Consider the following 57671-nt stretch of genomic DNA (forward strand, 5'->3'; position numbering starts at 1 on the left):
TCCGGCGTGATGTTGATGCTGCGTCGCGCTGTTTTGCTGGCCATTGGCTCGTCGACTCCGGATAGAAACCCGTATTGATTGTCGCAGAGCGCGAGGCTAGAACTTGGCGAGGATTACAGCTCCAGGCTGGCAGAATTGCAGGGCTGCAGCGCACACCGCCGACCGGAACCCGCCCAGTAGTTCGCCAGCCGTCAACCGCCCTACGTCGAACCGCATTATCACCCCGTCCATCCCGTCGTCACGCAGATCCGTGATGAGCTGCAGCGGGACGTCGCGCGGGTCGAGATCGAGCACTTCCTCGTGATCCAACGCCGCGAGTTACGGAGGGTATCGGCACGGATCAGCCGGCGGATGCAGATGTCAAGCGACTGGAATAATCACAGAGACGTCCATTCAAACTAGACGGCGCAGCCGACCTGTGGCTATCCTGTGTGCCGGACGGACTCCGGAGACCGCGTAGGCAGACGCAACAGCCCGTATCCATCGCGTAGAGCAGGCATCATGAGCACGTTGCGCAATCGACGCACAATGCGGCCGCGCACGGGCTATGATCCCGGTAGCTTCGATTGAAAGAGGTGCGCCATGTGGAAGATCCTGCGGTCCGCACTTTGTTTGGCGTTCACACTCATTGGGCTTTCGGTACCCGCTGCAATGCAGTCCGATGTGTCGAGCCTACAGGTGGTATCGGTGACACCGGACCCGGACGCGACCGGTATTGCGACCGACTCCACCATCGTCGTGGCGTTCGATCGGCCGGTTGTCCCGCTCACGCCCACGGCGAATCAAGGTGAGCTGCCACAACCGTTGAGTTTATACCCGCATGTCGACGGCAGTGGTGTCTGGGTCAACACGTCGATCTATGTCTTTACGCCCAGCGACCACCTGGCGGGCGCGACCCGCTACACCGTCACCACGGCCGCCGGTCTTCGCGCGGCCGATGATTCACAGCTTGGCTACGACTACTTCTGGTCGTTTTCCACCCAGGCGGCGCAGATCCTCGATATCGACTTCAGTGAGTTCGAGTACCTGAGCAGTACGGTGGGGTATGCCGGTCTCGACACCACGGTCTCGTTTGTATTCAACCAACCGATGTCGCACGCGTTCGTCGAGGACGCCTTCAGCCTGACGCGCGCGGACTCGAACGACCGTGTGCCCGGGCACTTCACGTGGGCGGAGGACTCCACTCAAGTGACGTTCACGCCGGACGAGCGGCTTCAGATCGCCTCGAGTTATGTCGTTGGCGTTGCCGGACTCGTGTCACCCAATCGGTGGTCCTTCAACACCTATCCGCTGCCGAGGGTGAGAGAAACGACCCCGTACAACGGAGCTAGCGACGAGTACCCGCGTGGCTGGGTCAGTTTCGAGTTTGTATCGCCGATGAATTTCAACACCTTCCGTGATCGCGTTCGGATCGAACCTGAGCCGGAGGAGTGGACGCCCTACGCATACGACTCTCGGATTTCGTTTCAGTTTGACATGCAGTTCGCTACCCGTTACACCGTCACCATCCTGGCCGGCGTGGAAGATATCTACGGCAACCGTCTGGCCGAAGACGTTACGGTTTCGTTCACGACGAGTCAGCCAACCAATCAGGCGAATATCACCTGCCAATCCGCATTGGCCATCACCAGCGCAGCGGGACAGATCACGCAGATTCCGGGCGGAGTCAGCGGCACAAGCACCGTCGACATTGAGCTATCCCACCTGCCACTGGGCGACCTGCCGCGCGTAATGGAACGGGTTGCATGGGTGGATACAGGTGTCGGCGACGGTCAGGCATCGCATATCGTCCCCGAAGTCAATGAGGAGAACGTGGTCCGGCGCTGGCGCGCGACGTTGACCAGCGGCGACACCGCGAGTGCGGCTGTGGGCGTCCCGATCGATCCTCCCGAGGGGCGTCTCGCACCGGGCCTTTACCGAATTCGGACCGACGCCGAAGGCGATACCTACAACGATCAATGCGACTTCGCGCTGGCCGTCGCGACGGCCAACCTCACGATCAAGCGCGACGAGGACGGTCTGCTGGTGTGGGTGACCGACCTGCAGACCGCCACACCGCTCGAAGGAATCCCCGTGACGGTATACGACTACGATGGGCAGGCGCAGGGCACCAGTGTCACGGACGCGGACGGACTTGCGCGCCTTCCATCCGTTTTCGTTACTGCGACCACACCGGATGGCTATGAATACGCGGCACCGCATGCGACGGTCGTGGCGGCAAGTGACTCCGTGTACGGGATCTGGACAACCAAGGCGGCGTATTATGTGGCCCCCGGCGGTGGGACCTACCTGTACACCGACCGCGCGATCTACCGGCCGGGCGAGACGGTGTACTTCCGCGGTGTGATGCGTGAGGGTGTCGACATCGACTATGCCGTACCGGAGATCCAGTCGATCGAGGCGCATACTTACGGCTATAACTCGCCGGATGACCTGCTCGATGTCGAGCTGCCGGTGTCGCCGTTCGGGACGTTCAGCGGTTCGGTCACGCTGCGTGAAGACCAGCCACTGGGGCAGCTTCTTATTGCCGTCGGTGAGCCGGTTTACTACACCTGCGGGGAGTGCTATCCCTATTATGGGCCGTCGGTCTCGGTCGAGGTGGCCGAGTATCGCGTGCCCGAGGTCGACGTCGAGGTCACGCCGCAGACGCGTGAGCTTACGGACGGAGATGTCCTCAATGTCCTGATCGACGCGCAGTATTACAGCGGCGGTGGCGTTCCAGACGCGCCTGTCGAGGTTACCATCTACGCCCGAGAGGCGGCATTTCGTTACAGCGGGCCCGGGCGCTATTCGTTCCGCAATGACACACCGCGGCAGCCCGATGAACACTTCCTGCATCGCTACTACGGTCGAGAAACGGCTCTGGAGACAAATGAGCACGGGCAAATTCTGATTACGGAAGACATGTCCGGTTACGTGCCGCGATCTGCACTGCTGACGGTCGAAGCGGGCATTCTGGACCCGACCGGGGCCTCTGTGGGAGCTCGTGCGCAGGTCGTGCTCCATCCGGCTGATCTGTATGTCGGCTTGCATATGGAAGATTACTTTGTCGAGGCGGAGACGTCGGCCGATATCGACCTCATCGTCGTCGGTCAGGACAGTATTCCGGTCGCTGGCGTGCCCGTACGTCTCGAACTGTCCGAAATCCGCTGGACGCGGACCGAAGTGCGGGACGAGTGGGGCCGCTGGGAATGGATCCGCGAAGAGATTCCGGCCGGCACCCAGATTGTGACCAGCGATCTGGACGGTACAGCGCACGCCGAATTTGAGGTGTCGACAGCCGGCATCTATCGGGCGGTTGCAACGGTCACCGACCGCGAGGGGCGCGACAATCACAGCACGATCGAGTTCTACGCTACCGGGAGCGCCCCGGTGCTTTGGGGCCACCATCGCTCGCACGAGTTGACCATGATTGCCGATCGGTCTAGCTACAAGCCGGGAGAAACGGCCCGAATCCTGATCCCGGTGCCGTTCGTTGAGCGTGGCGACACATGGCTGCTGATCGGTGTCGAGCGCAAGCTGCGCTACGAGACCGACGTCATTCAGGCAACCGGGACGACCGTCGTGTACGAAATCCCGATCACTGAGGACCATGTCCCGAACATCGAGATGAACGTCGTCATGGTTCAGGGTGCTGGGCCGGACGGCCTACCAGACTACCGGACCGGCGCGATCGGGCTCGCTGTCGAGCCGGTCCGACAGCGACTCCACATCGACGTAGAACCATCGTCGACCGCCGCGCATCCGGATGAGACGATTGCGTTCGACCTTCACGTCACTGACTCGGACGGGCAGCCGGTAGTCGCTGAGTTGGGCATCAGTCTGGTCGATCAAGCGGTGCTGGACCTGCGGCCGCTGCCGGATCGCGCACTCGAGTCTGTGTACTACAGCCCACGTCCCAATGCCGTCAAAACGACCACCGGTATGACCGCCCTGCTTGAGCTGCAGTACACCTATGAGCACGATCCAGGCGGCGGGCAAGGCGGGGGCGGAGGCGGGATCCCGCAGCCCACCCTGCGTGACACGTTCGTGACCACCCCGTTGTGGAGCCCGCATGTCGTGACCGACGCGCAGGGAATGGCGACGATATCGGTTGAGATGCCGGATAACTTGACACGCTGGCGGCTGAACGTCAAGGGGATCACCCCGGCGACCCAGGTCGGGGAAACCGAGCTGGAACTCGTCTCCCGACTGCCATTCTGGATTCAACCCGGCGCGCCGCGCTTCTTTGTCGCCGGCGATCGCGTGCGGCTGATCGCCGTGATCCACAATGGGACCGACGAGGTCCAACAGGCGACGGTGACCCTGGACGCGGCGGGCCTCGACCTGCTGACCGAGCCTGTACAGCGGGTAACGATCACCGCCGGCGGACAAGTGCGCGTGACTTGGGATGTGGTTGCCGGCCAGTCCGAGTCGGTCGATCTGATCTTTGCTGCCGTGGCGGACAGCGGCTTGCAGGACGCGGTCAAGCCGCGTCTCGGCGAATCGACGACGATCCCTGTCTATCGCTACACCGCGCGTGACATCGTCGGAACCAGCGGCGTGCTGTTTGAGCCGGGCGTGCGCGTCGAGCAGATCGCCTTGCCGACCGACCTGCCGATCGACGACGGCGCGCTCGTGATCGAGACGTCCCCGTCGTTGGCTATGGCCGCCGTCGACCAGCTGGACCGGTTTGTGCCACGGGAAGGCGCTAGCACCGAAGCCGCGATCAGCACCGTCTTTCCGGCGGCGCTTGCGGCGAATGCCCTCAGCCGGATGGGTGCCGACACCACTGATGTCGGCGACCGGTTGGCCGATGCGCTGGAGGTCACGCTGCCGCAGCTCGCGGAAACACAGAACGCGGACGGCGGGTGGGGATGGTTCGGTGGACTGTCCAGCGATCAGTTGGTCTCGGCGTATGTCGTGATCGGCCTCGGCGAGGCGCACGCGGCGGGGCACAAGGTGCCGGACGAGATCCTGCGGCCGGCGATTCGGTTCCTCCGGCGTCAGCTCGCGACCGTAGACCTTGATACGCCGGCGTATGCGCTGGATCGGCAGGCGTTCGTGCTGTTCGCGCTGACGGAGTGTTCACGCCACGGGCTGTGTACGGGTTCCACCGCGCGCTGGGAGTCACCGCTTTCTGCGCTGCTCCACTACCGTGAAAAGTTGTCGACTGCGGCGCGGGCGTTCGTCTTGATGAGTTTGCTGGGCATCCAACCGGACTCGCCGCTGACCGACACGCTGGTATCGGATCTGACTGGGGCAGCCGTGCGCTACGCCACCAGCGTGTACTGGGAGGAGCCTGACGCGGCCAACTGGGGCAGCACCCATCGAACGACGGCTGTTGTGCTGATGGCACTCCTCCGGGCCGCGGCGGACCCGGCTCAGCTCCCCGATGCTGTGCGCTGGTTGGCGCAGTCTTATACTGGAATCGGCTGGCGCAGTACGCAGGCGATGGCGTGGTCGGTCGCTGCGCTGGCGGAGTGGATGGTTACGACTGGCGAAGGGCAGGCAGACTATCCGCTGCAGATCATACTGAACGGCGATACAGTGCACACGCAGGACGTATCATCGGACGACATCGCTCGCCGCGCGATCGTCCAGGTGCCGGCCGACGAACTGTCAATCTCTGTCCCGAATCAGGTGGCGATCGAGCATGGTGAGGGTCCGGGCGCACTCTATTACACAGCGGCCCTCGATGTCCGCCTGCCTGCGGAACGGGTGGATGCAGTGAGCCGGGGCATATCGGTCACGCGCGAATACTTCGTCAACGACGATGAACTGCCGTCGCTGACCGCTCAGGTTGGCGATCGGGTGACAGTGCGGCTGACGTTGATCGTCGCGAGCGATCTGGAATATGTGATTGTGGACGACCGGCTTCCTGCCGGGCTTGAAGCTGCCGACGGGCGGTTGGCCACCGCGCCGCCCGGAGCACCCCTCCCTGCACTCACACGCGACGATCCGCGCTGGTTCTGGGGCATGTGGGCGTTCAGCCGCACCGCACTACGGGACGAAGGCGCGCTGCTGCATGCGCTGGCGCTTCCGCGTGGCACGTACGTCTACAGCTATCCGGCGCGGGCAGTCAGCGCCGGTGAGTTTCAGGCGGTCCCGGCTGTGGCCCAACAAATGTACTTCCCCGACGTGTTCGGTCGGTCAGCCGGCGCGATCTTCCGCGTCACCGGGCCATAAGCGTAGTGGTGTTGCCCGATGAAATCGAACGGCGCAGTCGATAATCGACTGCGCCGCTGTCGTGCCTAGCACTCAATATCGGCCGGCGCGGGCATTTGGACCTCGTTGCCACTCCGTCGCATGGTCTCAAGGTCGGTGACGGCCCCGTCTCGACCAGCGTCAGATGTTGTGAAGACTGGACGATAGCAACGCATCCTCTCGCTCAGCATGCGGACCGGCTTCACGTTTCTCTCGATCTGGCCGCGCAGTGATCCAGAGTAAAGGGATTTCACCGCTGCTTGTTCCGCCTCCGGGCGCAGTGTCGACCCGCAGACCCGCTAGACCACCCGGAACTGCGGCTCCCCACCGCGCAGGACTGCCAGACATTCCTCGAGCGCAATTCGTCCCATCGCCCGGGTCGCATCGTCGGAATGTGCGCCCGTGTGCGGCGTAACGATCACCTGCTTGAGGGCAAGCAGCGGATCGCTCGGATCAGGCGGCTCGCGGTGGAACGTATCGAGCGCTGCACCAGCGAGATGTCCGCTTTGCAGAGCCTCGATCAGCGCATCGTCGTCGATGAGTTCGCTGCGCGCGGTATTGATCAGATACGCTCCGGGCTTCATCGTGCCGATCAGCGCCCGGTCGAGCATCCGTGCTGTCTCCGGCAGCACCGGCAGGTGCAGCGACAGGAAGTCGGCTTCGCGAATGACTTGGTCCCGATCCATCCACAGTACGCCGAAGGTGTTCGCCTGCTCAGGCGTGACATTGGGATCGTAGCCAACAATGCGACTGCCGAATCCGCGGAGGATCTGCGCGGTATGCCGACCGATCGCCCCGAGGCCAAGCAGGCCGACGGTCTTGCCGTGCAGGGTCACGCCTTTGAAGCGCGGCCATGCCCCGTTACGCGTCTGGGCATTGGCTTCGATCAAGTGCCGTGCGAGCGCGATCATCAACCCTACAGAAAGCTCGGCGACAGACACGGCATTGGCACCGGGCGTGTTGGTCACGACAATGCCTTTTCGACGCGCCGCCTCCAGATCCACCCGGTCAAGCCCGACGCCATAGCGCGCGATGATTCGCAGGCGATCAGCAGCAGCGATGACTTCGCCGTTGATCTCGTCAAGACCGGCGATCATGCCATCGATCCCGGGCACCATCGCCGCCAGTTCGGACCCCGTTAACGGGTGACCGGCGGGGTTATAGATGACTTCACCTACGGTCTGTTCGAGCTCGCGCCGCAGCGATGGATCGTCAAGCCCGTACGAGGTCGCCGTGACTAACACGCGAAATTGTTTCAGGTCGGTCATACAGCCTCTCCGACTGGATCGAAGGTAGCAACGATTACAGCGCGCCCATCAGATCAGCAATCGCTGACAGGGGGCGCCAAGTCTGTTCATACACCTCCAGGATCGCGCGATAGCGTGCGACCTGTTCGGGTTCGGGTGAAGCGAGGTCCTCCCGGACGATAAGGGAGTCGACAGCGTCGAATCCGGCCCATAGGCCGCTGCCAACCGCTGCGACTGCGGCCGCGCCGAGGGAAGCGGCGTCCTGCCCGACATTGGCCTTGGTGAACGGTCTGGCGAAGACGTTCGCAAACATCTGCCGCCATCGGGCACTGTTGCTTCCACCTCCGACCATCAAGATGTCGTCTTCCAGCGCGACGAGCTGGCACAATCGCTGGTACATGATGCACAGGTCAAACGTGATTCCCTCCAGCACCGCGCGTACTAGATCGGCGCGGGTATGGCACAGGTCAAGCCCGAGAAACGCGCCGCGCATATTCGGATTGCCGTAGGCCGCCGATCCGCCCGCCAGACTGGGATTGAAGAACAGACGATTTGCGCCGATCGGCGATTGCAGCGCCAGTTCGACCATGCTGTCGTAAACGTCGTGTCCTTCGGCCTCTGCCTGCTGTTTAATATCCGAACACACGACATCCCGAAGCCAACGGAAGCTGCTTCCTGCCGCGAAGATCGATGTCGCTGACGTGAACTGATGCGGGATGACATGGGCGAACACGAACGGCTTGATCGACAGGTCGACAACCGGATGCTCCGAGGAAACCGCCAACCATGCCGACGAACCCAGCGACAGGTAGACTGAACCCTCGCGGGTGTTGCCCGCCCCTAGCGCCATGCAAGCGTTGTCCACGCCGCCGCAGAATACGACGACATCCTGTGACAAACCGAGTGCCTCCGCCGCGCTGGCGGTCAGCGTTCCTAGCGCTTCGGTCGACTCGACAATCGACGGGAACAATTCGGGGCGGAGTCCGCTGGCGGCAAGCAGTCCACGGTCAAACATGCGTTGGCGCAGGTCGTAGACGCCGCTGCCTGACGCGTACGAGTGATCCGTGCGGATCATTCCCGTCAGGCGGAAGTTGATGTAGTCCTTCGATCCCAAGACCACCTCTGTCCGGGCAAAGAGGTCAGGTTCGTGGTCGCGGTACCACATGATCTTGAACACGGAGTAGGTTTCGCGCGCGAATCCGTTGCCGGTCTTCATGTACCAGTCGTTGGCGTCTACACGTTCGAAATAGTGGGCGGCTTGTTCCACCGGTCGCGTGTCCGACCAGATCGGGACCGTCTCACGCAGGAGCTGGCCGTTGGCGTCCAGCGGCACGACGGTCAGGCTCTGCCCGGAAAGCGCAATGCACCGGACTGTCGCGGGTTCGACGCCGCTGGTGGCGAGCAGCTCACGTGTACTCGAAACCACCGCGTCCCACCAATCCCGCGGGCGCTGTTCATGCCAACCGGAATGCGGGTAAAAGGTTTCATAGGCCCGGAACACGGCAGCAAGCTGCACCCCTGCCGCGTCGTAGAGCGACGCCTTACAGCCACCGGTCCCAAGGTCGTAGGCGAGAATAGTGTTCATGAGATCTGGACTACTCCGTCAGGCAGCTGTTTGCACGTTGTTACGATCGCGATTGCGGCCTGCAAGTTGATCCCGAATCGACGTGCGCCAAGGCGATACATCTGAAGCATGGAGTCGAGGTCGCGAATGCCGCCCGCGGCCTTGATTCCGATGCGGCCAGAGACCCGGGCAGCAATCCATCCTACGTTCTCCAAAGTTGCACCTGAAGGTGCCCAACCGGTGGCAGTCTTGACGTAGGCCGCGCCTGCTTCCACACACATATCGCAAGCACGCTCGATCTCATCGCGGGTCAGGTAATTTGTCTCGAGGATGACCTTGGTGGGCACGTCGACCGCGGCAATAATGGCGTGAAGCTCGTCGCGCACATACGCGTCGTGACCGGATCGCAGCTTGCCAACGTTGATCATGACGTCCATCTCATCGACGCCATCTTCAACGAGTTGGCGGGCTTCAGCAACCTTGATGGACGAGTGAGCCCCGCCGGATGGAAAACCGACGGGCGCGCCGAGCGCGATGTCAGCGATGTCAGCAAGCAGATCACGCGTGAACGCGACCCATGCCGGAAGCACGTGAACGGCACCGAAACCGTGCTTCTCTGCGGCGTCGACCAATGCGCGAATGTCGCTCTCGCCATGAGGCGCCTGCACTGCGCTGATGTCGATCATTCGGGCGACCTGTGCGGCCGTTAGTGTTGCCATGCCGTGTCTACCGCCTCCTAGCCCGCGCGCTTCTGGGCTTGGTCTTGTGGGAATCAGGCCAGACGCGTCCCCGTGCTTCGGTCGAACAACAAGATGTGGTCCGGATTGAGCGACAACCACAGCGGCTCTCCGCGCCGAGCCGTCAAGCGATCAGGCGTGGTGACCAACTGCAGGCGCGAGCTATTGGCATTCACGCTGACGATCACCGTATCCCCGACGGGCTCCAACACGAAGACTTCGGATGGAACGGTGTGACTTGCGTCCGCCGTTTCCGAACCCGAGATGTAGAACGGTCGAATGCCTACAGTGACTTCGCGCGGAAGCGATTGGCTCTGCGCCAGCGCGCTGGCCGCTGTGGGCAGCGGCACCGGGCTCCCGTGGAACATGAGCCGGCTGGTGCCGTTCACCTGCTCGACCTCGCAGTCAAGGAAGTTCATGGGCGGCTCGCCGATGAACCCGGCGACGTACGTGCTGACCGGGTGGTGGAACACCTCCTGCGGCGTGCCGATCTGGACAATGCTCCCGACATCCATGATTGCGATTCGGTCCGCAAGCGCCATCGCCTCTTCCTGATCGTGGGTGACGTACAACATCGTGTAGCCGAGATCGATGTGCAGACGCTTGATGTACGAGCGCATTCTGCTGCGCAGGCGGGTGTCGAGGTGCGAGATCGGCTCGTCCATGATGAACACGTTCGGCTGGCGCATCAGCGCACGGCCCAAGCCTACGAGCTGCGACTGACCGCTGCTCAGGTTGCCCGGCTTCAGCTGCAGGAGGTCGTGACACTGGAGGATCTCGACGATATCACGCACCCGCCGGTCGACCTCTTCGTTCCGAACGCCGGCCGACCGCATCGGAAAGGCCAGGTTCTCGTAGACGGTCAACGTCGGGTACAGAGCGTAGGTTTCGAAGACCATCGCAACATTTCGATGCTGTGGCGGCACCTGATTCATGGGCTTGTCATCGAAGTAGAGCTCTCCCTCGGACAGCTCTTCGAGCCCGGCGATCATGCGCATGGTGGAGGACTTGCCGCAGCCAGACGGTCCGAGCAGCGCCATAAACTCGCCGTCAGCGATCTCGAGGTTCACCCCGTTAACGGCCCACGTGCGACCCCGATCGTAGCTTTTCCTGATGTTCTGCAGTCGAACGCTCGCCATCGTCTACGCTCCTTCCGGCGCGTGCTGGGTGGACACCGGATGTGCGATCGCCAGCTCATCGCGGAAGAGATGATAGGTAGCCGGAGCGATATCCAGCCAGACCGCATCCCGCACACTTAGCTTGCCATCCGTAGTGGTGGTTACCTTCACCAAGTGCGGGCCGACCTTGACTGTGACGATGTCGCGATGGCCCAGCGTCTCGACAACGTACACCTCGGCAGGGACGCGGTGGCCACCGTCTTCGATCGGACTGATCGACAGATCGGTAGCACGAACGCCGATGCGCAAACTCTTCGACGGAGCCTGTGCGCCGAGGTCACGCGCTGCATCGGCGTACACGTCGACGTGGATAGGCGCTGCCTCCGTCCCGCGCACGACCAACTGTGGCTTCGCGCCTGACGCGTCGAAGTCGACGTCAAGAAAGCTCATCGGCGGTTCACCGACGAAGCTGGCGACGAACTCGTTGGCTGGCCGATGATAGATCTCGTCGGGCGTGCCGAATTGCATGACGTTGCCCTGGTTGAGCACCACCATGCGGTGAGAGAGCGACATCGCCTCGCGATAGTCGTGGGTCACATGGACGACGGTCGCCTGCTTGCGTTCGCACAGCGCTTTGAGTTCGCCGCGCATGCGGTGACGGAGTTTGGCGTCGAGGTGCGAAATCGGCTCGTCGAGCAAATAGACGTCGGCATCGCGGATGAGGGCTCGGCCGAGGGCAACGCGCTGGCGCTGACCACCGCTGAGGAAGCCCGGCCGGCGCGAGAGAAACGGCTCGATCTGCAGGATGCCCGCGATCTCATTCACGCGCTTGTCAATCTCGGTCTGGCTCAGGCGCCGCGCACGCAGCGGAAAGGCCAGATTGTTGTAGACAGTCATATGCGAATACAACGCGTAGTTCTCGAACACCATCGACATGTTGCGGTGTTCGGGGGGAACGCGGTTCATGTCGTGCCCGTTGAGGTAGATCTCGCCCTTGGTCGGATCGGTGATTCCAGCGATCAGGTTGAGTGTCGTACTTTTGCCCGCCCCGGCAGGCCCGAAGATCACGATAAACTCGTTCTCGTGACACTGCAGACTGAGATTGCGGACAGCCGTTTTGGCTCCGTATTTCTTGGTGACGGCGCGCAGCTCTAACATGTCCTACAGCTCGCCTTTCACTTCTTCTTCGGCCTCACGGCGCTTGCGAGCCGTTGCACTGCGCTGCCCTTCGGCAAAGAACAATATGCCGGCCAGCAATGCAACGATCAGGCCGGGGCCTTCACATGCCCCCACGGCGTCTTCAAGAAACCGGAGCCACACCAGACCGATGAACACGGTGATGATGGCTGACCAGAACAGACGATCCCACGCTTCAGAAAGTGTCATTGTGTATCGTCTCCCGGATCAGCCGCGCACCGCGCCGAACGTCAGGCCGCGGACCATATACCGCTGCAGCGCGAGCGCGAACAACAGCATCGGGACGACACAGACGACGGCCGCTGCTGCCAACGGTCCCCACAGAATGCCCTGCTGCGAAATGAAGCCGGATACGCCGACCGTGATCGTGCGGGCGACATCACGGGTCAATATGAACGCGAACAGGAACTCGTTCCACGCGAACATGAGGCTGAAGATCGCGGTCACCGCGATGCCCGGGGCGGCCAGCGGCAGCACAACGCGGACGAACGTCTGCAGCCGCCCGTAGCCATCGAGCCGCGCCGAATGCTCCAACTCCTTGGGGATATCCTGAAAAAACGAGTGCATCAACCAGATCGCAAACGGCAAGTTCAATACGGTATACGCGATGACCAGCGCGCCCGGCCGATCCAGCCCGATCGACAGGAACTTCCCGACTTCGGTATTGCCTATCTCTCGAAATATCAAGAAGAACGGAATGATGACCGCAATGCCCGGCATCATACGCGTGGTCAAAATGAAGAACATCAGGTGTCCGTCGCCCGGGTTGAAGCGGGCGAAGCTGTATGACGCCAACGAGCCGAAGATGACAACGAGCACGGTCGACAGCCCGGCGACCAGCAGCGTGTTTCCGATGAACAGCCCGAAGTCGGCCTCCTCGAACGCATACCGATAGTTTTCGAATGTCGGCGTGAAGGTCCACGTGGGCGGACGGGTCAGAATGTCTTCAGGTGCCTTCAGCGAGGTGGCGATCATCCAGTAGATCGGGAACAGGAAGATCACCAGCACCAGAAGCATCAGGGCATGCCGTACGATGTCAGCAAGACTTACTTTCGAAGATTGCATCGCGTCGATCTCCTCGCAATTCTGGGGCTAATCACGCCGCGCCCGTTCGCTGATACCGCGCATGAAGCGCCGCATCAACAACGCGGTGAAGACGACGATCGCGAACAGGAACAGCAGCGACATCGCGCTCGATTGATCGAGACGGAAGAACCGCAGCCCTAATCGGTATAAGTAGAATGTGACGACTTCTGTGGCCTGACCGGGACCGCCCTGTGTGAGCGAGAACACTGCATCGTACAGGCGCACCGCATCAATCGCACGCAGCACAAAGACGAGCGTGAGCACCGGCGCCAGCATGGGGAATGTCAGCGTCCGCAGGATCCGCCATGTCGAGGCGTTATCTAATCGTGCAGCCTCGAACGGTTCCTTGGGCAGCGATTGCAGGCCGGCGAGCACGATCAACGCGACGAATGGCGTCCACTGCCACACGTCGAAGATGATCACGCTGGGCATCGCGAGCTGCGTGCTTCCGAGCCAGTTCTGTTCGGGTAAGCCCAGCGCGGCCAAGATGCCGTTGTATACCCCGAACTCGGGATGATACATGTAGCGCCAGATCAATCCGACGGCGACCGGCGATGCGGCCAGCGGCAGGATGAACAGGCTGCGCGCCAACCCTTTGAACCACTTGATCTCGTTGAGTAGGAAAGCGATCGCGATCCCCAACGTCATCTCGATCGCAACGGCGATCACGCCGAAGGTCAGCGTACGCTGCACCGACGACCAGAAAATATTGTCGAACAGCGCAAAGCGGTAGTTCGCCAGCCCGACAAAGTCGCTGATGCCGCGCGGACTGGTGAGGTCCGCGAAGCGGAAGGAGACATTAATCGCGTATGCAAGCGGAAAAAGGGCAAAGACAAAGATGAACACCATCGCCGGAGCGATCAATAGTATCGAGTACCACGTGTCCGACAGAACGCGCTTGCGTGGCCCGGAAGTCGCCGCCGGCGGCGTCGAGTCCGCACCTGAAACCTGCAATACTTCGCTCATAACTTCCAGTTCCGTTTCGTTCGGCCGGGACTTCGTCACTGCGTTGGTGTCTCCTCGCCTCCACAAGTGGAGGCGAGGAGACTGGGATGTCGGCTGCCCGCTATCCGCCGTAGAACTCAACGTACGGGAACGGATGCGGAATTGGCGTATAGTCCTCGCCCAACGCGTCGTTGGCGACCTCGCAGGGACCGCCGCAGATGCGCTCGACGGCCTGTGCGAAGTTGGTCATCGCTTCGAGGATGGTCTGTTCGCCGCTGGCTGCCGCCGAGTAGTAGGTGGTCATCTCATCGTAGATCTTGCCACCCTGCGGGACGAACAGGTAGTTCGGGTAGTAGTTCGACTCCGCTGTGTGATCGAGGACCTGCAGTAGGGTCGGGTAGTGACCCATTGTGAGCGGATTGGCCGCGATCAGCTCTTCGTCCGACAAGATGCTCTGCAAGCCGCTCGAGCCGCCGCCAATCGCGAAGGCACGCTGCGCATCGTAGCTGGCCAGCCACGCCACGAAGTCAAAGGCTTCAGCCGGTGTATCGGTATCAGCAGAGACGCCGATTCCGAACGCGCCGACCCACGTGCTGGCACCCGGGGTCGGGGCCGTGCAGATGCGCGCACCGGGAACCTCGACCTCGGTCTTGATGACGTTGGGATACTGGTCAAGGTACAGCGGCCCCGTCTGGGCGATCAGGCCCTGACGCATCTGAGCAACGACCTCGTCGAACGCCGAGCTGGTCGCGCCCGGAGGGGCGTATGGCAGCAGGTCGTTGACATAGAGTGCCAGCGCGCTGAGGAAGGTGTAGGATAGCGTGCCGGGGGTGCCATCATCGTTGATGGCCTTGGCGCCCCAGCTCCACGCGATCGAGTTGACCTCGTCCTGCACATGCGGCGCGCGGGCGGCCATCAGACCAATGCCGTAGAAGTCCTGAGTGAGCGTCTGCCCTGCAAGCGTCTCGCCCGATGCGCGACGGAAGAACTCGGCAACATCGGCCATCTGCGGGTACGTGCGCGGGAAGCTCAACGGGTATCCGTACTGCTCAAGGAACGCGGCCTGTTCGCCGGCGTCTTCGAACAGATCGCAGCGATAGAAGTAGCCCATCGTGAACGTGTAGTACGGCAGACCGAACGTCTGACCGCGCCAGCGGCTCGTGGTCTCGAGCAGGGCGGGATGGATGTCCGCCAGCGTGGCCTCTGCGCGCTCATTGCCGGCGACTAGGTCGTCGATCGCGAGCAGATAGCCGTTCTCACTGAACTCGGCCTTCCAGCCGACGTCGTAGGTCAGGATGTCGTACGCGCCCGTGTCTGCGACGGACTCGAGTACTTGGTTCGCATACAACTGCGGGAAATCGATGTCGACGATGTTGACATCGATGCCGGTCTCAGCCTCATATTGAGCCGCAACCTCTTCGGCCCAGTCGGTATAGAAGCCAGCGATAGTTGCCCAGTTCAGCGTCACCTGCTGCGCGGCGATATTCACCATCGACAACGAAAGCAGAAGGGTCAGGACAACCGCCAAAACGACGAAACGAAAACCAATCTTCATGACCTTGTCTCCTCATAGCTCGATCTAGGACAGCGGCGTGGTGCCTGTGGAGCGGATGGCTTGTTTGCGATAAGTCGACCTCCATTTCTGTGGTTCCCGCTGAGCTGAGTCCAGAAGAGTCGCCTCGTTCCCGCCGATCGGAGTGTCCCGTCGGAGTCACAAGGGTCGGAACAGACACCACTAGCGGTAGTTGTGGACGACCTTGCCCAGCGGCAGATACAGGTCGCCCTGCCCGTAGAATCCCCCAAGAATGCGCTTGGGCTCGAGGAAATACGTGGGGTCGATTTCGGACCGTTCGTAGTTGACGGACCCGCGACCTCCGAAGAACTTGCCCTGCTGGGCCGTAAACTTACCCTCGGTGAGGACGAGTTCCCGAAGCGGTGTGCCGCCTTCTTCGGCCGAGGGAATGTACTTGAGCGAGAAGACGCCATGCGGACTCCACGGAATCTCGCTCATGTCAGCCTCGTACTCAGGCACGACCAAACCTTTGCAGATGGCATGGTCGAGTCGATCGACGCGGCCGATCACAGCTTCGTGTTCGTGGCGCAGGCTGATCTCGGCCATCTTCTTCTGAAAGCCCCAGATCTCACGACCGCCCGTCAGCGGAAGATGGGTGTTGACGTACAGGAAGGGTTCGTAATCGCCTTCGTAGTCCTTGTATTTGACCTGAACGTAGACGGCGAATTCAGAGAACGCACCTTGCGTCGTCCCCAACTGGAATTGGGAGACCCAAGTGATGACAAGATTTGAGCGGGGTTCAAGGGGCGCCGGGATGACCCGCGCGACGTTATCGATATCGGTTTCGTAGACGACGAGCTGGACGCGCATATCGCGCCAGACAAGCGGAGGCTTGCCGTAAAGGTGGGAAACGACGGGGTTTGTGTAAGGCCAGTGGGCCACGTCTATAGGCATTGTAACCTCAAGGCAATCTTGGTGCCGCTCAGGCCGGCGGCAAGAATCACACTAATTACGATCAGCGGTGACCTGATAACGGAGAGCGTAACGTGCATTTGTCATGCTGTCAAGATGTCACCCTGTCATTACAAGTTTTAGCACCTGACTCATGACATACAGTGACGCCGGTCGGCCTGTCTTCTTGTAATTACAACCAGACTCGTCTAATCTTGTCCCTGTGGGTTTCTCAGAGCGACCGTAAATCAAATAGAGCGAGGGTATGGCCACGTCCCCCAATACGCCCAATCAACTGCGACGAATCGACAAATCCAGTCCGCTGCCGTACCACTTCCAGCTGCGCGAGATCATTCGCGGCGAGATCGCCGCCAACCGCTGGCAGCATGGCGATCAACTCCCAAGTGAAAACCAGTTGTGTGAGCTGTTCGCGGTCAGCCGCACAACGGTCCGCGAAGCACTCGATGCGCTCGTCAACGAGGGCCTGCTGCGGCGTGAGAAGGGTCTGGGCACATTCGTCGCCGATCCGAAATTTCTAGAGATCTGGTCCGGCTCAGCGATCGGATTCAGCGACTCGATCACTCAACAGGGCTACCTGATCGACACGCGGGTACTCGAGCTTACGACCGTGCCCGCATCGCTGCACGTTGCCCGCGAACTGAATCTCCCAATGTCGACCGAGGTATACTTGCTGAGACGTCTGCGCTACATCATGAAGCTGCCGATCTTGGTCGTGCATTCGTACATCCCGACCAAGTTGTTCCCGGGCCTGCACGAGATTGACTTCACCACGGCATCGCTGTATCAGACGTTTCGCAATGTATACGGCTCACCGGTGCGACGGGTGAAGCGCGGCATCGAAGCGCTCGGGGCAGACGAGAACGTTGCCGGCCTACTCGAACTTGAGCCCGGTTCACCCGTGATGTTCATCGAGAACACTGCATTTACGGACGGGGGTACACGGATCGAGTACTACACGGCATGGCGGCGGGGCGACAAGTCCCGATTCCAATTCGAGTACAGTATGCCGCAGCCGACAACCGAGCCCAAAGACTGACCCGAGCAAGACATCTGCGCAGGGTCAGTAGGTGTTTCGTTTTACTTGTTATGACAGGATGACATATTGACATTATGGCAGGTGAGAGTTAGACTGCCTCGAGAACTAGGCTTCTTAAGCAAGAAATCGCACGCATATTGTTGACATGACTCTTGATTCCACGATGAAAGCTTTCGTTCTCGACCGCCCCGGCCCTGTACGCAACTGGCGCATCGCCGACCGCGAAATCCCCTCGCCTGTCGACGTCGAAGTACGCGTAAAGGTGCACGCCGTCGGTCTCAATCCGGCCGATTACAAGATCGCCCATTGGGGCAATCCCGCGTGGCAATATCCTTTCGTCATGGGGCTTGATGTCGCCGGCACGATTGACGCACTTGGCCCCGGTGTCGAAGCTTGGCAGGTCGGCGATGCCGTGTACTACCACGGCGACTTCACCCGTCCGGGCGGATTCGCCGAGTACGCAACCATCCCGGCCCACGTCCTTGCACCCAAACCTCGTACGCTCAGCTTCGCCGAAGCAGCCTCGGTCCCCTGCTCAGGATTTGCCGCCTATCAGGGCTTGTTCCACAAACTGACCTTGAAGCCAACCCACACCGTGCTGATCCAAGGCGGATCTGGCGGGGTCGGCAGCCACGCCGTCCAACTTGCGGCGTACGCTGGCGCGCGCGTCATAGCGGTGTCGGCGGCGGCAAATCACGACTACGTCAAGTCGTTGGGTGCGTCAGAGGCGATCGACTACCAAAGCGAAGACGTCTACGCGCGTGTCCTAGAGCTCACCGACGGCCGTGGTGCGGATGTCATTCTCAACGCCGTGAGTCAGAAGACGACCACCGAAGCGCTGGAGATGCTGGCGTTTGGCGGGCATCTCGTCTGCATCGATAGCCTGCCCGACTTGACGAAAGTCCGCCCATTTGCGAAGGCGCTCTCGATTCACGAAATCGCGCTTGGCGTCGCGCACTTGTCAGGTGACCGAGTCGCGCAAGAACAGCTTGCCCAGATCGGCCGCGAGGTTGGCGCCCTGATCGACAGCGGACACATCCGCCCTGCGCTGACCCGCGTCATCGCGCTTGAACAAGTGCCCGACGCGCTTGAGGAGATCGCGGGGCTGCACGTGCGCGGCAAGATCGTCGCGCGCTTGATCGAAGAGGAATCCTGACGACGAGGAGATGCGACGATGAGCCTGACCCACCCCGGCGACTACGAGATCCTTTTCCACTGGAGCCATCTCGACTGGCTGTTTCCGGACGATTCATCACGCGACGCCTTTCACACAGGCGAATACTGGAAAGGCGCCATGCCGGCAGGCTTCAAGAACGACCGCGACGGCAATTACTATCTGTCCGTGCCGCGTTGGGCACCCGGTATTCCCGCCACGGTCAACAAGATTGAGATCGTCGACGGCAAGCCGATGCTGCGCGCCTATCCGAGCTGGGAGATGAACGAGATTGGCCGGCCCGACGCCCTGCAATCCGTACTGGGTTGGGAGATTGACGAGCTGAATCGCGCGTGGTTCCTCGATCAGGGCCACATCGAAGGCCAACGCTGCATCGACGGCGCGCAGAAGATCGTGTGTTGGGATCTGACGGCCAATCAGTTGGTCGAATCCATCCCGATTCCCGACCACATCGCCTCGTACGAAGCCTCGTTCCTCAACGACCTGATGGTCGACAACGCCAATGGCTTCGTCTACATCGCCGACTCGGGCATCTTCACCGATCCACTGCAGGGCGGCCTGATCGTCTATAACATGCGCACCAAGGAACTGCGGCGGGTGCTGCATCAGCATGTGAGCACGCAGGATGTACCTGATTACTGGTTCGAAATCGCCGGCAAGAAGATCTGGAAAGACCGTCCGATGCGTACCGGTGCGGACGGCATTGCGCTGTCTGCGGATCGCGAGACGTTGTACTGGTGCGCGCTTACCGCGCGGCGGCTATACGCCGTTCCCACTGCCGTACTGCGCGATTACTCGACCTCGGAAGCCAACGTCGAGGCGGCAGTGGTCGACCTAGGCGACAAGGGTACCAATACAGACGGCATGGGCGCGGACGATCAGGGGATGATCTACTACACCATGCTCGAGCATCAGGGCATCGGACGCTACGACCCGGTCAGCAAAACGTTCGGGACGTTCATCACGGACCCGCGCATGGTGTGGGTTGACGGCATGACGTTCGACAACAAGGGGCATTTGATCTTCAATAGCAATCGCCTGCACGAGCTGTTCGGCGGCGACTTGGACTGGGACAATCCGGAGAACTTCGTCGTCTGGAAGGCGTATCTGGGCGAAGGCGTCAAGTCGTACCTGTACGCACGCTGAGCGCGACGGCAACGGAGCGCAAGGCGCATGGCACCCCCGGTTATCATCGCAGTCGATATTGGCACCAGCGGCGCCCGTGCGCTGGTGTTCGATACCGATGGGCGCGACTTGGCTCAGCAGCGCGTGCCATATCCAACGCATCATCCGTATCCCGGGTGGGCCGAACAGGACCCGGACGGTATCGTGGACGCGGTGATCGGCGTGCTGCGCTCGGCCGTCGACGGACTCGCTGATCGCTCGGCGCTGGTTGGGGTCGTGTTCTGCGCGCAGATGTACAGCGTGCTTGCCGTTGACCGCGCCGGCACTCCGCTCACGCCCTCGCTGACCTGGGCAGACATGCGGGCCGTAGACGTGATCACTACCGCCCGTCCGCAGCTTCGTGACCTGCCTGCGCGCACGGGTTGCCCGCTGCAGGCGCTCTATCCATTCGCCAAGATCCTGTGGATGAGGCAGCACATCGACCTGCCGTCTGACGCTCGGTTCATCGCCATCAAAGACTACGTGGTGATGCGGCTGACGGGACAACTGCTCACCGACTGGTCGACTGCGTCGGCCTCCGGCCTGCTCGACATCGGCCAACTCAAGTGGGATCGCGAGGCCCTGACCGCGGCCGGACTCGACATTGACCATGTGCCTCCGCTCGTCTCGCCGCGCCACACGATCCGCGGGTGGGCACCAGACGTGCGTGCGCAGATCGGCCTCGAAGGCGACGTACCGCTCATCGTCGGCGGTGGCGATGCGCCGCTGGCCAACATTGGGGTCGGAGCAACCGCGCCAGGAACCATCGCGATTAACCTCGGGACCAGTGCCGCCGCACGCGCCTTCATTCACAACCCATTGACCGATCCTGCTGGCCGTCTCTGGACGTATGCTGCGGACGATCAGCGGTGGGTCTTGGGCGGGATCATCGGCAGCGGCGGGGTGGTGTTCGAGTGGCTCCTCAAACAGGCACTGCACGGCGTGGCAAGTTTTGCCGAGGCCGAAGCATTGGCCGGCTCAATCGCGCCCGGTGCCGAGAATCTCCTGTTTGTTCCCTACCTATCCGGAGAGCAGAGCCCGGGCTGGAATGCGCGTTCAACCGGAGTGTTGTTCGGCCTGACCCTGCGTCATCAGGCCGCGCATATCATGCGCGCCACGATGGAAGGGATCGTTTTTGCCCTGCTGCGTGCCGCACAACCGATTGCTCAAGTAAGCACCTATCAACTCGCCAAGATCTACCTCACGGGCGGCTTGTCGATGTCTCCGATCTGGCGGCAGGTGATCGCCGACGTATTCGGAACAACTGTGGTCGTGCCGGCAAGTCCCGAAAGCTCAGCGCGCGGGGCTGCCATCATCGGGCTGATGGCGCTCGGTCTGGCCGATTCGTACGCACCGTTTGCACAGCCTGAAACCCTGCTGCATCCGAATCCGGATAACCATGCGGCATACGCGCGATATTTCGAACGTTTTTGTGAGGTCAACGCGCAGATGCAGGCGATCGATCACCTGCACTGACACAGTCTACCGATCTGGTTCCGCACGACTGCGGCACATACACGAAGGAGTACCCCATGATCACCGGCTCGCTGGTCCCTAACATCACACTGTTCGACGCCGATGGCAAACCGGATCTCGCCAAAACGTCCTGGCACATGCGCTGGATGTTCGAGCGCGGTGTTGACGGCCTGTTTCTGACCGGGTCTTACGGCGCCGGCCCGCTTATGACAATTGAGGAGCGCACGTCGATCTTCGAGGTCGCCAAGTCGGCCGCAGCGGACTTCGACGGCAAGGTGCTGATCGGGCACGTCGGCTGCATCGACACGGCATCCACGATTGCGTTGGCCAAGCAAGCCCAACGAATCGGACTGACAGCAGTTGGCGCCGTGCCGCCGTTCTACTACAAGCACAGTGAAGACCTGATTCTCCAGTTCTATCGCGACTTGATCGAGTCGACATCGCTGCCGGTTTTTGCCTATAACAATCCCGAGACGTCACGCTTTGCCTTCACGTTGGGAACGGTGCGCAAACTGCAGGACATGGGGCTTGCTGGCATGAAGGACAGCCCGCTGGACGTAGGCTTTGTCAGCCGCGCGTTCTACGAAAGCAAACTCAAGGGGCTGAAGTTCCAGATCATCCTCGGTACGTCGAAGGGGTGGCTCCCGTTCTATCAAATGGGCGTGCGCGCCATGATCGCCGGTATGAGTAACTGGGCGCCTGAGATCATGACGGCGCTCACCCACGCCACGTTCGCCGGCGATATGGACCGGGCCGAGCGGCTGTACGTACTGATGATGGACTTGAGCTCCAAGATGCACTTCACCGACAGCACGATTGCGTCGCAGATGGCGCTCTATGCGCGCGGTTATGATCCGGGATTTGCGCGCAAACCGATGTCCGTCCCTGCACTGGATAGCCCGAAATACGCGGAGATCAAGGGCTGGCTGGAAGCTGCGTTTGCTGAGGCTGGGCTTGCACTTGACGCCGGACAGTAGCGAAGCGATCACGTGACCATTGGGAACGTGATCGGACACCGGACTGGGCCAGTAACTACCCCATCTGTGCTACCAGTCAGAAGTTGAGCAAAGACTGGCCGATGTGGCGCAATGTTGCGCACGGTAACCACCCCGTCTTTGGGCTCTTGCTCACTTTGTGTGCAGGGAGAAGGAACTGGGCTATCGTGATGCGAAAACACGATGGTCGAATTTCCCTACCTCCAGTCAGCGCAGTGTCGAGTTGAGCGCGTCACGTATAGGGACGGAATTTGCCAGGTCGAAGTGCAGACAATGACACATGCGTGTTGTTGCCCGGTCTGCGGCGTGACGTCAACGAACATTCACAGCTATCGTCAGCGGTTCGTGAAGGATTTGCCCATAGGCGAACACGGCGTGATATTGAGCGTACGAACCAAACGCTTTCGCTGTCGCAATCCGGAGTGTCCACAAGTCACGTTTGTGGAAGAGATCCCGGGCGTGGTGGCCCGACATGCGCGCCGCACGGCCAGGCTTAGTACGGTGTTGTGGCACATCGGACAGGTTGCAGGCGGACAGGCTGGTGCGCGCCTGACGCGCCAACTGCACCTGGCGGTCAGTCGCGCGACGCTTCTGCGCATCGTGCGCCAACATCCCAACGCGCCGTCGCCGTCGCCGACCATTATCGGCATCGACGACTGGGCCAAGCGGAAGGGGCAGCGTTACGGCACCATTGTGGTAGATCTCGAGCGCCACCGCGTAGTGGACCTACTGGAAGACCGCGACGCGGAAACGGTGGTCGAGTGGCTGCGAACGTATCCTCAGATCCGGGTCGTTGCGCGCGACCGCTCCCCACAATACGCGCAGGCGGTCGCCGAGGGTGCACCGTGGGCGATCCAGGTTGCAGATCGCTGGCACCTGCTGAAGAACCTGTCGGAGATGGTGCAGCGCGTACTGCTCGAGCGCCTGCCGCGCATGACCCTGAAAGTCCAGTCCTCCGCCTATGCGAACGCACCTCGTGAGAAGTTCCCACGGGCGGCGTCCGATCTGCGTACGAGCGCGGCGGTTCGGGCACGGCGGATGCGTGAGTACATTCAGGTCCAGCAGCTCCGCCAGCACGGGCACAGCGAACGGCGGATTGCCCGCGTACTGGGGATGAGTCGCGGTAAGGTGCATCGCCTGTATCACGCCAAGACGGTTCCGGAACGCCGCAGCGCCTACGTCCCAAGCATGTTGGACCCGTTTATCGGCTATCTGAAACAGCGCGTGGCCACGGGCTGTACCAACGCGCAGCAGCTGTGGCGTGAACTTCGCGACCGCGGCTATCCCGGCGCGTCCGGTCAAGTCGCCAAATGGGTGCACAACCAGCGTCACCGCCCCCACAATCCACAGGTGTCGTCCGATGCAATGACGGAGGTTCGCCTCCCGACCTTGCCGACGTGTGTGCGTGTCTTGACCGCTGATCCTAACTGTCCCCCGAGGACTCATCCGTTCTGACCCGTCTTCAGCAGGATGCTGGATTGGCGGGTTTGTACCTGTTGGCTCAGCACTTCATGACCATGGACCGCCAGATGCAACCGGATGGATTGAATGCGTGGGTTGACACCTGTTCTCACAGCCCGGTAGCGGCACTACGGCACTTTGCCGCTTCCATCTCACAGGACTTCGCTGCGGTCCGAGCCGCCCTCGAACTGCCGTGGAGCAACGGTCAGACGGAAGGCCAAATCCACCGGCTCAAGATGCTCAAACGGCAGAGGTATGGTCGCACCAAACTGGACCTCTTGCGCTTGAGGATCCTCTATTCCCCGTGAGCACACAAAGTGAGCAAGAGCCTTCCCGTGTTATCCTGTGGGAAGGAGTAACGTAGCCTCCGCGACGGTACTCCGAGGTGGGTTGAGAGAGTCATGTCCTCTCTTGGCCCACCGCAAAGTCAACGTTGCAGCCAGGAGGTCGTCAGTAACGCAAACCGTGCGTACTGAGGAAATGCAATACGGCGGAAGAATTCAGCGATCGGGGTATTGAGGGGCGCTGTCGGTTCGGCGGGATTCTCCTCGAAGGCACAAACGACAGGCCGCGATTTCGCGGCCTGTGTGATTCTGCTAAGCGTTGACGGGCGTAGGCTTGGGGGAAGCTGTCGACTTGGCGCCCTTCAACCCCTTGAGGCCGCCACGCTGCTGGGTAAGCTGCACCAGATTCGACTGGTAGTCGAACGACGTGCGGCGCTTCTCGGCCCCGGCGTTCTGTGCCAGCGTCACCAACCGGTCGACGACGTCGGCGTTGCTCATTCCGGTTTCGCTCCACAGATAGAACGCCAGCGAGCCGGGCATGGTGTTGATCTCGTTGAGGAAGACATCCTCACCGCGCACGAGGAAGTCGATGCGGGCGATTCCGCGCCCTTCGATCGCCGCGAGCGCCTGCTTAGCGATCGACTGGACGCGCTCGGTCTGCTCCGGCGACAGCGGCGCGGGGATCAGCCGCTCGGCCGATTTCATGCCCTCACCGCCGCGCATGTACTTGTCCTCGTACGTCAGGAACTCCGCCCAACCCTTCGGCTGTTCGAGTACGGACGCAGTGAAACCGGTGTCGTCTCCCATCACCGCGCAGTTGATCTCGACGCAATCGACAACGGCGGGTTCGACGATCACGCGCCGATCGAAACTGGTGGCGACCTCGATCGTCGCGCGCAGCAGGGCCCGATCGTTGACGCGACCGACACCGATACTGCTGCCGAGCGTCACCGGCTTCACGAACAGCGGATAACTCATCCGCTCCTCGATGCGCGCCAACACCGCTTCGGAGTCGTCCTGCCATTCAGCACGCGTAAACACCACGTCGTCCACGACCGGCACGCCGGACTGACGCAGCACGACCTTCGTCAGCGCCTTGTCGTTGCCTAGCGCCGAGGCCAGCACGCCACATCCGACATACGGGATGTCGGCCAACTCGAACAGCCCTTGCAGCGTGCCATCTTCGCCGTGCGACCCGTGTATGGCCGGAAACAGCACGTCGATGCGTTGAATGGTGCTGCGCTGGAACCATCCGGTCAGCGGCTTAATGATCAGGCCGTGATGCTGCGTGCTCGGCGAGAGCACGACCGGCTCGACGCCTTTGATGCTCGTGACATCGCCGGTGTAACTGTCCAGCACCTTGAGCGGTTCGCCGGTGAACCACCGCCCATCGCGGGTGATGTAGACGGCGACCACGTCATACCGCGCCGCGTCGAACGCGCGCATGATCTGGCTGCCGGTGATGATCGAAACGTCGTGTTCTACGCTGCGGCCGCCGAAGATCACGGCGACTGTCGTCTTGCGTCTTGCGCCCATTGCTGCCCCCACTCTGCGTGCTGCAACGAGGCAACTATCCGCGCAAAGCCGGCGCTCGTCAAGGGCGCTTGGTAGTCGCGCGCCCTATCAGAACAGGCCGCCAGATCCGCTCGTCTGACTCATGAACACGGCAAAGAGAACACACAACAGCACAAACACGGCCACTCCCGCCGCGATCATCAGCCGTGTGCGCCGGATCGACCCGCTGAGCAGTCCCGCTGCAATGGTCACGAACTGCTGGACACCTTCTTCAAACGGATTTCCGCCGCCAAGCATCACCCAAGCAGTGCGTGGCATCGCGCGAAGCGGGGGCGGAAGGGCGTTCGCAGGCGGCATCTCCAGCCCGCCAACCAGCGCGAAGTAGGTGCCGTTCGGACGCATCTTGAGTGCCGCGGCGATCTCTATGCGCAGCGGATCCTCGCGGTCGTCCAGCAGCCCGCGGCCGAGCGCGTCGCCCGAACTTATGAAGTCAGGTCCGAGTACGACGATCACGCCGGCCGACCGTGCGATTGTCGCCGCGACCTCCTGCCGGTAACCAGTCGCACCGCGCAGACCGGAAATCTCCGTCACGATGCGCTGTGGCCCGTGCGCGGCGACGAGCGCATCAACGACGTGCTTGACCTGCGGGTGCGGATTCGTGCGGCGGTAAACGACAAACACATGAGCCACAGACAGGTGCCCTCATTTGAATTTGGACGGGCCATTATACGCCGCCTATGTAAAGATCAGCGCGCCGCCCAGCCCAATCGTGCCGACCGCGAGGCACAGCGCCCCGCCGTACAAGATGGAGATCAGGCGTCCGGGCCGCTTGGATTTGCCAGTAGGCGCGCCGAGGAAGAACCCGGCGGACATCAGGATCGGGGCGGCAAACAGCAGGATGCGGATGCCCCACTCAATGACGCTCGACACCGCAATCGAATCGGCGGCGATCTGGCCGACGATCGCTAGGATAACCAGCACGCCAGCGTGGGCGTGGCCGGCACGGAAGTATGCGGCTTGTTCTGCCGACGTGATGACTGAATTCGGGTTGCCGAGCTGCGAGAGCAAGAAACGCCCGCCAAACTCGATTGTCGGAATACTGATAAACGCGAGACCGATCATCAACTGCGCTGCATCCGATAACACCATGCCGCCCTCCGGTTCAGGCTAACTGCGTTCGAGCTGCTCAATCGTCTCGCTCAGCCACTGCACGTACATCTGCTCGTAAAGCAGGCCGAAACGCAAGGTGGCGCCCCAGAGCGCTGCTTCACGGCGCAAGACATCGCGCGGCATGTTTGCCGGGTGCAGGTCGTCAGCCGATAGCCGTTCGTACAACCGCAGCTTGGCGGTGTGCAGCGTGCGCTGAAGGCGCAGTTCGTCCAGCACGTCGTCCGTGGTGCGCTGGCCGCTGAAGAACAACCGCACCAGCAGGTCTTCCTTCGCGGCGACCGGCTCGGTTAGCGGCTGGGCCAACCACTCGCGTAAGGCCTCCTGCCCTACCGCCGTGATGTGATACACACGCCGGTTGAGCTTGTCGCCTGCGTCGGCGACCTCGTCCGAACGGACCAGCCCGTCGCGTTCCAACTGACGAAGCGTGGTGTAGATCTGGCTGTGATACGCATGCCAGAAATGCCCGGTGGATTCGTCCATGAACACTTTGAGCTGGTAGCCCGTCTGGGGGCAGTAGTTCAGGAAACCAAGCAAGATGAATTTGAGCATGGCGTCAGTCTATCATTGTGTGTTTTATATGTCAATAGTGACATATATAGAGCGTCACAAGCCGTCAATCCACGTGGTTAAATGCTCCGCGACCGCCGAAGGACGCTCAAGCTGGAGCATGTGGCCCGCGCCTTCGATCAAATGCAGTTCTGCGCCGGGGATCGCAGACGCAATCGCTTCGCTCAGTTTCGGCGGGGTCATGCGGTCCGCCGTGCCACACAACACCAGAGTCGGCATACGGATGGCGTCGAGCCACGGACGCGCGTCAAACGCGTTCGCGGCCTGATAATCGCGCGCGACGACAATCGGCCGCTGGCGTGGACCTCGCTTGGACGGGTCGCCGGCCCACAGGTATTCAAGCAGAAACGCGTCGAGCGTGTCCGGATCGTCTTCGGCACGGCGTAGAATCTCCGGATTCACCCTGAGCCGCGCGCCGGTAGAGATCAGTGCCATGCCGAGCATCCGGTCAGGGTGCTGATGCGCAAACGTGAGCGCCACCGCCCCACCCATACTGTGACCGCACACGACAGCCCGGTCGATCTCCAGCGCGTCGAGCAGCGCGGCGAGGTCAGCGGCGTGCTCGGCCATGTCGGCGTGACCGTCCCCGGCCGACTTGTAGTGTCCGCTCAGGTCGACCGCGAGGCTCCCGACCTGTCGCACCGCCCGCGGCCAGTCCAAGTGCGTCCCACCTGCGCCGTGCACCAGAACGACCACCGGCCGGTCGTCACGGCGGTGATCCGTAAGATACAGCGCACCGCGCGCGGTCTCGATCAGCGGCATGGTATACTCCTCTCCCGGGGAGACAACAATGGCCGGGCCAACCAAGACATTCTACATCTTCTACGGCGCCGACGATATCGCCCTGCGCGACACGCTGAACAAGATGCGCAGCGCGATGGGCGACTACGGCGACATGAACACCAGCGAATTCGAAGGCCCGTCGACCAGCGTGCCGGAGATCCTCAACGCGGTGTCGTCGTACCCGTTCCTGAGCGACCGGCGCCTGGTTATCGTGCGCGGGCTGCTGGCAGCGCTCACCGGAGACTCGGGGCGCAAGGCACAGGCTCAGCTTGCCGAGGCGATCGCCGACCTGCCCGAGCACGCGCGCCTCGTGTTGGTCGAAAGCGGCAAGATCGACGCTCGCAACGCCGTGCTGAAGGCCGCCACCGACCTGCCCAACGCCGTCGTGCGCGCGTTTGACGTCCCCGATGACGTGGCCGGATGGATCGTCAAGCGAGCCGAACTGTACGGCGTGACGATCGAGCCACGCGCCGCCGCCGCTCTCGCCGATGTCGCCGGCGCCGACCTGCACGCGCTCGACAGCGAACTGAGCAAGCTGGCCGACTACATCCATCCCAGCACCGACATCACCGAAGACGATGTCGCCGCAATTACGGCGTACGTGCCCGAGGCCAATATCTTCAAGCTGGTCGACGCGATCGCCAAAGGCGACGGCAGCACCGCAATGCAGCTCTTCCATCGACTACTGCGACAGGAGAAGCAGAGCGAGTTTTCAATCTTCGGCATGATCATGCGTCAATTCCGCCTGCTGATCCTCGCCCGCGAATTCATCGACACGGGCATCGGGGGAAGCCTTGCCGCAGCGACCGGTTCGCGCGGATTCGCTGCCGAGCAGTTCGGCAGGCTGGCACGCACGTTCACCGCGCCCGACCTCGAACGCATCCACCACCGTCTGCTCGACGCCGATATCGCGATGAAGACCGGCGAGATGTCGCCTCAGATGGCCATTGACCTGTTGATTGCCGATTTAAGCGACTAGCGCGAAACCTTTTCCGCCAATTCGCGTATACACTATTGTCAACGCAAACTGTGAACACACTTCGGAGGGAATCCGACCATGGGAATCCTAATCGCAATCGTCGTCATCCTGTTGATCATCACGGTGATCGGTTGGACAGCCGCGTTCTTGGTTCAAATCGCCATTGCCGCCCTGTTCTGGGGCCTCGCAGGTTACCTGGCCAGCCGCATTATGGGTGGTGACGGCATGGGTATCGGCATGAACATCCTGCTCGGCCTCGTCGGTGGTGCGATCGGCAGCTTGCTCCTACGCGCGCTGAACCTGCAGGGCATCGGTGACATCTGGCTCGTCGGCAACATCATCACTGGCGTGATCGGCGCGGTCGTCGCCATTGCGGTGGTGCGCCTGTTCGGCAACAAGGCCTTCGGCCGTTAGCCCCACCCCACCTCGGCTCAACGAGGTCCGGTACCGGACCTCGTTTTGATTCTCCGGGGCGCTGCCCCGAACCCCGCCAGAAGGCTTACGCCCTCTGGACTCCCATCTGGCGAATTCGGCAGGCACGCGTGCCTGCCGAATTCGCAGTAATGGGGTCAAGGGGTGAAAACCCCTTGTGGAGGTGTGGAGGCGAAGCCTCCGCGTCTCTTGCTACAACACGTCAACCGGGTCCATTTCGACGTGCCAGCCTTGCGCTTGCGCGACGCCGTTGAGCAGCAGGCGCGGGTCGGGCGCCCGCACGATGACCTGCCAGCGGTGGTTCTCGGCGATGCGCTGGAAGAAGCACGGCGCGGGACCGATCAGGTCGGTGGCGGTCAGTCCCATCTCGGCAATCCGTTCGTTGAGGACACGGGCGGCTTGCTGTGCCGCATCGCGGGCGCGGCCGCTGTTGGGGTGCTTGAAGACGATGCGCGCCATGCGCCGGAACGGGGGATACCCCAACTGCTGGCGATACGAAAGCTCGGCTTCGGCAAAGCCGGTGTAGTCGTGGCGCGCAGCGTGCTGAATCGCGTAATGGCCGGGCATGTGCGTCTGCACGACAGCGCGCCCCGGCTTGAGGCCACGACCCGAACGCCCCACCGCCTGCGTGATAAGCTGGAACGTGTGCTCAGCCGCGCGGAAGTCCGGCATGTTGAGCGCGACATCGGCGCTGACCACGCCGGCCAGTGTGACCAGCGGCAGATCCAACCCTTTGGTGACCATCGCCGTGCCGACCAGAATGTCGGCCTGATGGTCGAGAAAGCGCAGCAGCAGCGCGTCGTGCATTTCGGGCTTGCTGGCGACATCGCTGTCCCAGCGGATGACGCGCGCGGTCGGCCAGCGTTTGAGCACCTCGGCCTCGACGTTCTGCGTGCCTGCGCCGAAGTAGCGGATGCGGTCGCTGGCGCAGTTCGGGCATTGGCGCGGGTTTGGCGCGCTGTGTCCGCAGGTATGGCAGCGCAGTTGACTGCCGTGCTCGTGATAGGTCAGCGGCTGATCGCAGTTCGGGCAGCGCGCGACGTAGCCGCAGTCGCGGCAGAACACATACGTCGACGTGCCGCGCCGGTTGAGGTACAGGATAGCCTGCTCCTGATTGGCGAGCGTCTCATCCAACGCAGCCGTGAGCGCCGCGCTAAAGATCGTGGTGTTGCCGTATTTTAGCTCCTCACGCATGTCGATGAGTGTGACCGGCGGCAGCCCGCGCGCAATCGCGTCCGCTTCGACGCCTTCGGAACTGGGCCGCACGCGCAGACGGGCGGCTTGAGTCTCGGCGCGCAAGCGGTGCGCAAACACCCGCCGCGGCAGTTCGAGCAGCGTGAGTTCTTTCGTCTGGGCGCGCAGCAGCGTCTCGACGTCAGGGGTTGCGCTGCCCATCAGCAGCAGGCCATCGTTTTCGCGCATCCACCACTCGGCCAGCTTGCGGCTGTCGAACAACGGCGCGCTCAAGGCGCGATAGCTGCTGTCGTGCTCTTCGTCGACGATCACCAGCCCGACATCCGGCAGCGGCTGGAACAACCCTGAGCGCGGCCCGACGACGATGTCGATCTCGCCGCCGCGCGCCCGTTCCCAGACGCGCACGCGTTCCGCGTCGGTCAAGCGACTGTGGACGACCGCCGCGCGTCCCGGAAAGCGCGCCTGTACCCGCCGGATCGTCTGGGCGGTGAGCGCGATCTCCGGCACGAGGTAGATCGCTTGACGGCCATGCGCCAGCACGGCATCGATGGCACGCAGGTAAACCTCGGTCTTGCCACTGCCGGTCACACCGTACAGCACGAACCCTGCGTAGGTCCCCCGCGCGGCGGCCTTCTCGATCACCGCCCATGCGCGAAGCTGCTCGTCGGTCAGGCGCGGTGGCACAGCGGGGATATAGTCGCGCTCTACAAGCTGATCGCGCCACGACTGCTTCTCTCCCAGATCCACCAGATCGAGTTCCGCGAGCCGCTGCAAGTCGGCAGTCTTGGCACCGGTCTGCGCGTAAACCCAACTCACGTCCATTGGAGCGCTTTCCCGGGAGAGCACGCGCAGGACGTGGCGTAAAGTGTCGCCACGGCGCAGCGAGTCCGGGATGGCGTTCATGGCCTCGTCTAGCGCCGCCGGATGGAACGCCAGCGCGGCGGTCTGGATGCGGGCGGCACGTGGGCGCGGTGGAAGCAGCGTCGATTCGACGTCGACCACGCCCAGCTCGCTCAGCTTATCGATCGAGTCGCGCCACAGGTCGTGCTTGAGCGAAAGCTGAAACTGCGCGAAACGCAGCGGTCCGCGTTTCTTGAGAAGGGTCAGCACTTCGTGTTCGAGCGCGTCGTTCGGGGCATAGCGGCTGTCGAGCAAGGTGACAACCGGCTCGGCGTATTGAATCAGATTGGGCGGAATCCACAGCCAGACGCACAGCCCGATCGGCACCATATACTCGTCGGCAAGCCGCCGCGCGAGGCGCACCGCCGTGGCGCTCATCACCGGATTCGGGTCGAGCAAGCCAGCGATGGTCTTCGGCTCAGCCACCGGCGTCGTGTCGCTCAGGCCAATCACGACGCCGGGTTGACGGCCTGACCGCACGCCGACGTTAACCAGATGCCCGACCTGAATCCGGCCTTCCAGCGACTCCGGCACGCGGTAATGAAAGGCGGTCGGCACGGCGGCGTGAATAGCGATTTCCGCGTACAAGCTCATAGCGTATAATACCGGGGTTGATCGTTAGGGTGCGTGATGGAACGAGTCATACTGCATATTATCGCACGCTCTGCGTGGGACTCACGGCTGGATGCGGGCGAAATTCGTTCGCCGTCCCTTGCGACTGAGGGCTTTATCCATTTTTCGACGCCGGCGCAGCTGCTGCGTACAGCCAACAAGCACTATCACGGGCGTACCGATCTGCTTGTGCTGCGCGTGGATGCCGAGAAGCTAACCGCTCCGCTGCGTTGGGAGGCTGCCGGCCGATCCGGCCCGCCCGATAACCCGAACGATCCGCTCTACCCACACCTGTACGGGCCGATCAATCTCGACGCGGTGATCGACACTGTCGGCCTGCCCTGCGAACCGGACGGCTTGTTCGCGATGCCGCCGGCGCTCGCCGCAATTCTGGAGGACTAAAGCGTATGGTGATACGCGACGATAACGACGTGCGCGGCCTGCTCAACATCGGCCGCATTTGCGCGCAGACGCTGCACTACATGATGGAACAGGTCGAGCCCGGCATGACGACCGCTGAACTCGATCGGCTCGGCGCGGCATATCTTGCCAAGCACCGCGCGCGTTCTGCGCCGATCCTGATGTACCAGTACCCGGGCGCGACCTGCATCAGCGTTAACGAACAGGTTGCCCACGGCGTGCCCGGATCGCGCGTGATCCAACCCGGCGACGTCGTCAACATCGATGTCAGCGCGGAGTTGGACGGCTATATCGGGGACACCGGGGCCAGTATGATCGTGCCGCCCGTCAACCCGGATGCCGAACTGCTGCTCAAGCGCACGCGCGCGACGCTCGACAAGGCCGTCGACGCCGTCACCGCAAACGCGCCGCTTAACCTGATCGGCCGCATCGTCGAGGGCGAAGCGCGCAAGTTCGGCTATCGCACCTTCCGCGAGCTGGGCGGTCATGGCGTGGGTCGTACGCTGCACGAAGACCCGCGCAACATCCCCAACCACTTCCAGCCACGCCTGCGCACCAAGATGGTCGAAGGCACGGTGTTCACGATCGAGCCGTTCTTCACCCCCGGCATCGGGCGCATCCGCACCCATGACGACAAATGGACGCTGCTGACCGTCGACGGCGCGATCTCGGCGCAGTTCGAACACACCGTCATCGTCACCCGCGGCAAGCCCGTCATCACAACACTGCTGAACTGATTTCCAAAGGGCTGACGCCCTCTGGACTCCCAATTCTGCGGATTCAGACCGCAAGCGGTCTGAATCCGCGCAATGCGAGTGCTGAAGTCCATACTTCGACAAGGATTGGGGCTTTCTTGACCCCTATCTCGGAAACAGAGGCCGCTTGCGGCTTCTGTTGCGGAAAAGGGAGTCCAGCGGGCGTCAGCCTTCTGGCGGGGGTTGGGGCAGCGCCCCAAACGACCTATCGGCGGCGGCGGCTGAGGAAGAAGATCGCCGCGCCGGCCACGATCACCACGGCCTGACCGACCAGCGCGATAATCAACCACGGCGACTCGCTGGGCGGCTGAACGCTGACCTGTTCGATCAATGCGGGCGCGGCGGGCGGCGGGCTGCCCACCTGCGCGATCACCGTTGCTTCGGGCGTAGGACTAGCGGTTGCCTGCATATTGACCGTCGGGGTCATGGTCATGACGAGGAACGCGGGAACGCCGGCAGATGTGGCGATTCGAGCCGAGGACGCGCTGCTCGTGTTGGGTGTCGGCGTATCGAACGGACGCGGGCTGGGCCGCTGCGTCGGCTCAGGCGTCGATGTCGGTACGAGGGTGGTGGTCGGCGTGAGGGCGGCCGCGGTTGCGTTGGCTGCCGCTTCGGCGATCGCCGTTGCGACAAAGTCCTCCGGTTCGGGAGTCGCGGTTGGCCAGCCCTCCGGAAGCGGCGTCGGGGTATAGGTGCCGTCTTTCGGCGGCACGAGGAAGATCGCGCCGACTTGCAGCAGGCGGATGTCGTCACGCGACAGGTTGTTGAGCGTCAACATCTCGTCGGTGTCGTCCCACGTGTAACCGTAGGTCAGCAGGATGTCGCCCAATGTCTGCTCGGGCTGAATTTCGTGCATGATATTGCCGAAACTGTCGAGGCCGACGACGAAAGACGGTGGCGCCGACGATTGGCTCCCGCTGTTCCCGCCCGATGACGCTGCCGACACCAGCGGCGTACCGCCCACGCGCCCGAAGACCAGCACGTACGACCGTCCCCAGTCGCTGGACGCCGTCGCGATGCCGATTTCCTGATAATTCGGGTTGGTCATGCCGCGATAATGGATTGGCGAATTGAGCCAGAAGTTCCATGCGTTGCCGGGTGTCGCATTTGTTCCGGCGTAGATGTTCTCGCTCACCCAACTGCCGCCATATCCGGCGGCCGCTGCGCGGGTCGTAGGGGTCGATCCGTTCGCCTGTGTGTGGGTAATCTGGCCGGTGCTGACCATGTACTGCGCTTGGTTCAAGGCCGCCGCGCTCAACGCCGAGTTCAGCGTATAGCCGGGCAGGCCAAGCGACCCGCGCAGGCCGTTAATCCGGCCCAACAGATCGCTGACCGCATCTTGCGCACTGGCCGGCATGAGGATCGCAGCCGCCAGCAGCAGGGCGAGGAACAGTCTTGCGCGCTTCATGCGCCGCATTCTAGCACGTGCCGTCGGTCGAATCTCTGACGGTTCCCCACCGTCTCTATCGCTCATCATGGATCGCTAACGTGGATCGCGTACCTTAACGATCAAGCGCGTGTTATAACTACTACACTGCGTTATAACCGTGTAAAGTTTGCGTTAAACCGAGGGTTGTGAGATACAGTTGATGCAGATTTCTTTGCTCGTGGCGTTGATATTGACCATCGCCGCCGGTTATCTGCTTGGCTCGGTGCCGACCGCCTACGTTATCGGCAGGCTGCACCGAATCGACATCTTTAAAATCGGCAGCGGCAACATGGGCGCGACCAACATTTCGCGCGCGCTCGGCATTCCCCTAGGGATTGTCGTGTGGTTCATGGACTCGGCAAAGGGCATGGCGGCGATCTTGTTCGCGCAGCAGTTCATGCCCGAAAATCCTGCACTCGGTATGGCTGCCGGCGCGACCAGTGCGATCATCGGCCACAACTGGTCAATCATCGTGCTGTTCCTGACCGGTTCGATACGGGGTGGCAAAGGCGCGGCGACGGCGTTCGGCACGCTGCTGATGCTGGCGCCGGCGCCGGTTGTGGCGGTCAGCTTCGCGCTGTGCAGCGCGGCGGTCGTCCTCACCCGCTACATGTCGCTCGGCGTCCTGATCCTGTTCGGTCTCTCGCTGCCATGGCTGTTCGTGTTGACGACGCAGAATATGGCGCCTTCGGTGTACTCGCTGTACGCCGTCGCCACAGCCGCACTGATCTTCTACCGCTTCCGCGAAAACATCATGCGGCTTGCCAATGGCACCGAACGCCGCCTCGGCGACCCAGCTTAGTCTCAATCCCCAGATACCCATACCCTTAGATGCAGGGCACGCTGCGCGCCTCGCGGCAGCACGCTGTACATTGAACTGCGTATGCGGCGAACTGCGTATGCGGCACCGTCAACGCACTAGGCCTCCGAATGTGTCGTATTCTAACTACAGTGGCCCGCACTCGATAATGCGGTCCGCTGCACCGCTCGCCCGTCCGAAAGGCCCCGCATGCACCGCCGCCGCCGTTCGTTCCTCCTCGCGTTCGCTCTCGTATTGCTGCTGCTCGCCGCCATACGCTATGCCAAAGCACAAGCGCCCACAGGCTGCCCCGCCGGACCGGTGGCGTGCGCGGTGCTCGCGACCTCCAACTAAGCCGAGCACCCACGGCGATCCATCACCCGCCAGCCGGTGACATTGCACCGATCAGCCGTACGTTCGGCGTGATGGTCGCGTATGTAACTCGTGCTACAATGCAAGCAAGACTCATCCAAACAGACCTCGCCCGACCCGAGGGAGTACCCATGCGTACACCACGTTTTCTGCTGATTTGCGCGCTTGTGCTGGCATCCGCTGTGATGGGCGCGTGCAACCTGACCCAACAAGAAGAGCGCCTGCCCACGGCGACGCCGACAACGCTGGTATCGACCAAGCCGATCGTCACGATCATCAGCCCGGCCAACGGTGTCGAACATCGCGTCAACACCGAGCTGTTGGTCACAGCCAACGTGCGTGACGACATCGGCGTCGACCGCGTGCAGATGACCGCCAACGGGTCCCCGGTCAAGACCATCGCGTCGGACTCCTCTTCGGGCGATACCGACAAGAACGTGATACTCAACTACACGCCGCTGGTGACCGGCGACGTCACGCTGGCCGTGACCGCATTCCGCGGCGCCGTCGCCAGCGACCCGGCCATCCTTAACGTGCGCGTGGTGGCGTCTCAACCCACCGCGACAACCGGCATTATCGTCACGCAGGGCCCGGCGATCGACCCGAACGACCCGACCTGCCGCGCGCTGATCAACAGCGGCCTGAACTTCCGAGCAGGCCCCGGCACCAACTATTCCATCCTTACCACACTGACACAGGGCGCGGTGATCCCGGTCACCGGCCGTTTGGGCGACAACTCGTGGTATCAGCTCAACAACTTCGGCACGTTCGGCTGGGTGTCCGGCGCGTTCGTGAGCTTGTACGGTTCGTTTTGCGTCAGCGTGCCGGTGATCGCCGCGCCGCCGACGCCGACCCCCAACGTCACGGCTACGGCCAGCCCGACCATTACGCCTTCTCCGACCGCATCGCCGACAATTACGGCAACGCCGGGCGTGGCGGATCTGGTGATCAACATCTTCGACGGCGAAGAGGACATCGAGTTTCCGTCAGGCGGCGAGACGAACGAGGAATACTCGATCACCGTGTCGAACGTTGGCACACGGCGCACCGGCGACTTCACCGTATCGCTTCAGTTGCGGCCTAACGGCGAGGTTCGCACGGTCAACGTGGCGAACCTGCGCCCCGGTGAATCGGCCGCCGTTTTGATCGACTACACGTTCGACACGGCGGGCAACTTTATCCTCGAAGCAATGGTCGACGCCGAAGAAATCGTGACCGAGACCAGCGAAGCCAACAACAGGGCCCAGCTCGTCGTCACGGTGACTGAGAACTAACGCCAATTCCACACCGCGAGGCCAACAGGGGTGCCCACGGGCGCCCCTGTTTCGTTTCCCCCCAATCTTGGGTAGTAGACGATTTCTGAACGGTAAGTATCGTAGTCTCCAGATACGTCTGATCAATGCTATCAACAGGAGTGCGAACCATGAACATGCTCGACCACTATCTCGTCCAGTCGTACAACTGGAACAACCGCCGTCCGCGCAGAGCCGCCGAAGGCGAGTTCGACCTCAACACGTGGGACGTTGCGCCGCAGCGTCGGAATTCCAATGCGCTACAGTATTTCCATCCGGGCATGGTCAGCGTAACGCTCGCGCTGATCGTACTCGTCGTGGGGCTGTAACTTCGCATCCGCGCGAACGACGGCTACCCCCAGAAATGGGCGGTAGACGAATTTCACAGTCGGAATAGACTGATCACTGGTAACAACACCCATCCAATTCAAACCCATCCAACAGGAGTACCCGGCCATGAACGTCAACAATCACTTGCTGCTCGAATCCCTCAACCGATCCAACCGCCGCGCTGGCAGCAGCGTGTCGGAAAGCGAGATCAATCTCGGTACGTGGCGTGATGCGCCGCGCCGCCGGGAGTCGGGCGTGCAGCTGAACTTCCACCCCGGCATCGTCAGCGTCGTCTTGGCGCTGGTCGTGCTGGTGGCAGTGCTCTAACTCCCACCCCGCAATTGGGGGAACCATCAACATCACGTGTGTAGGGGCGCCTTCGGGCGCCTCTACTGCATCTACCCCCAGAAATGCGTGGTAGACGCCATTCCCAGTCGTCATAGACTGATCTCTGTACCTAACACACACCCATTTCAACAGGAGTTACCCGCCATGAACGCTCAGAACCACCTCGCCGCACACGTACTGGAACGATCGCGACTCGACCGGCGCACCAACGCCGACCGCGAGTTCGATCTGAACACGTGGGATTTCGCGACGCCCTCCAGCGACGCGCAGTTCCGTCAGCACCTGAACCCGGTCGTGCGCTTCGTCGCAGCACTCGTTGCCGTGTTGGCAGTCGCCGGCACCCTCTCGCTCTAGCCATATCACGTGAGCCCCATCTGCCCCAGCAGCATGGCGGGTTGTATACTTGTCGCGAGCTTTTCCCCCGACAAGAAAGCAAACCGTCATGCTGTTGGCGTTTGATGTAGGAAACACCAACCTTCACCTCGGCCTCTGGGACGGCGAAACGTGGGCGCTGAGCTGGCGCGCACGCAGCGTCCCGGACAAAATGGCCGACGAGTACGCCGTCCTCGTCCGCAACTTCCTTGACAGCGCCGACGTGTCGATGGACGCGATCGAAGGCGTCGTCATCGGCAGCGTCGTGCCCAGCCTGACGCTGGCGTTCGTCGAACTGGTCGAACGCTACTTCGACTTCCCGCCCGTCGTGGTCAGCGACAAAACCGACAACGGCGTCACGCTCGCGATCGATCAGCCGCAGCAGGCCGGCGCCGACCGGATCGCCAACGCCGCGGCGGTCGCCCGATTGCACGGCGGCGGGCCGGCCTTCGTGGTCGATTTCGGCACTTCGACCAACTTCGACGTCGTGGACCGTCACAACGCCTACTGCGGCGGCGCGATCTGCCCCGGTATCGGCGTGGCACACGACGCGCTGGTCAGCCGTGCCGCGCGCCTGCACAAGATCGATCTGCTGCCGCCGCCGTCCGCCGTCGGGCGCAACACCATCCACGCCATGCAGTCCGGAATCTTCCTCGGCTATCTCGGCATGATCGAAGGGCTTGTGTCGCGCATCAAGGCGCAGATGATGCAGGACGACCCCGTCATCGCCAGCCCGGACGAGATTCGCGTGTTCGCGACCGGGGGCCTCGCGCGTGTCTTCCAGCCGCATACGAACGTCTTCGACCGCATCGAGCCTGAGCTGACGCTCGACGGCCTGCGCGTCATCCATCAACTCAACGCGCCGGTGCAGGAGTAGCCCATGGCCGTCACACTCAACCGCACAACCCGGCAGACCATCCTGCGCCTTGTCCTGCTCACCGCGGGCACGCTGATCTGGGTGGTGTCGGTCGTCGTGTTCATGGCGCCGTTCAACATCGCACCGGCGGGCGTTTCGGGCGTGGCGGTGCTGCTCAATCACCTGTTCGACACCCCGATCGGCTTGATCGTGCTGCTCGGCAATATCCCGATCCAGATCTACGCGTACCGTGTGTTGGGTGGGTGGCGCACCGTCGCGTCGACGGTCTACTGCGTTGTGCTGTTCTCGCTGTTGACCGACTGGGCCGCGCCGCTGTTCCCGCCGCAGGGTGTCAGCGACAACGTGCTGCTTAACGCGCTGTTCGGCGGCGTGGTGGGTGGCGTCGGGGCCGGGCTGATCTACAAGGCGGGCGGGACGGCCGGTGGCACGTCGACTTTGGCGCGCATCTTCCAGCATCGCTTCGGCCTGCCGCTGAGCACGGTCTACCTGTACGCGAACATCGCGGTGGTCGGCGCGGCGGGGCTGGTGTTTGGCTGGGAGGGCGCGTTGTATGCGATCGTCGCGCTGGGCGTCGAGGGCGCGACGTCGGACTACCTGCTCGAAGGTCCCAGCGTCGTGCGCATGGGGTTGATCATCACCGACCATCCGGACACTGTGGCACATGCGATCATGGAGATGATGGGGCGCGGCGTGACGAGCTGGCAGGCGACCGGCATGTATACCGGCCATGAGCGCACGATGCTGTTCGTCACCGTGGCGCGCTTCCAGATCGACCAACTCCGGCAGATCATTGCGTTCACCGACCCGAACGCGTTCGTCGTGATCGCGCAGGGGCATGTGGCGTATGGGCAGGGTTTCCTGAGGCCCGGCGGCAGCTTGGACGAACTGATGGCGGGTAAGCGGCGGGACTAAGCGCCGTTACTGTCCCGCCTCCGCCATCAGCGCCTCGGCCACCGCCAGCAGATCGGCACGGCAGCCGGGCCCGATCTCGGTGTTCTCGCGCACGAGTTCAGCGTATCGGTTCAGGTCCTGTGCAGACTCCCTCGCGGCAGGCAGAACATCCGCAACTGTGATAGGGACGCATGCACTTTCGACGCTTTCCAGCAGTTCGAGCGACGGATCGGGAATGACAACGCGGACCACGTCCGCCACGATGTCCTGCGACCAACGCACTGAATTAGCCATTGCGAAAGGCTGTGTTTCATAGATGACTTGACGACTCTTCCACGAACCGACAATGACCCGCCCGCCGTATGGGCTGTAGTCCATGCTAATAAGAGCGAGGATCGGCCGGTAGATTTCCATCTGTTGGCCGGTCTCGAGGTTCCAGATGTACAACACACCCTCGCCCGCTGCTCCAGCTAGTTCGGGCTTTTGCGGATTCCAGCGCAATCGCAGTGGGACAGCGGGCAAGCCGCTGAAAGTATGAACGGTGCCTCCACTTAGCGTCTCCCAAACCGTCACGAACGCGATCTTGGGAGAAGGGGCGTAGGGCAACGTGTTGGGAGTACCTGGTTCAGCATCGGTTAAGAAAGCGGCAGCCAGATAGCGGCTGTCCGGACTCCAACGCAGTCCAATCGGATACTCCATGGGGACCGTGGTGATGAGACGTCCGTCCTGCGCGCTGATGATGTCGGTTCTACCGATGGGTTGCAGAAGCGCGAAGTACTCCCCGTCTGGACTCCAAAGGACTGCGTCGGGGATCATCTCTCCGGTCGGTACGGATCGCACGAGCGCACCGGTGTTCGAGTCGTACAGACCGAGATTGCGTTCGTCCACCCACGCAAGTACTTGTGCGCCGTCCGGACTCCAGCCGCCGATCCCGGAGCGCGAGCTGAGCGTAAGAAGCACATCGAGCGTTTGCACGTCACGGATGTCACGTCCCATCGCAAGGCGTGTGCCGTCCGGGCTCCAGTCGGCACTGATCTGGCTCTCGGTCTGGAAGAACCGCACAAGCTGCAAGTTGGTATCGAAGAGCCACAATCCCCAGACGCCGGGCGAACCGCGCCCGATGACGAACAGCCCTTCCCCTCGCGGGTGCCACTTGATCTCAATTACGATTTCAGGCGTTTCGTCAGCTTGGGCGAGGGACGATCCCATATCCCCCGCCGTCCAAAGCAGGGCAACAAAGGTTAACGTGAAGAACCTGAGTACGACTCGCTTGCTGGACATGGTTATCTCCAACACTCTTAATGGCCCGAGGTGGCAGATCACTGCCAGTCTGGATGGACGTACAACTGTGACAAGTTGATCGTGATATTGCCAGAAGTGTAGGACTGGTAGCGCCAGACCGGATAGCATATCTCGCCTCGGACCAGTCACACTCTAACCGGCGGCGTCCGGTTCGCAGTCACGCATCAAGTCCGCCCAGATCCATCCTGTCGACGAGAGCTGATCCCAGCCGATGTAATACCACTCGCCGGGTGTTTCGCCGGCCTGTACGGCCTGAATCTGATAGACCTCATAATCGACCTGCGACTGCGATTTCGCAATGACGTCGTACTCGGTCCCCGGCCCGCGCCGGATGTTGTTCCCGTCGATTGTTCGGCAGACGCGCTGCGGCGCGGGCGGTGCGGTCGTGACGGCCGCAGACGGATACGCCGCGCCACCGATCCACAGCCCTTCGCCGTCGGAGGTCAGCCGGGCGTCCCACGGATCGAGCCAATTTGTGCGGGCCGGATGATGCGGAGCCCGGACTTCGAAGTGCAGATGAGCGCCGCCCAATCCGGTATCGCCGCTCAGCGCAATGGGGCCGCCGATCTCACGCACATAGGCGTGCTGCTCGACAAGGACCGTCATCAGGTGCGCGTAGCCAGTAAACCACGTTAGCACGTCGGAGCCGACGACGCGCGAGTGCTCGATGAGGATGTAATTGCCGTATGCGTCCCCGCACGTGATGTCTTCACTGCTGCATCCGGTGTTTCTCGTCACGACGAGGCCCGGCGCCGCAGCATAGACCGGTGTGCCGAGTTCGAGGCCGTTCGGTCGCCCACCGACGTCCGTCCCTTCGTGCCCTTGATACTCGCGCGGGGTTGCGAGGCCGGGGCATTCGACCGAATAGTTCAGGTCGGTCCATGCCGAGTCAGGATAGCATGTAACGCTGCGGGCATGATCGGGCAGCGGCCAGCTCAAGAACGGAGGTCCGGACTCCCAAAGCGCGGCGTGTGACTCCTGCGAAATCGGTGCGGGTTCGTTCAGCCAGCTATCAAGCTGCACCGAGTCGACAACGCCAATGACCTGAATCGGGTAGGTTTCGAACACCGACGGCGGAGTTTGCAAGGCGAGCTGAGTGCGAAACGAGATCAGTTGGCCGGTATTCATGTTGATCGAGTATCCGAGTACGCCGACCACGTCGAACCCGATGAACGCCCATCCGCCCTGCAATGCCGCGCTGTTGCCTTTGAGTTCGGGGATCGAGCTTTCGTGCCGAAGCACCGGCGCTTGATCGGGCCCGGCGATCTGCCACAGGCGAACCCGATCCAGCGTATACAGCGAGTGACGCTCGAGCGCAATCAGCGCGCCATCGTCCGACCAGCCGAGCGGGACAAGATACCCGCGCTCCGGGCCGACCTCGCCAGCGAGCCAGACATGGTGCACGTCGTCTTCGACTATCACGACGCGATATTCAGGTCCGTCAGGCTGAATTGCGAGATAGGCAAGCTCCGTGCGATCGGGCGTCCACACCCCTTGAACAAGACCGTAGCCATCGGCCGGCGGCACAGCCGTCAGGCTGTAACGCGACGTATAGACGTTGCCATGACGCTTTGGCTGCAGCGATTCGAACGCGTCCTGTTCACGCCCGGTTGCGATCAATTCGCCCGTGGTCACGGATTGTGCGAAGACGGCATCGTTCCAGACGAACAGCAGCGCGTCTGTGCCTGTATTCTGTGCCTGACCCGGCGAGGTTGCGAACAGCATACACAAGACGACGCTTAGCCGCACAAACAGGTGGGACATGGTCCGAGCCTTCCGGAGCGTGATTCCACCGCGCAGTGTAGCGGGAGAACGCCGGTTCGACGCCCGCGTTTACGCAACGCCTGCCCGGCGGTCGATCTCGGATACACGTGTCACGTGTAGAGCTGCGTCGTGTTAGCGCAGGAACGACGGATCGCCGGTTACCCAAGCCGCGTACAGGGTCACGCCGTCGACAAGCGCAAGCCGAACCAGCGGGCCCTTCCGAACCGGACCTACGCCGTACAGTGCCGCGAAGGCTGCATAGTCGGCAAAGTTCATGTCTTCGACTGCGAAGGAATGGATCAGCATGACCGCATGCTTCGCGCCGCGCTGCAATGCCTCGATGACCGGCGAGGCCGCCCGGTGCAGCAGCTGATAACGGATTGAAGGCGGCACAGGATCGGCCAGACCAATACGTGCGCAGATTCCGACAAGGCGCTGTTCTTTGTTGGCCGAACCGTCACGCCACTGCCCGACCGTCGGCCCGAACGACTCCGCCACCTTCCCCTCGACGGCGATACATACTCGTTCGCCGCCGGCTTCGGCAATCACGAACAGGTCGTTCTGCGAGTCGCGTCCCTTTCCGGGCATCGGGACTTTGTGCTCAATCAGTCCTTGCCGCATGCGGATACCGGGGAATGCCGGTTCGAGGACATCACGCACTTCCGGCGGAAACCCGTCCGCGGCCATCCAGCTATGCGCCAGCGCCCACGCCGAGTAGCCCGGCTTCCACTGACGATCCGGCTCGGCCAGTCCGCGCTTCCAGTCCTCGGCTGCGCGAGCAGCTTCGCCGTTGAAAGAGAACGGCGCGCTTCTGGTCACCGGAGCCGCCAGAACGGGACGTAGTCTTCTAGGCAAGTCAGATCGAGCCGTGTGGCGGGATCATCGAGAAACGCCAGAGACAATTCGACAACACACCGATTCACGTTGACAATGCCATGACCGGCGTGTGCAACCCGGATGATCTGCCCATTGGACAAACCCTCCAACGCGGCATCTGCAAACAACGGCGGTGTAATCGGGTCGAATGCCCCCGACAAGACGAGCGCCGGAATACTACTCTCGACCGTCTGTGTTTCGATATCGGCCGATGCTGGCACACCCCATCCGCGGCAGGCTCCGATCATAAACTGTACGGCCGAATACAGGCCGGACCGGATCATCACAGGAAGTTCCAAACTGAGTGTCTCCGCGGTTCGCAGCGAGTTGAATGGCAGTTCATCAGCGCAAACCACACTCAAGCGCATGCCGTCGGCATATCCCAGCGAAGTATCCTGGGCGGCGGACAGACCCGTCTGTCCCGAGCCGCTCGGAATTATTCGGCCGTACAAGCGGCCAATCGGCCCTGCGTTACCCTCGATCATCTCATGTATCGCACGTGGAAGCTGCGGTATGAACTCACTTACATACAGCAACTCGAACAGCATACCCGGGACCTCGCGACTCCTGAGCGTCAAGATCGTCTCGTCAAGACGCTCGATCGTGACGGGCTGTCCGGTGTTGATCCAGTCGTGGAATCGCTCGGCAAGATTGGGAAAGGCTCCGTTACACGCGTCATCAGCCGCACACGCACTGAACAGCGCGTTGATTGAACGGTACCCGTTGACAACCTCCTGCTCATACATATTGATTTGCAGCGGCACCGGCGAGTCGAGGATGGCCCTTCGCACGATGGACGGGTGATCGCGCATGACCGTTAGGGCAAGTCGGCTACCGTAACTTACCCCGAAGAGGTCGACCTGTAGGTATCCAGCGGCCTCGACCAATGCAGCGATATCGTTGGCAATCTGAGCCGACGTATACATCTCGCGCTGGATACCGGCATCTGCAACGGCGGCCGCGCACGCTGAGTAGTAGGCGACCGGGAACGCTGCACGCTTGTCGAACAAGAACTCGTCGCAGAACAAGCTGGGGAGGCTGTAACCTGTGCCGCGCTGATCCACAAAGTAAACGATACGATCGGCAAACAACTCGTAGGTCAGGAGATAGTCGATACTATCGAGCGAGCCATACCCCGGCCCGCCTTCCAGATAGACCAGTGGCGTCTCCGGTAAATCATCATTGTCCACAGGCGTCGACACGGCGACCGCAATCTGGATTACCGCGCCGTCGGGATTGGCGTGGTCTTCCGGCACCGTAAGTAGACTGCAAGACAGGTCGAATCCGTTCGGTGGCGCAACCGGGCAGTCGATCGGCTCCATATCTCCGACGGCTTGCGCATGCGCCGGTGTCACAGCCGTGACGCTCACGCCAATGAATACGACGACCGTCCAAGCCACGTGTCTTAGGAACGTCAATGTCCTGTCCTCATGTACACACCCGCAATTTACCTACTACACAGATGATAGTCGGTAATCGTGGCAGGTGCGACGATTACAGCCTGTCTGACGCCCTTACCGCACCACCCACGGCACGGTGAAGTTGTTCGCGCACGAGGCATCCAGCGCCGCCGTCGGATTGTTGAGGAAGGTGATGCCCAACGCCTGCGCGCATTCTCCGGAGTCGATTACGCTGTGGCCCGCGCCGGGGATGATCACGACCTGCGCGGCGCTCAGCCCCACCGCGGCCTCCAGCGCCCACACCGGCGGCGTAATCGGGTCGAACTCGCCGGCCAGCACGAGGGTGGGAATCGCGCTTTGGACCGGCTGCGCCTCGATCGCGCCAGCGGCGGTTACGCCCCAATAGCTGCACGTCTCGAACTGGTTGAGCGCGCCCTCCAGCAAGCCATCCTTCACCGCCTGTGGCAAACTTGCCGAAAGCGCCTCGGCCTCTTCGTAGCTGTTGAACGGGACTTCTTCGACGCAGTGGACACTGTTGAACGTCGCATCGCTGTCGCCCACGTCCGTATATCCCAGCGCCAGCGTGCCGATCAGCCCTTCGACGACGCGGAAATACTCGTCGTCGTTCAGGCCCGCCATGTACGCTTCGGTCTGCTCGATCGTATCCGCCCCTAGATACAGGCCGATCAACTCGAAATACTCGTCATCGCTGGTCTCGTCGATGGCGGTACGGTACAGCTCGATGCGCTCGTCGTCGTCCAGTTCGTACAGAAAGTCGAGAAAAGCATCGAAGTCGTCAAAGCCGGAATAGGCGAACGCGATATCGTCGGCCAGTTCGTATAGCAGTTCGAACCGTTCGCCGTCGTCGCCCGAGGTGGACGGCCCGATATAGCCCGCAGCCACCTCGCCGAAGAACGTCCCATCGCCCCTGATCATGAGATCGAGCGCCAGCGGGATATACGGGATCGCCACCGAATAGTACATCGAGTCGAACAGCAGGCTCACGATGTCGGCGCTGGTCAATTCCTCGTAGCCCTCGCCCACGTCGGCATACGTGCCGATGCCGCTCTCGAGGAATGTGTAGAACCTCGTCTTGAGGTCGGGGAACGCTTCGCCGCACTGTGGATCGTTCGCGCAGCGTTCGAGCAGCGCATTGATCTGCTGATAGCCGTACAGGGCTTGCAGCTCGAAGCCGTCGACCTGCGGCGGATACGGCGAATCGAGCACAACCGCGCGGATCACCTGCGGCGCGTCGCGCATGGCGGTCATGGCGACGCGCGTGCCGTAGCTGATCCCGTACAAGTTGACCTGCTCCAGCCCGAGCGCCCGCACCACAACCGGGAGGTCGCGGGCCGTCTGTGCGCTGTTGTAAGCGCCGAGGTCGATGTCGTCGCGCAGCAACCGGTCGCGGCAGGCGCGTTCGTAGACGGCGAAATCAACTTCGTCAACGTCGAACGGATAGTCGTAGTTCCAGCAGAACAGGCCCGGCTCGCTGAAGCCGGTGCCGCGTTGATCGAGCAAGATCAGGTCGCGCTGCTGTGTGAGCGGATGGTCGACCCACACGTCGAGGCCCCACACCGCGCTGCCGCCCGGCCCGCCTTCCAGATACAGTATCGGATCAGGGTACTTGACCGGGTCGCTCGCGCGCAGGACCGCCACGGCAAGCCGGATCTGTTTCCCGTCCGGCACTTCGTGGCGTTCGGGCACGGTCACATACCCGCAGTCGACCACGGTGAACGCCGGAACCGGCACCGGGCAGCGAATTGGCTCGAACGCCGGCGTAGACTGTGCCATGGCGGGGCTCGCAGCGAGGACGATCAGTGTGATGAGAAGTAGACCGAAGCGCAAGGTGCCCTACAACTTTCCCATGCAGAAGAATGCGTAGTCCTGAGGAAATGTCTTGACGCCGTGGCGCGACAGCAGCATGAGTATCTGCGCGCGGTGATCCGTACCGTGGTTGACGATGTGTGTCAGGATTTGCCACAACGTGAGGGTATCGGGCTTATCAGGCGTATCGAACGGCTTGGTCGGCAGCATGTCGTCGGTCAGCCCGGCGAGGTACTCGCGGACTTTCGCCTCGACCCGTTCGCGTTCGGCCTGAATGACGTCGCGTTTGTAATAGTGTACGGGGTTGAGGAACCCCGGCACTTCTTCACCGCGCAGGCCGCTGAACCAGCGGTCGTCAACGTTGAACTGATGCACGACGTGGTTGCGGATCGACCCGATCCCGTACTCGACCTGTTCGGTGAACTGTGCGTCGGTCAGCGGCAGCACGCACTCCGTCCACAGGCGGTTGTTTGCGCGGAAGTGATAGTCGAACAGATGGCGAAACGCATCGGCGGTCATGGTCGTCCTCCACCCTCAATCGTACCGGATTCTTGGCGTAACGAAACAAAAGACGTGCACGCGCTCAGGCCAGTTGCGCCCAACCGAGAGTGTAACACATTTGTTCTATGCCGGTTTGGGTGCTGTATCACCGCGTGACAACCGGAAACGAGCACGATAAAATAGCACATCCGTTTGGATTCTCTGTGCGACCTTATGGCCTACGAAACCCCCGACCACATCCGGCAGATACTGCGCACCCTGCCCAGCAAGCCCGGTTGTTACCTGATGAAGGACAGCACCGGTCACATCATCTATGTGGGCAAGGCCAAGGCGCTCAAGAACCGCGTGCCGAATTACTTCACTAAGCACGCCGACCATACGCCCAAAACGCTCAAGATGCGCGCGCTGGTCCACGACATCGAGGTGATCGTCACCGAGACCGAAGTGCAGGCACTGATCCTCGAAGAGACGCTCATCAAGCAGCATCAGCCGCGCTACAACATCCTGCTCAAAGACGACAAGCGCTACCCGTACATCCGCGTGACGTGGCAGCACGCCTTCCCGAAGGTCGAGACGACGCGGCGGGTGGTCAAGGACGGGTCGCGCTACTTCGGCCCGTACGCAGCGATGTGGGCGGTACAGAACACGCTGCGCGTGCTGCGCAAGGCCTTCCCTTATCTCACCTGCGACCGCACGATCACCGGCAACGACGAGCGCGCCTGCCTGTTCTGGGACATCGGGTTGTGCAACGCGCCATGCATCGGGAAGGTGAACCAAGAGGAATACCGGGCGATGATCGCCGAGCTGATGGACGTGCTGAGCGGCAAGTCCGAGCGCGTCATGGCCCGCTTGACGAAAGCGATGGATGCCGCCTCCGAGGCGCTTCAGTTCGAGCGCGCCGCCGTGCTGCGCGACCAGCTCAAGGCGATCGAATACATCACCCAGCGCCACCGTGCGGTCAGCCCGCAGATGACCGACCACGACGTGATCGCCATCGCGCGCGACGACAAGACCGCCGTGGTGCAAATCCTGTTCATCCGCAACGGCAAACTGATCGGCAGCGACCACCGCAGTCTGGAGCACTTCGAGGACGAGACCGACAGCGAGGTGCTGGAGCAGTTCCTGACGCAGTTCTATAGCACGACTCAGGAAATCCCGCGCGAGATCATCCTGCCCGACGAGGTCGAAGAGGCGCGCATCATCGAGCGTTGGCTGTCGGATCGGCGCTCCGGCGCGAAGGTGCAGATCACCGTGCCCAAGCGCGGCAACAAGATCGACCTGATCGGCATGGCGCGCGAAAATGCGTCCGAGGCGCTGCGCATGATGAAGGCACAGTGGGAGGCCGACACCACCAAACACGAGCAGGCGATGGCAGAGCTTCAGGAGGCGCTCACCCTGCCCAAGCCGCCCAACCGCATCGAGTGCTACGACATCAGCACGACGCAGGGCACGGCCATCGTCGCCAGCCGGGTCGTCTTCCTGCAGGGCACGCCGGCCAAAGGCGAGTACCGGCGCTTCAATATCCGCACGGTCGATCACGCCGGCTCGGACGACTACCAGTCGATGCGCGAGGCGCTCATGCGGCGGTTCAGCCGCTGGCAGACGCTCAAGGACGAGCCGCCGGTGCACGTCCCCGGCAAGGAAGACCGCGACGCGACGTGGCGCACCTTGCCCGACCTGCTGCTGATCGACGGCGGCAAGGGTCAGCTCGGGGTGGCCTACGAGGTGCTGAGCGCGTTTGATCTGCTGGACAAGGTGCCGGTGGCGTCATTGGCCAAGCAGTTCGAGGAAATCTACCTGCCCGGCAAGCCGATCCCGGTCATCCTGCCGCGCCAGTCGCAGGCGTTGTATCTCGTGCAGCGCGTCCGCGACGAGGCGCACCGCTTTGCGATCACCAGCCATCGCAACCGCCGCGACAAGGCCGGCATGGCGAGCCTGCTCGACGGCGTGCCGGGGATCGGCCCGAATAAGCGCAAGGCGCTGCTGGCCGCGTTCGACAACTCGATCAGCGCGATCCGAAGCGCCAGCGTCGAGGAACTGGCGACCGTCAAAGGAATCAACAAGAAGCTCGCCGAGCAGATCAAGGCCGTGTTGTAAAGGATTCTTCCAAAGGGCTGATGCCCTCTGGACTCCCGTTTCTGCGATTAAACGAGGTGCAGGAACGCCAACTCCTGCCGGGGTGCGGGGCGCTACCCCGCACGTTCCACTACCAACACGAATGGCTACACGGCCTAAACAACTCTTGAACATCGAGCGACTACACTGCGGGTGTATCCGGTCGAACAGGCCGAATCCGATCGTTCAATCTGAGGTTCAAGAGGAAGTCCCGTGACACGCAAGTCCATCCTACCCATCGCAATTCTGCTCGTCGTCTTGAGCGCGCTGGCCCTCGGCAGCGCGAGCGCGCAGTCGACGCTTGACGTCAATCCCACCATCGACACCACCCTCACGCTCGACGGCACGTCGATCACCGTCGACGGCAGCGGCGTAGCCGTCAGTGGCAGCACCGCCGTAATCGACGCCGCCGGCACCTATCGGTTGACCGGCACGCTCAGCGACGGTCAGATCGTCGTCGACACCGACGACGACGGTTTAGTAACGCTCGTTCTCGACGGTGTCACCCTCAACAGCTCCACCAGCGCCCCGATCTACGTTAAAGAGGCGGACAGCGCGGCGATCCTGCTGGTGGACGGCACGCAGAACGTCGTGACCGACGCGTTCGCGTACATCTATGAGACCGCCGAGGACAACGAGCCGAACGCGGCTGTCTTCAGCGACGATCCGCTGACGATCTACGGTTCCGGCACGCTGACCGTCACCGGCAACTACGGCGACGGCATCGCCAGCAAGGACACGCTGACGATCTACGACGCGATTGTTGCGGTCACTGCCGCCGATGACGGTATTCGCGGCAAGGACTCGGTGCTGGTGGCCGGCGCGCAGATCACCGTCAACGCGCAGGGCGACGGCGTGAAATCGGACAATGAAGAGGACGCCTTGCTGGGGACGATCACGATCGAAAGCGGCGAGTTCGACATCGTGGCAGGCGGCGACGCCTTCCAAGCGCAGACGGTCCTGACCATCGCAGACGGCACGTTCTCGCTCACGGTACACGGCGGCAGCCGTGCCAACATCAGCGCAGACGCATCGGCTAAGGGTCTGAAGGCAGACGTGAGCGTCGTTGTCAACGGCGGCAGCTTCACGATCAACACCGCCGATGATGCGGTGCACTCCAACGGCAGCATCACCATCAACGGCGGCACGCTGAACCTCGCCACCGGCGATGACGCCATCCATGCCGAGACCGAGGTCCTGATCAACGGCGGCACGATCCAGATCACCGAGTCGTATGAGGGTCTCGAAGGCACGACCGTCACGATCAACGGCGGCGACATTCACATCGTCTCCAGCGACGATGGCATCAATGTCGGTGTCGACGGCATGGGTGGCGGACGCGGTGCCTTCGTCTCGACGGCCAGCGGCGCGATGGTCGCCATCAACGGTGGCTATACTGCGGTCTACGCCGAAGGTGACGGCATCGACGCCAACGGCTCGATCGTGATGACCAACGGCACGCTGATCATCAACGGTCCGACCGGCAACATGAACGGTTCGCTCGACTACGACGGCTCGTTCCAACTGACCGGCGGCACCCTGCTCGCCGTCGGCAGCGCGGGGATGATGCAAGCGCCGGACACGTCCTCGACGCAGTACACGCTGGTGGTCGGCTTCAACAATGCCCTGCAGGCCGGCACGCTGATCAACATTCAGAACAGCGCGGGTCAATCAGTGCTGACGTTCGCGCCAGCCAAGACCTACCAGTCGATCGTTTACTCGGCCCCGTCGCTGGTCGCCGGCGAGACATATACGATCAATCAAGGTGGCAGCGCGTCCGGCACGGCGACCGACGGGCTGTACGATGCGGCAAGCTACAGCGCTGGCTCGCCGTACACGACCCTGACGCTGTCGAGCGTCATCTCGCAGGCCGGCGTCATGGGCGGCTTCGGCGGGCGGCGCGGGCGTCCGTAACGATCGTGCGGGGCGCTGCCCCGCACCCCGGCAGGGGTTTGCACTCCTGCACCTCTTCACTGCGAATGGGTGCCGCTTGCGGCACCCATTCGCATGTAAGGGAGTCCAGAGGGCGAAAGCCTTTTGGTGGAGGTGTGGAGGCAAAGCCTCCGCATCTCTTTCTTTTACCCCATGGCTACGCCGCGCGCTTTGAGAAACGCCTCGACCTCGTCGGCAGCGCGCGAGACGCCGCCCGCGGCGACCAGCGATTGGCGGATGCGCTCTGCCGCGGCACGGTAGCTGGCGTCTGTGAGCAGCCGGTCGGCGCTTGTGCGCAGCGTGTGCGGGTTGACCTGATCGACCGTCAGCATCAAGCCCGCGCCGAGGTCGACGACGCGCGTCGTGTTGAACGTCTGCTCGGTCTGCTGCGGCACCATGAGCAGCGGCAGCCCGCAGAACAGCCCGTCGTGCAGGCTGTTGAGCCCGCCATGCGTGATGAACAGTGACGCTTGCTTGAGTACCTGTGTCTGCGGCACCCACGTCTTGACCGTGACGTTCGGCGGCAGCGCGCCGAAGTGCTCCGATGAGAATCGGTTGCCAGTGCTGATCAGCACGTCGTATGGCGAATCAGCAAAGGCGGCGATGCACGCGCGATAGAAGCTGTCGTTGTCGTTGATCACCGTGCCGAGCGAGGCGTAGATCAGCGGCCGTCCGCTGTCGTGTGTGAACGGCTCGCCTGCCCCGTCCTGCATCGTCCAGCCGACGAGCCGGTAGTAGTCGGGCAGTGAATCGGAATACGGCACAAACTCCAGCGACGAGTAGCTGATCGCCAGATCGGCCGGCACGCTCATCGTGTTCATCATGCCGAGCGGCTTGACACCGTACTGCGCACCGATGTCCCGCGCGATCTTGTTCGCCTCGTTGCCGGCGCGGAAACCCTTCACCAGCATGGGCAGGATGATGCGCAGGTTGCGGACGTTGAGCAGGGCCCGTGGAGTGAGTGGCATCAGCGAGTATGAGACGACGCTCGGCAGGCGGGTAATCTGGCCGAGGTAGTAGCCCCACTGGCACATGCAGTCGTACAGCACGTAGTCGGGGTTGTACGCCTCGATCCGCTTGAGCAGATCGGGGATGATGTCTTTGGCGGTCGTCAACATGACGCGCGCGGCCTGCTGCGGGATGCTGCCGTTCAGCCCGCGCCGGTCGAAGTAGTCGTCCGGCACACGCTCGTCGTAAAGTTCGACCGTCGCGCCGGTCGCCTCGATGCGCGACTTATGCGACGGACTGGTGAAGTAGGCGATGTCGTGCCCGCGCTTGACCAGCTCGGCCACCAGCGGCAGTGACGGATTGACGTGCCCGTGTGCAGGCACATTGAAGAACAGCGCTTTCGGCATCGCGACATCCCCCGGATTTCGAGCCGTTCCAGACAGAGTATCACGAAAAGCGACGCGCGCGGGCGGATTACATGCCGCGGCCCGCGATGTGCTCCGAGATGAACTCGGCGTCTTCGGCGACTCCCAGGAACAGACTGGACTGGGTCTTGTGGAGCCATTGCAGGCCGACAAAGTACAGCCCGGGAACACGAGTCACGCCGCGGTGGTGTATCGGATAACCGCGTTCGTCCAGCACCGGAGCATGAATCCACCCATAGTCGAACGCATACCCGCAGGCCCAAACAATCGCCGTAATCCCCGCCTCGGCTGTATCAAGCTGCGTGAGGATCTCGGTGTCGTAGCCGTCCCGCAGGTGCGGAAGCTGCGGCGGCGGGGCCTGTATGCCAGCGCGTTCGATATATCCATCGATCGCCTTGGTGATCTCGGTTTCCATCCGATCCATTGCAGTGAGGTTCGTGGCGAGGTCAGGCGCGAACGTCAGCGACGTCTGGCTGCCGTCGACCAGCCGCCCCAACAGCGTCACGCCATCACGCGCAAACTCGTGCAGGTTGAGCGACTTCCCGCCGTCGCGCCCGGTCAACTGCGGGTTCGGGGCGAAACGCTCGGCTTCCGATTGAAGCTGCGCGGTCGTGCGGTCGAAGAAGCCCATTTCGGTGAGCCAGTGGAAGATTTCCCGGCCGCGGTAGATGCGGGGTGCGCGGCCAGCCTTGCCCGTGGACAGATACACTTTGCGGCCCGCCTGACGCAGTTCGTAGGCGATCTGACAGCCGGACTGCCCGCTGCCGACAATCAGCACGGCCCCCGGCGGCAGCAGATCGGGGTTCCGATACTGGCTGGAATGGAGTTGCAGGATATCCGGATCGATGCGCACGGCAAACATTGGCAGTCGTGGCTTCTGAAATGCGCCGGTCGCAACGACCACGTTCGACGCGGTGTATTCGCCCATGTCCGTTTCGACTGTAAACCCGTCGGCAATCGGGCGCACCGCCGTGACGGTAATCCCGGTCTGCACCGGTGGCGCGAACTGGCTCACGTAGTCTTCGAGATAGCGCACGACCTCGGCACGGGTCAGGAATCCGTCGGGATCGTCGCCCTGATACGGAAATCCGGGCAGATTCAAGGTGAAGTTCGGGGTAACGAGCGTGAACGACTCCCACTTGCCGCTGCGCCACGCTTCGCCGATGCGATGCTTTTCGAGGACAACGTGTGTGCGGTTCCGCTGCGTCAGGCAGTAGCTCACCGCGAGACCCGATTGTCCTGCCCCGATGACGACCGTCTCCACATGCCCTGCCATGTTCCCGCGCTCCCCCGATGGCCCGCCGATCTATGCGTTTCGGTATGTATCAGCATACGCCGATTTTCTGTCCGTGGCGGCACGACTTGCGCGGCGTCGCTCCGGGCTTACTCCACCTCGTCGTAGTGTTCGACGGTCGGGAACGGGTCGTAGAAGGGGTGAAGAATGGCCTTCCATTCCTGATACTCGCGCGACTCGCGAAAGCCGATGGTGTGCGACTCGAGCGTGTCCCACCACGCCAGCAGCAGATAGCGATCCGGCGTCTCGACGCACTTGTGCAGCTCGTGGCCGAAATAACCCGGCGCGCCGCTGATGATCACTGAGGCCTGCTTGAAGGCCGCCTCGAACGCCTTCGATTGCCCCGGTTTGATGTTCAGGATCGCGTGTTCGAGGATCACTGTCGTTTCCCTTCGGCTGACTGCGAAAGCAAAACCGCGAGTGCTTACGCGCCCGCGGCTGTGAGGACGTACGCTGGGTATGAAGCCGCCTCCGGCGGTCACTCTTTCTTGTACGGAATGCCGTCGGCCTTGGGGGCCACGGCGCGCCCGACCAGCCCGGCCAGCACGATCATCGTGACGAGGTACGGGGTCATCTGGATGAATTGCGCCGGGATCGGCACGCTGAAAATCTGGAAGCGGCTGTTGAGCGCCTGCGAGAAGCCGAACAGCAGCGCCCCGCTGAGCGCCCCGAACGGCGTCCACTTGCCGAAGATCATCGCCGCCAACCCGATGAAGCCAAGGCCGCCGGTCATCTGGTCTTCGAACAGGCCGACCGTCTCGATCGAGAACCACGCCCCGCCCAAGCCGGCCATCATGCCGCCGATCATCACGTTGATGTAGCGTGTACGGATGACATTGATGCCCAGCGTATCGGCCGCGTGCGGGTTCTCGCCGACGGCGCGCGTGCGCAGGCCCCAGCGCGTGTTGTACATCACCACGTGCGTGACGATCACGAGGATGAACATCAGCAGGTAGACCGGTTTGCCGGTGAAGAAGATCGCGCCGAGGATCGGGATATCCGACAGGCCGGGGATCTGGATGATGCGCAGGGTTTCGCGCGCCGTCTCGGTCGACAGCAAGATTTCACGGCGTAGGAAGCTCGTCACGCCGACGGCGAGGATGTTGATCACCGTCCCGCTGACAATCTGATCGGTCATGAACGTGATCGACAGCCAACCGTGCAGCGAGGCCATCAGGAAACCGGCGAAGATCGACACGACCACGCCGCAGGCCAGTGCGGTCTGGAACGGCATCACCTGCCCGAACATAAGCGACGCGATGAAGCCGAGGCACGCGCCCATCAACATCATGCCTTCGCCGGCGATGTTGGTGACGCCCGCACGCTCGCACCACAAGCCAGCCAAGGCGGCCAGCGTGATCGGCGTGGCGAGGCGGAAGCTCGACTCGAGCATCTGCGTTACGTTGGCGTTGCGTCCCACCGCTGCGAGGATCAGCGCCGTCGGCACGATCATGATGCCGCAGACGATCAGCGCGATGTTGGTCTGCCGTTTGGTCCCGATGGGCAGCACGCCGACCGCGCCGCCGATGACGAAGATCACCGCGGCCACGATGCCGAACGTCTGCGCTGGCATGGTGATATCGGGGATTCCGTCGCCAAAAACGAGAAGTGTCGTCGCGGTGGAGGCGATGTCGCCCGGTACGCGCAGCAGCATGAAGATGCCGACCAGCAGGAACACGATGCCGACGACGAACTGCCGGGTGATCCGGAAGCCAGCCCGTTCCTCGACCATTTCCTGCGCCACAGTCGCTTGTGCCATGGGTTAGCCTCCCCACCCTTTACTGAAGGTCGCGCCGGTGCTCTGTTTTTCTTCCTCGCTGGCCGCCGGCACGCGCCACAAGAAGCGGACGATGGCATCCGCGGCGATGAACATGATGATCAGGGCCTGAATGATCCGCACGAGGTCGTTGGAGATGTCGGTACGAATCTGAATCACGCCTTGGGCCGACACCAAGCTGCCCCACAACAAGCCGGCATAGATCATGTTGCGCGGGTTCGAGCGCGCCAACAGCGCAACCGCGATGGCGTCGAAACCGAGGCCGGCGAAGAACGCGGGCTTCATATTGAACTGCACGCTCGAAATCTCGATCGCGCCTGCCAAACCGGCCAACCCGCCGCTGAGCATCATCGCCAGCACGATGTTCCACTTGACGTTCATGCCGGCGTACTTGGCCGCGTCCGGGTTGGTGCCGACCGTCCGCAGTTCGAAGCCGGTGGTCGTCTTGACCAACAGCCAGTCGATGACGATGACCGCGAGGATCATCACGCCGATGCCGAGATGCAGCGAGTCGCGCACGGTGATCCACTGCAAGAATAGGCCAGCAACGAGGATCAGCAAGGCGCGCAAGGCGGGCCGGATCGCCAGCGCAAGGTTGCGTTGGATGGCCTCGCGGTGGCGGTAGACTTGCAGCGCGAAGAAGATGACGGCGACAGCGACGAACCACCACGACGCGATATCGTCCAAGCGCGGCAGGATGGAGTTGGGGTGTACGTTCGGCGTCGATGGGTTGGTCGCGCCCGGGTCGCGCATGATGTACGGATCGCTGCTGTTGATCAGCCAGTCGGTCAGGCGCAGCGCGATGTAGTTCATCATGATCGTGTTGATGACTTCATGCGCGCCCGCGAAGGCTTTTAAGAGGCCGGGTATCGAGCCCCATAACGCGCCGCCGAGGATGCCTGCGGCGAGCACGGCGATCATGCGCGTGAAGCCGGGCAGGAAGTCGAACACCGGCGAATAGCCGACAAAGACCGCCACCAACCCGCCGAGGTAAAGCTGACCTTCCGCGCCGATGTTGAACAATCCGGCCTTGAAGCCGAGCGCCACGGCCAAACCGGCGATGATGAAGGGGATCGCGCGGACAATCGTGCGTTCGAGTTGATACGGGAAGAACAGGAACGCGCTGCCGCCCACCCGCAGGTACACCGTGTCGGGCTTATCGTCCTCGGTTTCCGGCGTGTTCTGCGTCGACCAGATAATGCCCGCCGATTCGGTGTGGCCCTCATGCACCAGCAGCGGTTGGTTGCCGGGGCGATAGACCACCGTGTTAGCCGCCAAGTACGGCTCGAGTTCGGTGGTCAGCGCCGTGTAGACGTCG

51 protein-coding genes (2 of these 51 cut by a window edge) are annotated in these 57671 nt (G+C 62.3%); 21 read left to right on the top strand and 30 right to left on the bottom strand.

Translation table 11 applies throughout. The features are described 5' to 3' along the window. Positions 1-44: the 5' portion of a hypothetical protein gene (locus tag IPM16_15590; GenBank protein ID MBK9124521.1), read on the bottom strand. Its footprint begins 154 nt before the window's first position; the window shows 44 of its 198 coding nt (coding positions 1-44); it begins with the start codon at positions 42-44; its stop codon lies off the left edge, out of view. Between the two features lie 52 nt (positions 45-96). After that, positions 97-294, bottom strand: coding sequence for a hypothetical protein (locus IPM16_15595; protein ID MBK9124522.1), 198 nt, complete (start codon positions 292-294; stop codon positions 97-99). Between the two features lie 288 nt (positions 295-582). On the opposite strand from IPM16_15595, the gene IPM16_15600 reads away from it, so the two are divergent. Next, entirely contained in the window at positions 583-6168 is a 5586-nt protein-coding gene (locus tag IPM16_15600; protein MBK9124523.1) for an Ig-like domain-containing protein, read from the top strand. A gap of 317 nt (positions 6169-6485) precedes the next feature. Here the strand turns inward: IPM16_15600 and IPM16_15605 are convergent, their stop codons facing one another. The 10 genes from IPM16_15605 to IPM16_15650 all read right to left on the bottom strand — a co-directional run bounded on the left by IPM16_15605 (position 6486) and on the right by IPM16_15650 (position 16463). Beyond that, the gene (locus IPM16_15605; protein ID MBK9124524.1) at positions 6486-7454 is read right to left on the bottom strand and encodes a phosphoglycerate dehydrogenase; all 969 of its coding nucleotides are present in this window, start codon (positions 7452-7454) and stop codon (positions 6486-6488) included. 34 nt (positions 7455-7488) lie between these two features. Then, positions 7489-9018 carry an FGGY-family carbohydrate kinase gene (locus IPM16_15610; protein ID MBK9124525.1) on the bottom strand — a complete coding sequence of 510 codons (1530 nt, stop codon included), beginning with the start codon at positions 9016-9018 and terminating at the stop codon, positions 7489-7491. Then, positions 9015-9716 (bottom strand): deoxyribose-phosphate aldolase, encoded by a 702-nt coding sequence (deoC, locus tag IPM16_15615; protein ID MBK9124526.1) that lies wholly within the window; start codon positions 9714-9716, stop codon positions 9015-9017. The genes IPM16_15610 and deoC overlap by 4 nt, the downstream gene beginning before the upstream one ends. Before the next feature lie 53 nt (positions 9717-9769). Beyond that, on the bottom strand, positions 9770-10873 hold the full coding sequence (locus IPM16_15620) for an ABC transporter ATP-binding protein (protein ID MBK9124527.1): 1104 nt from the start codon (positions 10871-10873) through the stop codon (positions 9770-9772). Positions 10874-10876: 3 nt separating this feature from the next. After that, the gene (locus tag IPM16_15625) at positions 10877-12010 is read right to left on the bottom strand and encodes an ABC transporter ATP-binding protein (protein ID MBK9124528.1); all 1134 of its coding nucleotides are present in this window, start codon (positions 12008-12010) and stop codon (positions 10877-10879) included. A 3-nt stretch (positions 12011-12013) separates the two neighbouring features. After that, on the bottom strand, positions 12014-12238 hold the full coding sequence (locus IPM16_15630) for a hypothetical protein (protein ID MBK9124529.1): 225 nt from the start codon (positions 12236-12238) through the stop codon (positions 12014-12016). Positions 12239-12256: 18 nt separating this feature from the next. After that, the gene (locus tag IPM16_15635) at positions 12257-13114 is read right to left on the bottom strand and encodes a carbohydrate ABC transporter permease (GenBank protein MBK9124530.1); all 858 of its coding nucleotides are present in this window, start codon (positions 13112-13114) and stop codon (positions 12257-12259) included. A gap of 27 nt (positions 13115-13141) precedes the next feature. Then, positions 13142-14026, bottom strand: a complete 885-nt coding sequence (locus IPM16_15640; protein ID MBK9124531.1) for a sugar ABC transporter permease — start codon at positions 14024-14026, stop codon at positions 13142-13144. Between the two features lie 175 nt (positions 14027-14201). Next, complete coding sequence (locus IPM16_15645; protein ID MBK9124532.1) at positions 14202-15635, bottom strand: extracellular solute-binding protein; 1434 nt, start codon at positions 15633-15635, stop codon at positions 14202-14204. Between the two features lie 180 nt (positions 15636-15815). Continuing rightward, a complete protein-coding gene (locus IPM16_15650; protein MBK9124533.1) occupies positions 15816-16463 on the bottom strand; it encodes an acetoacetate decarboxylase family protein in 648 nt (215 codons plus the stop codon). Positions 16464-16809: 346 nt separating this feature from the next. Between IPM16_15650 and IPM16_15655 the strand changes: the two genes are divergently transcribed. The 7 genes from IPM16_15655 (at position 16810) to IPM16_15685 (ending at position 24179) form a co-directional block, all read left to right on the top strand. Then, the gene (locus tag IPM16_15655; protein MBK9124534.1) at positions 16810-17601 is read left to right on the top strand and encodes a GntR family transcriptional regulator; all 792 of its coding nucleotides are present in this window, start codon (positions 16810-16812) and stop codon (positions 17599-17601) included. Positions 17602-17764: 163 nt separating this feature from the next. After that, entirely contained in the window at positions 17765-18757 is a 993-nt protein-coding gene (locus IPM16_15660) for a zinc-binding dehydrogenase (protein MBK9124535.1), read from the top strand. Between the two features lie 18 nt (positions 18758-18775). After that, entirely contained in the window at positions 18776-19921 is a 1146-nt protein-coding gene (locus IPM16_15665; protein MBK9124536.1) for an SMP-30/gluconolactonase/LRE family protein, read from the top strand. A 27-nt stretch (positions 19922-19948) separates the two neighbouring features. Next, positions 19949-21415, top strand: coding sequence for a gluconokinase (locus IPM16_15670; GenBank protein MBK9124537.1), 1467 nt, complete (start codon positions 19949-19951; stop codon positions 21413-21415). A 56-nt stretch (positions 21416-21471) separates the two neighbouring features. Beyond that, on the top strand, positions 21472-22392 hold the full coding sequence (locus tag IPM16_15675; GenBank protein MBK9124538.1) for a dihydrodipicolinate synthase family protein: 921 nt from the start codon (positions 21472-21474) through the stop codon (positions 22390-22392). Between the two features lie 291 nt (positions 22393-22683). Then, positions 22684-23865, top strand: coding sequence for an ISL3 family transposase (locus IPM16_15680; protein MBK9124539.1), 1182 nt, complete (start codon positions 22684-22686; stop codon positions 23863-23865). A 23-nt stretch (positions 23866-23888) separates the two neighbouring features. Further along, on the top strand, positions 23889-24179 hold the full coding sequence (locus IPM16_15685; GenBank protein ID MBK9124540.1) for a transposase: 291 nt from the start codon (positions 23889-23891) through the stop codon (positions 24177-24179). A 288-nt stretch (positions 24180-24467) separates the two neighbouring features. Here IPM16_15685 and IPM16_15690 read toward each other — a convergent pair whose 3' ends face one another. From IPM16_15690 to IPM16_15710, 5 genes are all read right to left on the bottom strand, one after another. Beyond that, complete coding sequence (locus IPM16_15690) at positions 24468-25691, bottom strand: D-alanine--D-alanine ligase (protein ID MBK9124541.1); 1224 nt, start codon at positions 25689-25691, stop codon at positions 24468-24470. A gap of 87 nt (positions 25692-25778) precedes the next feature. Further along, positions 25779-26360 (bottom strand): hypothetical protein, encoded by a 582-nt coding sequence (locus IPM16_15695; GenBank protein MBK9124542.1) that lies wholly within the window; start codon positions 26358-26360, stop codon positions 25779-25781. Positions 26361-26405: 45 nt separating this feature from the next. Further along, the gene (locus IPM16_15700) at positions 26406-26819 is read right to left on the bottom strand and encodes a hypothetical protein (GenBank protein MBK9124543.1); all 414 of its coding nucleotides are present in this window, start codon (positions 26817-26819) and stop codon (positions 26406-26408) included. An 18-nt stretch (positions 26820-26837) separates the two neighbouring features. Continuing rightward, positions 26838-27389: a PadR family transcriptional regulator gene (locus IPM16_15705; GenBank protein MBK9124544.1), complete on the bottom strand. Its 552-nt coding sequence runs from the start codon at positions 27387-27389 to the stop codon at positions 26838-26840. 54 nt (positions 27390-27443) lie between these two features. Further along, positions 27444-28169, bottom strand: a complete 726-nt coding sequence (locus IPM16_15710) for an alpha/beta hydrolase (protein MBK9124545.1) — start codon at positions 28167-28169, stop codon at positions 27444-27446. A 28-nt stretch (positions 28170-28197) separates the two neighbouring features. On the opposite strand from IPM16_15710, the gene holA reads away from it, so the two are divergent. Further along, on the top strand, positions 28198-29169 hold the full coding sequence (gene holA / locus IPM16_15715; GenBank protein MBK9124546.1) for a DNA polymerase III subunit delta: 972 nt from the start codon (positions 28198-28200) through the stop codon (positions 29167-29169). 78 nt (positions 29170-29247) lie between these two features. Beyond that, positions 29248-29583 (top strand): GlsB/YeaQ/YmgE family stress response membrane protein, encoded by a 336-nt coding sequence (locus IPM16_15720; protein ID MBK9124547.1) that lies wholly within the window; start codon positions 29248-29250, stop codon positions 29581-29583. A 210-nt stretch (positions 29584-29793) separates the two neighbouring features. Here the strand turns inward: IPM16_15720 and priA are convergent, their stop codons facing one another. Further along, positions 29794-32289, bottom strand: coding sequence for a primosomal protein N' (gene priA / locus IPM16_15725; GenBank protein ID MBK9124548.1), 2496 nt, complete (start codon positions 32287-32289; stop codon positions 29794-29796). A 36-nt stretch (positions 32290-32325) separates the two neighbouring features. Between priA and IPM16_15730 the strand changes: the two genes are divergently transcribed. Together IPM16_15730 and map are read left to right on the top strand one after the other, a co-directional pair. Next, positions 32326-32709 (top strand): DUF952 domain-containing protein, encoded by a 384-nt coding sequence (locus IPM16_15730; protein ID MBK9124549.1) that lies wholly within the window; start codon positions 32326-32328, stop codon positions 32707-32709. A 5-nt stretch (positions 32710-32714) separates the two neighbouring features. Further along, the gene (gene map, locus IPM16_15735) at positions 32715-33464 is read left to right on the top strand and encodes a type I methionyl aminopeptidase (protein MBK9124550.1); all 750 of its coding nucleotides are present in this window, start codon (positions 32715-32717) and stop codon (positions 33462-33464) included. 223 nt (positions 33465-33687) lie between these two features. Here map and IPM16_15740 read toward each other — a convergent pair whose 3' ends face one another. Continuing rightward, positions 33688-34890, bottom strand: a complete 1203-nt coding sequence (locus tag IPM16_15740; protein MBK9124551.1) for a CAP domain-containing protein — start codon at positions 34888-34890, stop codon at positions 33688-33690. A 181-nt stretch (positions 34891-35071) separates the two neighbouring features. Here IPM16_15740 and IPM16_15745 point away from each other — a divergent pair, with 181 nt between their 5' ends. From IPM16_15745 to IPM16_15775, 7 genes are all read left to right on the top strand, one after another. After that, positions 35072-35713, top strand: a complete 642-nt coding sequence (locus tag IPM16_15745; GenBank protein MBK9124552.1) for a glycerol-3-phosphate acyltransferase — start codon at positions 35072-35074, stop codon at positions 35711-35713. Positions 35714-36213: 500 nt separating this feature from the next. Continuing rightward, positions 36214-37356 carry an SH3 domain-containing protein gene (locus IPM16_15750; GenBank protein ID MBK9124553.1) on the top strand — a complete coding sequence of 381 codons (1143 nt, stop codon included), beginning with the start codon at positions 36214-36216 and terminating at the stop codon, positions 37354-37356. A gap of 149 nt (positions 37357-37505) precedes the next feature. Beyond that, positions 37506-37703 (top strand): hypothetical protein, encoded by a 198-nt coding sequence (locus IPM16_15755; GenBank protein MBK9124554.1) that lies wholly within the window; start codon positions 37506-37508, stop codon positions 37701-37703. Positions 37704-37830: 127 nt separating this feature from the next. After that, complete coding sequence (locus IPM16_15760) at positions 37831-38031, top strand: hypothetical protein (protein ID MBK9124555.1); 201 nt, start codon at positions 37831-37833, stop codon at positions 38029-38031. 165 nt (positions 38032-38196) lie between these two features. Further along, entirely contained in the window at positions 38197-38406 is a 210-nt protein-coding gene (locus IPM16_15765; GenBank protein MBK9124556.1) for a hypothetical protein, read from the top strand. A gap of 88 nt (positions 38407-38494) precedes the next feature. Beyond that, entirely contained in the window at positions 38495-39301 is an 807-nt protein-coding gene (locus tag IPM16_15770) for a type III pantothenate kinase (protein ID MBK9124557.1), read from the top strand. A gap of 3 nt (positions 39302-39304) precedes the next feature. After that, positions 39305-40213, top strand: coding sequence for a YitT family protein (locus IPM16_15775; protein ID MBK9124558.1), 909 nt, complete (start codon positions 39305-39307; stop codon positions 40211-40213). Between the two features lie 6 nt (positions 40214-40219). Here IPM16_15775 and IPM16_15780 read toward each other — a convergent pair whose 3' ends face one another. From IPM16_15780 to IPM16_15805, 6 genes are all read right to left on the bottom strand, one after another. Further along, positions 40220-41473: a WD40 repeat domain-containing protein gene (locus tag IPM16_15780; GenBank protein ID MBK9124559.1), complete on the bottom strand. Its 1254-nt coding sequence runs from the start codon at positions 41471-41473 to the stop codon at positions 40220-40222. 153 nt (positions 41474-41626) lie between these two features. Beyond that, entirely contained in the window at positions 41627-43258 is a 1632-nt protein-coding gene (locus IPM16_15785; protein ID MBK9124560.1) for a M23 family metallopeptidase, read from the bottom strand. A gap of 132 nt (positions 43259-43390) precedes the next feature. Beyond that, positions 43391-44077 (bottom strand): hypothetical protein, encoded by a 687-nt coding sequence (locus tag IPM16_15790; GenBank protein MBK9124561.1) that lies wholly within the window; start codon positions 44075-44077, stop codon positions 43391-43393. Then, a complete protein-coding gene (locus tag IPM16_15795; protein ID MBK9124562.1) occupies positions 44074-45552 on the bottom strand; it encodes an alpha/beta hydrolase in 1479 nt (492 codons plus the stop codon). The genes IPM16_15790 and IPM16_15795 overlap by 4 nt, the downstream gene beginning before the upstream one ends. 96 nt (positions 45553-45648) lie before the next feature. Beyond that, positions 45649-47328 carry an alpha/beta fold hydrolase gene (locus tag IPM16_15800; GenBank protein ID MBK9124563.1) on the bottom strand — a complete coding sequence of 560 codons (1680 nt, stop codon included), beginning with the start codon at positions 47326-47328 and terminating at the stop codon, positions 45649-45651. A gap of 60 nt (positions 47329-47388) precedes the next feature. Continuing rightward, the gene (locus IPM16_15805; protein MBK9124564.1) at positions 47389-47880 is read right to left on the bottom strand and encodes a DinB family protein; all 492 of its coding nucleotides are present in this window, start codon (positions 47878-47880) and stop codon (positions 47389-47391) included. Between the two features lie 195 nt (positions 47881-48075). Here IPM16_15805 and uvrC point away from each other — a divergent pair, with 195 nt between their 5' ends. Next, complete coding sequence (uvrC, locus tag IPM16_15810) at positions 48076-49959, top strand: excinuclease ABC subunit UvrC (protein ID MBK9124565.1); 1884 nt, start codon at positions 48076-48078, stop codon at positions 49957-49959. 231 nt (positions 49960-50190) lie between these two features. Continuing rightward, entirely contained in the window at positions 50191-51891 is a 1701-nt protein-coding gene (locus tag IPM16_15815) for a carbohydrate-binding domain-containing protein (GenBank protein ID MBK9124566.1), read from the top strand. 164 nt (positions 51892-52055) lie between these two features. On the opposite strand, the gene IPM16_15820 is transcribed toward IPM16_15815, so the two are convergent. The 5 genes from IPM16_15820 to IPM16_15840 all read right to left on the bottom strand — a co-directional run. Further along, positions 52056-53264, bottom strand: coding sequence for a hypothetical protein (locus IPM16_15820; GenBank protein MBK9124567.1), 1209 nt, complete (start codon positions 53262-53264; stop codon positions 52056-52058). Between the two features lie 67 nt (positions 53265-53331). Further along, the gene (locus IPM16_15825) at positions 53332-54558 is read right to left on the bottom strand and encodes an NAD(P)-binding domain-containing protein (protein MBK9124568.1); all 1227 of its coding nucleotides are present in this window, start codon (positions 54556-54558) and stop codon (positions 53332-53334) included. A 107-nt stretch (positions 54559-54665) separates the two neighbouring features. Continuing rightward, entirely contained in the window at positions 54666-54956 is a 291-nt protein-coding gene (locus IPM16_15830) for an antibiotic biosynthesis monooxygenase (protein MBK9124569.1), read from the bottom strand. 98 nt (positions 54957-55054) lie between these two features. After that, positions 55055-56308 (bottom strand): ABC transporter permease, encoded by a 1254-nt coding sequence (locus tag IPM16_15835; GenBank protein MBK9124570.1) that lies wholly within the window; start codon positions 56306-56308, stop codon positions 55055-55057. A 30-nt stretch (positions 56309-56338) separates the two neighbouring features. After that, positions 56339-57671 carry the 3' portion of an ABC transporter permease gene (locus tag IPM16_15840; GenBank protein ID MBK9124571.1) on the bottom strand. Its footprint extends 929 nt past the window's final position, so only the last 1333 of its 2262 coding nucleotides appear in the window; its start codon lies beyond the right edge, outside the window; its stop codon occupies positions 56339-56341.

The organism is Candidatus Flexicrinis affinis, assembly GCA_016716525.1.
GTDB classification, from domain to species: domain Bacteria; phylum Chloroflexota; class Anaerolineae; order Aggregatilineales; family Phototrophicaceae; genus Flexicrinis; species Flexicrinis affinis.

Coding starts and splice junctions, on each gene's coding strand:
- IPM16_15740 (MBK9124551.1), bottom strand. CDS start 34,890: ATGAAGCGCGCAAGACTGTTCCTCGCCCTGCTGCTGGCGGCTGCGATC.
- IPM16_15765 (MBK9124556.1), top strand. CDS start 38,197: ATGAACGCTCAGAACCACCTCGCCGCACACGTACTGGAACGATCGCGA.
- IPM16_15825 (MBK9124568.1), bottom strand. CDS start 54,558: ATGGCAGGGCATGTGGAGACGGTCGTCATCGGGGCAGGACAATCGGGT.
- IPM16_15775 (MBK9124558.1), top strand. CDS start 39,305: ATGGCCGTCACACTCAACCGCACAACCCGGCAGACCATCCTGCGCCTT.
- IPM16_15690 (MBK9124541.1), bottom strand. CDS start 25,691: ATGGGCGCAAGACGCAAGACGACAGTCGCCGTGATCTTCGGCGGCCGC.
- map (MBK9124550.1), top strand. CDS start 32,715: ATGGTGATACGCGACGATAACGACGTGCGCGGCCTGCTCAACATCGGC.
- uvrC (MBK9124565.1), top strand. CDS start 48,076: ATGGCCTACGAAACCCCCGACCACATCCGGCAGATACTGCGCACCCTG.
- IPM16_15675 (MBK9124538.1), top strand. CDS start 21,472: ATGATCACCGGCTCGCTGGTCCCTAACATCACACTGTTCGACGCCGAT.
- IPM16_15630 (MBK9124529.1), bottom strand. CDS start 12,238: ATGACACTTTCTGAAGCGTGGGATCGTCTGTTCTGGTCAGCCATCATC.
- IPM16_15600 (MBK9124523.1), top strand. CDS start 583: ATGTGGAAGATCCTGCGGTCCGCACTTTGTTTGGCGTTCACACTCATT.
- IPM16_15835 (MBK9124570.1), bottom strand. CDS start 56,308: ATGGTCGAGGAACGGGCTGGCTTCCGGATCACCCGGCAGTTCGTCGTC.
- IPM16_15770 (MBK9124557.1), top strand. CDS start 38,495: ATGCTGTTGGCGTTTGATGTAGGAAACACCAACCTTCACCTCGGCCTC.
- IPM16_15665 (MBK9124536.1), top strand. CDS start 18,776: ATGAGCCTGACCCACCCCGGCGACTACGAGATCCTTTTCCACTGGAGC.
- IPM16_15645 (MBK9124532.1), bottom strand. CDS start 15,635: ATGAAGATTGGTTTTCGTTTCGTCGTTTTGGCGGTTGTCCTGACCCTT.
- IPM16_15820 (MBK9124567.1), bottom strand. CDS start 53,264: ATGCCGAAAGCGCTGTTCTTCAATGTGCCTGCACACGGGCACGTCAAT.
- deoC (MBK9124526.1), bottom strand. CDS start 9,716: ATGGCAACACTAACGGCCGCACAGGTCGCCCGAATGATCGACATCAGC.
- IPM16_15680 (MBK9124539.1), top strand. CDS start 22,684: ATGACACATGCGTGTTGTTGCCCGGTCTGCGGCGTGACGTCAACGAAC.
- IPM16_15650 (MBK9124533.1), bottom strand. CDS start 16,463: ATGCGCGTCCAGCTCGTCGTCTACGAAACCGATATCGATAACGTCGCG.
- IPM16_15745 (MBK9124552.1), top strand. CDS start 35,072: ATGCAGATTTCTTTGCTCGTGGCGTTGATATTGACCATCGCCGCCGGT.
- IPM16_15785 (MBK9124560.1), bottom strand. CDS start 43,258: ATGTCCCACCTGTTTGTGCGGCTAAGCGTCGTCTTGTGTATGCTGTTC.
- IPM16_15705 (MBK9124544.1), bottom strand. CDS start 27,389: ATGCTCAAATTCATCTTGCTTGGTTTCCTGAACTACTGCCCCCAGACG.
- IPM16_15700 (MBK9124543.1), bottom strand. CDS start 26,819: ATGGTGTTATCGGATGCAGCGCAGTTGATGATCGGTCTCGCGTTTATC.
- IPM16_15625 (MBK9124528.1), bottom strand. CDS start 12,010: ATGTTAGAGCTGCGCGCCGTCACCAAGAAATACGGAGCCAAAACGGCT.
- IPM16_15660 (MBK9124535.1), top strand. CDS start 17,765: ATGAAAGCTTTCGTTCTCGACCGCCCCGGCCCTGTACGCAACTGGCGC.
- priA (MBK9124548.1), bottom strand. CDS start 32,289: ATGAGCTTGTACGCGGAAATCGCTATTCACGCCGCCGTGCCGACCGCC.
- IPM16_15610 (MBK9124525.1), bottom strand. CDS start 9,018: ATGAACACTATTCTCGCCTACGACCTTGGGACCGGTGGCTGTAAGGCG.
- holA (MBK9124546.1), top strand. CDS start 28,198: ATGGCCGGGCCAACCAAGACATTCTACATCTTCTACGGCGCCGACGAT.
- IPM16_15655 (MBK9124534.1), top strand. CDS start 16,810: ATGGCCACGTCCCCCAATACGCCCAATCAACTGCGACGAATCGACAAA.
- IPM16_15755 (MBK9124554.1), top strand. CDS start 37,506: ATGAACATGCTCGACCACTATCTCGTCCAGTCGTACAACTGGAACAAC.
- IPM16_15635 (MBK9124530.1), bottom strand. CDS start 13,114: ATGCAATCTTCGAAAGTAAGTCTTGCTGACATCGTACGGCATGCCCTG.
- IPM16_15805 (MBK9124564.1), bottom strand. CDS start 47,880: ATGACCGCCGATGCGTTTCGCCATCTGTTCGACTATCACTTCCGCGCA.
- IPM16_15605 (MBK9124524.1), bottom strand. CDS start 7,454: ATGACCGACCTGAAACAATTTCGCGTGTTAGTCACGGCGACCTCGTAC.
- IPM16_15710 (MBK9124545.1), bottom strand. CDS start 28,169: ATGCCGCTGATCGAGACCGCGCGCGGTGCGCTGTATCTTACGGATCAC.
- IPM16_15800 (MBK9124563.1), bottom strand. CDS start 47,328: ATGGCACAGTCTACGCCGGCGTTCGAGCCAATTCGCTGCCCGGTGCCG.
- IPM16_15730 (MBK9124549.1), top strand. CDS start 32,326: ATGGAACGAGTCATACTGCATATTATCGCACGCTCTGCGTGGGACTCA.
- IPM16_15670 (MBK9124537.1), top strand. CDS start 19,949: ATGGCACCCCCGGTTATCATCGCAGTCGATATTGGCACCAGCGGCGCC.
- IPM16_15750 (MBK9124553.1), top strand. CDS start 36,214: ATGCGTACACCACGTTTTCTGCTGATTTGCGCGCTTGTGCTGGCATCC.
- IPM16_15760 (MBK9124555.1), top strand. CDS start 37,831: ATGAACGTCAACAATCACTTGCTGCTCGAATCCCTCAACCGATCCAAC.
- IPM16_15780 (MBK9124559.1), bottom strand. CDS start 41,473: ATGTCCAGCAAGCGAGTCGTACTCAGGTTCTTCACGTTAACCTTTGTT.
- IPM16_15620 (MBK9124527.1), bottom strand. CDS start 10,873: ATGGCGAGCGTTCGACTGCAGAACATCAGGAAAAGCTACGATCGGGGT.
- IPM16_15720 (MBK9124547.1), top strand. CDS start 29,248: ATGGGAATCCTAATCGCAATCGTCGTCATCCTGTTGATCATCACGGTG.